This window comes from Pseudomonas sp. LBUM1647, assembly GCF_059716175.1.
On record NZ_CP166809.1, the window covers coordinates 916,193 to 973,264 of the forward strand.

At 54.0% G+C, this 57,072-nt stretch carries 51 protein-coding genes and 2 pseudogenes (2 of these 53 only partly in view); 32 read left to right on the plus strand and 21 right to left on the minus strand.

All coding sequences use genetic code 11. The annotated features are described in order from the left end of the window. Together ACA059_RS04010 and ACA059_RS04015 are read left to right on the plus strand one after the other, a co-directional pair. Positions 1 to 1,168, plus strand: the 3' portion of a protein-coding gene (locus ACA059_RS04010) for a methyl-accepting chemotaxis protein (protein ID WP_497632813.1). It extends 863 nt beyond the left edge of the window; only the last 1,168 of its 2,031 coding nucleotides appear in the window; the start codon falls outside the window, past its left edge; it ends in the stop codon at positions 1,166 to 1,168. Between the two features lie 109 nt (positions 1,169 to 1,277). Further along, positions 1,278 to 1,667 carry a hypothetical protein gene (locus ACA059_RS04015; protein ID WP_497632814.1) on the plus strand — a complete coding sequence of 130 codons (390 nt, stop codon included), beginning with the start codon at positions 1,278 to 1,280 and terminating at the stop codon, positions 1,665 to 1,667. On the opposite strand, the gene ACA059_RS04020 is transcribed toward ACA059_RS04015, so the two are convergent. Continuing rightward, positions 1,668 to 2,444, minus strand: coding sequence for a TatD family hydrolase (locus tag ACA059_RS04020; RefSeq protein ID WP_497632815.1), 777 nt, complete (start codon positions 2,442 to 2,444; stop codon positions 1,668 to 1,670). Positions 2,445 to 2,447: 3 nt separating this feature from the next. Continuing rightward, entirely contained in the window at positions 2,448 to 3,443 is a 996-nt protein-coding gene (gene cra / locus ACA059_RS04025; RefSeq protein ID WP_497632816.1) for a catabolite repressor/activator, read from the minus strand. A gap of 288 nt (positions 3,444 to 3,731) precedes the next feature. On the opposite strand from cra, the gene ptsP reads away from it, so the two are divergent. Genes ptsP through ACA059_RS04040 form a run of 3 tightly spaced genes read left to right on the plus strand, consistent with a single transcriptional unit; the run spans position 3,732 to position 9,285 of the window. Then, positions 3,732 to 6,593: a phosphoenolpyruvate--protein phosphotransferase gene (ptsP, locus tag ACA059_RS04030; RefSeq protein WP_497632817.1), complete on the plus strand. Its 2,862-nt coding sequence runs from the start codon at positions 3,732 to 3,734 to the stop codon at positions 6,591 to 6,593. Beyond that, entirely contained in the window at positions 6,593 to 7,534 is a 942-nt protein-coding gene (gene pfkB / locus ACA059_RS04035) for a 1-phosphofructokinase (RefSeq protein WP_497632818.1), read from the plus strand. Before ptsP ends, pfkB begins: the two co-directional genes overlap by 1 nt. Positions 7,535 to 7,545: 11 nt before the next feature. Beyond that, positions 7,546 to 9,285, plus strand: a complete 1,740-nt coding sequence (locus ACA059_RS04040; RefSeq protein ID WP_497632819.1) for a PTS fructose-like transporter subunit IIB — start codon at positions 7,546 to 7,548, stop codon at positions 9,283 to 9,285. Positions 9,286 to 9,430: 145 nt separating this feature from the next. Here the strand turns inward: ACA059_RS04040 and ACA059_RS04045 are convergent, their stop codons facing one another. From ACA059_RS04045 to ACA059_RS04055, 3 genes are read right to left on the minus strand one after another with little or no spacing between them, the layout of a single operon-like run. After that, a complete protein-coding gene (locus ACA059_RS04045; protein WP_449643240.1) occupies positions 9,431 to 9,661 on the minus strand; it encodes a DUF7683 domain-containing protein in 231 nt (76 codons plus the stop codon). A gap of 42 nt (positions 9,662 to 9,703) precedes the next feature. Further along, complete coding sequence (locus ACA059_RS04050) at positions 9,704 to 9,946, minus strand: pyocin S6 family toxin immunity protein (protein WP_497632820.1); 243 nt, start codon at positions 9,944 to 9,946, stop codon at positions 9,704 to 9,706. Then, complete coding sequence (locus ACA059_RS04055; protein ID WP_497632821.1) at positions 9,943 to 11,148, minus strand: colicin E3/pyocin S6 family cytotoxin; 1,206 nt, start codon at positions 11,146 to 11,148, stop codon at positions 9,943 to 9,945. The genes ACA059_RS04050 and ACA059_RS04055 overlap by 4 nt, the downstream gene beginning before the upstream one ends. A 463-nt stretch (positions 11,149 to 11,611) precedes the next feature. Between ACA059_RS04055 and ACA059_RS04060 the strand changes: the two genes are divergently transcribed. Then, complete coding sequence (locus ACA059_RS04060; RefSeq protein ID WP_497632822.1) at positions 11,612 to 11,941, plus strand: DUF6124 family protein; 330 nt, start codon at positions 11,612 to 11,614, stop codon at positions 11,939 to 11,941. Between the two features lie 184 nt (positions 11,942 to 12,125). Beyond that, entirely contained in the window at positions 12,126 to 13,667 is a 1,542-nt protein-coding gene (locus ACA059_RS04065; protein ID WP_497632823.1) for an alkaline phosphatase D family protein, read from the plus strand. A gap of 170 nt (positions 13,668 to 13,837) precedes the next feature. Here the strand turns inward: ACA059_RS04065 and ACA059_RS04070 are convergent, their stop codons facing one another. Next, on the minus strand, positions 13,838 to 16,366 hold the full coding sequence (locus tag ACA059_RS04070) for a PepSY domain-containing protein (RefSeq protein WP_497632824.1): 2,529 nt from the start codon (positions 16,364 to 16,366) through the stop codon (positions 13,838 to 13,840). A gap of 268 nt (positions 16,367 to 16,634) precedes the next feature. Then, complete coding sequence (locus ACA059_RS04075) at positions 16,635 to 18,896, minus strand: TonB-dependent receptor (RefSeq protein WP_497632825.1); 2,262 nt, start codon at positions 18,894 to 18,896, stop codon at positions 16,635 to 16,637. A 206-nt stretch (positions 18,897 to 19,102) separates the two neighbouring features. Here ACA059_RS04075 and ACA059_RS04080 point away from each other — a divergent pair, with 206 nt between their 5' ends. Both ACA059_RS04080 and ACA059_RS04085 read left to right on the plus strand, forming a co-directional pair. Next, a complete protein-coding gene (locus ACA059_RS04080; RefSeq protein WP_497632826.1) occupies positions 19,103 to 19,783 on the plus strand; it encodes a Fe2+-dependent dioxygenase in 681 nt (226 codons plus the stop codon). Then, a complete protein-coding gene (locus tag ACA059_RS04085; RefSeq protein WP_497632827.1) occupies positions 19,780 to 20,535 on the plus strand; it encodes a tetratricopeptide repeat protein in 756 nt (251 codons plus the stop codon). Before ACA059_RS04080 ends, ACA059_RS04085 begins: the two co-directional genes overlap by 4 nt. A gap of 63 nt (positions 20,536 to 20,598) precedes the next feature. On the opposite strand, the gene ACA059_RS04090 is transcribed toward ACA059_RS04085, so the two are convergent. The 5 genes from ACA059_RS04090 to ACA059_RS04110 all read right to left on the minus strand — a co-directional run bounded on the left by ACA059_RS04090 (position 20,599) and on the right by ACA059_RS04110 (position 25,709). Next, a complete protein-coding gene (locus ACA059_RS04090; protein WP_033058084.1) occupies positions 20,599 to 21,762 on the minus strand; it encodes a type III PLP-dependent enzyme in 1,164 nt (387 codons plus the stop codon). A gap of 496 nt (positions 21,763 to 22,258) precedes the next feature. Then, entirely contained in the window at positions 22,259 to 23,416 is a 1,158-nt protein-coding gene (locus ACA059_RS04095) for an osmoprotectant ABC transporter ATP-binding protein OsmV (protein ID WP_497632828.1), read from the minus strand. Further along, a complete protein-coding gene (locus ACA059_RS04100) occupies positions 23,413 to 24,066 on the minus strand; it encodes an ABC transporter permease (RefSeq protein WP_008148960.1) in 654 nt (217 codons plus the stop codon). The genes ACA059_RS04095 and ACA059_RS04100 overlap by 4 nt, the downstream gene beginning before the upstream one ends. 12 nt (positions 24,067 to 24,078) lie before the next feature. After that, complete coding sequence (locus tag ACA059_RS04105; protein ID WP_497632829.1) at positions 24,079 to 24,972, minus strand: glycine betaine ABC transporter substrate-binding protein; 894 nt, start codon at positions 24,970 to 24,972, stop codon at positions 24,079 to 24,081. A 20-nt stretch (positions 24,973 to 24,992) separates the two neighbouring features. Further along, positions 24,993 to 25,709 (minus strand): ABC transporter permease, encoded by a 717-nt coding sequence (locus tag ACA059_RS04110; protein ID WP_054049992.1) that lies wholly within the window; start codon positions 25,707 to 25,709, stop codon positions 24,993 to 24,995. Between the two features lie 364 nt (positions 25,710 to 26,073). Here ACA059_RS04110 and ACA059_RS04115 point away from each other — a divergent pair. From ACA059_RS04115 to ACA059_RS04130, 4 genes and pseudogenes are all read left to right on the plus strand, one after another. Further along, a pseudogene (locus ACA059_RS04115) lies at positions 26,074 to 26,136 on the plus strand (hypothetical protein); the annotation flags it as partial. Between the two features lie 199 nt (positions 26,137 to 26,335). Continuing rightward, entirely contained in the window at positions 26,336 to 27,541 is a 1,206-nt protein-coding gene (locus tag ACA059_RS04120) for a tyrosine-type recombinase/integrase (protein ID WP_497632830.1), read from the plus strand. A gap of 125 nt (positions 27,542 to 27,666) precedes the next feature. After that, on the plus strand, positions 27,667 to 28,032 hold the full coding sequence (locus ACA059_RS04125; RefSeq protein ID WP_497632831.1) for a type II toxin-antitoxin system RelE/ParE family toxin: 366 nt from the start codon (positions 27,667 to 27,669) through the stop codon (positions 28,030 to 28,032). After that, a complete protein-coding gene (locus tag ACA059_RS04130; protein WP_497632832.1) occupies positions 28,025 to 28,354 on the plus strand; it encodes an XRE family transcriptional regulator in 330 nt (109 codons plus the stop codon). Before ACA059_RS04125 ends, ACA059_RS04130 begins: the two co-directional genes overlap by 8 nt. A 67-nt stretch (positions 28,355 to 28,421) precedes the next feature. On the opposite strand, the gene ACA059_RS04135 is transcribed toward ACA059_RS04130, so the two are convergent. After that, positions 28,422 to 28,988, minus strand: coding sequence for a hypothetical protein (locus ACA059_RS04135; RefSeq protein WP_497632833.1), 567 nt, complete (start codon positions 28,986 to 28,988; stop codon positions 28,422 to 28,424). 612 nt (positions 28,989 to 29,600) lie between these two features. Here ACA059_RS04135 and ACA059_RS04140 point away from each other — a divergent pair. The 3 genes from ACA059_RS04140 to ACA059_RS04150 are packed head-to-tail and all read left to right on the plus strand — an operon-like array spanning position 29,601 to position 31,412. Further along, entirely contained in the window at positions 29,601 to 29,807 is a 207-nt protein-coding gene (locus ACA059_RS04140; protein ID WP_497632834.1) for a hypothetical protein, read from the plus strand. Between the two features lie 52 nt (positions 29,808 to 29,859). Further along, a complete protein-coding gene (locus tag ACA059_RS04145) occupies positions 29,860 to 30,132 on the plus strand; it encodes a hypothetical protein (RefSeq protein ID WP_497632835.1) in 273 nt (90 codons plus the stop codon). 17 nt (positions 30,133 to 30,149) lie between these two features. Further along, positions 30,150 to 31,412, plus strand: a complete 1,263-nt coding sequence (locus ACA059_RS04150) for a tyrosine-type recombinase/integrase (protein WP_497632836.1) — start codon at positions 30,150 to 30,152, stop codon at positions 31,410 to 31,412. A gap of 315 nt (positions 31,413 to 31,727) precedes the next feature. On the opposite strand, the gene ACA059_RS04155 is transcribed toward ACA059_RS04150, so the two are convergent. Continuing rightward, positions 31,728 to 33,983 (minus strand): S8 family serine peptidase, encoded by a 2,256-nt coding sequence (locus ACA059_RS04155; RefSeq protein WP_497632837.1) that lies wholly within the window; start codon positions 33,981 to 33,983, stop codon positions 31,728 to 31,730. A 429-nt stretch (positions 33,984 to 34,412) separates the two neighbouring features. Here ACA059_RS04155 and ACA059_RS04160 point away from each other — a divergent pair, with 429 nt between their 5' ends. From ACA059_RS04160 to ACA059_RS04205, 10 genes and pseudogenes are all read left to right on the plus strand, one after another. Next, positions 34,413 to 35,138, plus strand: a complete 726-nt coding sequence (locus ACA059_RS04160; protein ID WP_497632838.1) for a trypsin-like serine peptidase — start codon at positions 34,413 to 34,415, stop codon at positions 35,136 to 35,138. After that, positions 35,135 to 36,673: a hypothetical protein gene (locus tag ACA059_RS04165; RefSeq protein WP_497632839.1), complete on the plus strand. Its 1,539-nt coding sequence runs from the start codon at positions 35,135 to 35,137 to the stop codon at positions 36,671 to 36,673. Before ACA059_RS04160 ends, ACA059_RS04165 begins: the two co-directional genes overlap by 4 nt. 34 nt (positions 36,674 to 36,707) lie before the next feature. Next, positions 36,708 to 37,119, plus strand: a pseudogene (locus ACA059_RS04170) (IS30 family transposase); the annotation flags it as partial. 188 nt (positions 37,120 to 37,307) lie between these two features. Next, on the plus strand, positions 37,308 to 38,414 hold the full coding sequence (locus ACA059_RS04175) for a Fic family protein (protein WP_497632840.1): 1,107 nt from the start codon (positions 37,308 to 37,310) through the stop codon (positions 38,412 to 38,414). Between the two features lie 576 nt (positions 38,415 to 38,990). Continuing rightward, complete coding sequence (locus ACA059_RS04180) at positions 38,991 to 41,144, plus strand: class I SAM-dependent DNA methyltransferase (RefSeq protein WP_497632841.1); 2,154 nt, start codon at positions 38,991 to 38,993, stop codon at positions 41,142 to 41,144. Further along, a complete protein-coding gene (locus ACA059_RS04185) occupies positions 41,141 to 42,394 on the plus strand; it encodes a restriction endonuclease subunit S (RefSeq protein WP_497632842.1) in 1,254 nt (417 codons plus the stop codon). Before ACA059_RS04180 ends, ACA059_RS04185 begins: the two co-directional genes overlap by 4 nt. Continuing rightward, positions 42,391 to 45,627, plus strand: coding sequence for a type I restriction endonuclease subunit R (locus tag ACA059_RS04190; protein ID WP_497632843.1), 3,237 nt, complete (start codon positions 42,391 to 42,393; stop codon positions 45,625 to 45,627). The genes ACA059_RS04185 and ACA059_RS04190 overlap by 4 nt, the downstream gene beginning before the upstream one ends. Positions 45,628 to 45,657: 30 nt before the next feature. Continuing rightward, positions 45,658 to 46,620, plus strand: a complete 963-nt coding sequence (locus tag ACA059_RS04195; protein WP_497632844.1) for an SMEK domain-containing protein — start codon at positions 45,658 to 45,660, stop codon at positions 46,618 to 46,620. Next, entirely contained in the window at positions 46,613 to 46,849 is a 237-nt protein-coding gene (locus ACA059_RS04200; protein ID WP_058432154.1) for a hypothetical protein, read from the plus strand. The genes ACA059_RS04195 and ACA059_RS04200 overlap by 8 nt, the downstream gene beginning before the upstream one ends. After that, positions 46,843 to 48,564 (plus strand): DUF2326 domain-containing protein, encoded by a 1,722-nt coding sequence (locus ACA059_RS04205; protein ID WP_497632845.1) that lies wholly within the window; start codon positions 46,843 to 46,845, stop codon positions 48,562 to 48,564. The genes ACA059_RS04200 and ACA059_RS04205 overlap by 7 nt, the downstream gene beginning before the upstream one ends. Before the next feature lie 67 nt (positions 48,565 to 48,631). On the opposite strand, the gene ACA059_RS04210 is transcribed toward ACA059_RS04205, so the two are convergent. After that, the gene (locus ACA059_RS04210; RefSeq protein ID WP_497632846.1) at positions 48,632 to 48,811 is read right to left on the minus strand and encodes a hypothetical protein; all 180 of its coding nucleotides are present in this window, start codon (positions 48,809 to 48,811) and stop codon (positions 48,632 to 48,634) included. 575 nt (positions 48,812 to 49,386) lie between these two features. Between ACA059_RS04210 and ACA059_RS04215 the strand changes: the two genes are divergently transcribed. Further along, positions 49,387 to 49,899: an antirestriction protein ArdA gene (locus ACA059_RS04215; RefSeq protein ID WP_497632847.1), complete on the plus strand. Its 513-nt coding sequence runs from the start codon at positions 49,387 to 49,389 to the stop codon at positions 49,897 to 49,899. Positions 49,900 to 49,989: 90 nt separating this feature from the next. Here the strand turns inward: ACA059_RS04215 and ACA059_RS04220 are convergent, their stop codons facing one another. Both ACA059_RS04220 and ACA059_RS04225 read right to left on the minus strand, forming a co-directional pair. Continuing rightward, on the minus strand, positions 49,990 to 50,367 hold the full coding sequence (locus ACA059_RS04220; protein WP_497632848.1) for a hypothetical protein: 378 nt from the start codon (positions 50,365 to 50,367) through the stop codon (positions 49,990 to 49,992). A gap of 277 nt (positions 50,368 to 50,644) precedes the next feature. Then, positions 50,645 to 51,022 (minus strand): hypothetical protein, encoded by a 378-nt coding sequence (locus tag ACA059_RS04225; RefSeq protein ID WP_497632849.1) that lies wholly within the window; start codon positions 51,020 to 51,022, stop codon positions 50,645 to 50,647. 217 nt (positions 51,023 to 51,239) lie between these two features. Between ACA059_RS04225 and ACA059_RS04230 the strand changes: the two genes are divergently transcribed. Beyond that, entirely contained in the window at positions 51,240 to 51,713 is a 474-nt protein-coding gene (locus tag ACA059_RS04230) for a GNAT family N-acetyltransferase (RefSeq protein ID WP_497632850.1), read from the plus strand. 35 nt (positions 51,714 to 51,748) lie between these two features. On the opposite strand, the gene ACA059_RS04235 is transcribed toward ACA059_RS04230, so the two are convergent. Beyond that, complete coding sequence (locus tag ACA059_RS04235; protein WP_497632851.1) at positions 51,749 to 52,204, minus strand: hypothetical protein; 456 nt, start codon at positions 52,202 to 52,204, stop codon at positions 51,749 to 51,751. Positions 52,205 to 52,289: 85 nt separating this feature from the next. Here ACA059_RS04235 and ACA059_RS04240 point away from each other — a divergent pair, with 85 nt between their 5' ends. After that, on the plus strand, positions 52,290 to 52,619 hold the full coding sequence (locus ACA059_RS04240; protein WP_497632852.1) for a hypothetical protein: 330 nt from the start codon (positions 52,290 to 52,292) through the stop codon (positions 52,617 to 52,619). Positions 52,620 to 52,665: 46 nt separating this feature from the next. On the opposite strand, the gene ACA059_RS04245 is transcribed toward ACA059_RS04240, so the two are convergent. Genes ACA059_RS04245 through ACA059_RS04255 form a run of 3 tightly spaced genes read right to left on the minus strand, consistent with a single transcriptional unit; the run spans position 52,666 to position 54,543 of the window. Continuing rightward, positions 52,666 to 53,244, minus strand: coding sequence for a TerY-C metal binding domain-containing protein (locus ACA059_RS04245; RefSeq protein ID WP_497632853.1), 579 nt, complete (start codon positions 53,242 to 53,244; stop codon positions 52,666 to 52,668). Beyond that, positions 53,235 to 53,858: a J domain-containing protein gene (locus ACA059_RS04250; protein ID WP_497632854.1), complete on the minus strand. Its 624-nt coding sequence runs from the start codon at positions 53,856 to 53,858 to the stop codon at positions 53,235 to 53,237. The genes ACA059_RS04245 and ACA059_RS04250 overlap by 10 nt, the downstream gene beginning before the upstream one ends. Further along, complete coding sequence (locus tag ACA059_RS04255; protein ID WP_497632855.1) at positions 53,851 to 54,543, minus strand: hypothetical protein; 693 nt, start codon at positions 54,541 to 54,543, stop codon at positions 53,851 to 53,853. Before ACA059_RS04255 ends, ACA059_RS04250 begins: the two co-directional genes overlap by 8 nt. Before the next feature lie 103 nt (positions 54,544 to 54,646). On the opposite strand from ACA059_RS04255, the gene ACA059_RS04260 reads away from it, so the two are divergent. The 3 genes in view from ACA059_RS04260 to ACA059_RS04270 are tightly spaced (at most 35 nt apart) and all read left to right on the plus strand, a layout consistent with a single transcriptional unit that may run on beyond the window. Further along, positions 54,647 to 55,507 (plus strand): hypothetical protein, encoded by an 861-nt coding sequence (locus ACA059_RS04260; RefSeq protein ID WP_497632856.1) that lies wholly within the window; start codon positions 54,647 to 54,649, stop codon positions 55,505 to 55,507. Positions 55,508 to 55,509: 2 nt separating this feature from the next. After that, a complete protein-coding gene (locus ACA059_RS04265; protein WP_497632857.1) occupies positions 55,510 to 56,046 on the plus strand; it encodes an ankyrin repeat domain-containing protein in 537 nt (178 codons plus the stop codon). Positions 56,047 to 56,081: 35 nt separating this feature from the next. Further along, on the plus strand, positions 56,082 to 57,072 hold the 5' portion of the coding sequence (locus ACA059_RS04270; protein WP_497632858.1) for a GAF domain-containing protein. The gene runs 179 nt beyond the window's last position; only the first 991 of its 1,170 coding nucleotides appear in the window; the start codon lies at positions 56,082 to 56,084; its stop codon lies beyond the right edge, outside the window.

The window sequence follows — 57,072 nt, forward strand, 5'->3', positions numbered from 1 at the left end:
CGACCAGGTCACGGGCCTGATGGACCAGACGTACCAACTCAATGAAGCCACCCTGAAGTTTCTCGGCACCCAGCTGCAACAGCGACTGGAGCAGAACCGCACCCATATGGTCTTGCAGGCCGTGGCGCTGTCGGTGGTGTTTGTGTTGATTTTTTACCTCTACGGCGGCTTCTACGCCTCGACCCGCACCACCCTCAAACGTCTGGGCGCGGTGATGGACAAAGTCGCGGCCGGCGACATGACGGTGACCTTCAGCGCCAACAGCCGTGATGAACTGGGCGAGTTGGGCGAGGTGTTCAACGGCACCGTGAAGAAAATCCATGATCTGATCGAGCGGGTCGGCCAGACCGTCACTGAGGTCGAGCGCCAGGCCGGGCAGGTGGAGAACGTTTCCGCCCAGAGCAACCAGGCGGTGGCGGGGCAGCGCACGCAGATCGAGCAGGTCGCCACGGCCATGAACCAGATGTCGGCCACCTCACTTGAGGTTGCACGCAGTGCCGCCGCAGCGGTCAGCAGCGCCCATAGCGTCAATGACGAGACCATCAGCGGTCGCGGGTTGGTGGAATCCCAGCAGGGCAGCATCGCTGCACTGGCCAGTGAGATCGATCAGTCGGTGCTGGTGATCAATCAACTGGCCAGCGACAGCCAGTCCATCAGCCGTGTGCTGGAGGTGATCAAGAGCATCGCCGAACAGACCAACCTCTTGGCCCTCAACGCGGCCATCGAAGCCGCTCGGGCCGGTGAGCAGGGGCGTGGTTTTGCGGTGGTGGCGGACGAGGTTCGGACCCTGGCCAAGCGCACCCAGCAATCGACCGAGGAAATCGAGCAGATGATCGCCAAGCTGCACAGCGGTGTCGGCGCTGCGGTGAAGGCGATGGGGACCAGTCATCAGATGGCCAACGGCACGGTGGGGCAGTCGGAAAAGGTTCAGCAAGCGCTGGAAAACATCCTCGGTGCCGTCGGCATGATCGTCGATCAGAACCAGCAGATCGCCGCCGCGGTAGAGCAGCAGACCGCCGTGGCCCATGACATCGACCAGAATATTGTCGAGATCAACCGCGCCGGTGAGCGTACTGCCGAAGGTGCACACCAGACCGAGGACGCCAGTCGCGCGTTGTCGGCTCAGGTGGTGGAGTTGAAGCAGTTGATCAGCGCGTTCCGGGTCTGAAGAACACCCGGCTCCTACAGGGCAATGTCCGGTTTTCCTCCGCCGTCTGGTTTTTGGTCTTTAATGAAGGAAGATCAATCACTTGGACCTGCCCTGAGGAGGCTTGGTTATGTCTGCTGCAACGATTGGAATCCAGGGTCACTGCGCTCATTGCGGGAGCACACTCCAGCTCAAACCCTGGCAACTCAACGCCATCGCGATCAATGAAGCGTTCACGTGTTCCCACTGCCAGAAAGCCTTGGAACTGAACGATCCGAAACAGATCAAGCGCTTCAAGTCCGTCGACACCCTGGCATTGCTGCGGGCGAGCTCGTTGATCATGGTCTGCACCGCGTTACTGGTGGCGTTGGTGTTGGAGTGGGTCGGGATGCTCAGTGTCGTCGAGCAGCTGAATTTTTCGCTGTTGGCGATGCTCGTCTATTTCATCGTCATTCGGTTTGCCCGGCACCGGCAGCACATGACGCTGATGCTTGAGGCCGCGAAGGCCCACGCCGACTGATTACCAGTTGAACAGCTCACAGGCATTAGCAGTGCTGGCGGCGGCCAATTGCTCAGGGCTGATCGCCATGATCCCGGCCAGTGCCGAGCAGATCGCCGGCAGATGCGCCGGGCTGTTGCGTTGGCCGGGGAACATGGCGGGCGCCATGTCCGGAGAATCGGTTTCCAGTACCACCGATTCAAGCGGCAATTCGGCAAGCACACGGTGCATGCGTAACGCCTGAGGCCAGGTCGCGGCTCCGCCCAGGCCCAGTTTGAAACCGAGCTTGATGTATTCGCAGGCTTCTTCTTTGCTGCCGGCGAAGGCATGAATGATCCCCGCGCGTTTCAAGCGAAACCGTTTAAGCGTGGCAATCACTGCCGCGTGGCTGCGTCGCACATGAATCAGCGCGGGAAGATTGAAGTCCGCCGCCAGTTGCAGCTGCGCATCGAACAGTGCCTGTTGGCGTTCACGGTCCAGGGTTTCGATAAAGTAATCCAGACCGATCTCGCCCACCGCGCACAACTGCCGATGACCCGCCAATCGGGTCAGCCAATCACCCAGGTCGTGTAAATCTTCAGGACGATGATCATCCAGATACACCGGGTGCAAACCGAACGCCGCATACAGGTCGGGATCGCTTTGCACCAGATCCCAGACGCGCTGCCAGTTGCCCTGATAAACCCCCAGCACCACCATCCGCCGCACTCCAAGGGCGCGGCTCTCGGCCAACAACGCCGTGCGATCCTCGTCGAAGTCCGGAAAGTCCAGATGAGTGTGGCTGTCGATCAGCTCCACGGTTCAGTCCTGGCGAATACGCTGCTTGAAGGTCCGCGCGATGGCCTGCACGCCGGGTCGGTAATCCGATTGCTCGATGGCGGCCAGGGCCAGTTCCAGAGCCTTGTCGGCGATAAGCTGATGCTGCTGGGCCATGGCGTTGACCGGCAGCGGCAGGAAATCCAGCAGCTGCGTGTCGCCGAACGTACCGAGGCGCAGCGGGCGGGTTTTAAGCGGGAAGTCGTGCAAGGCATCGAATACGCCCTGAAGCAGCACGTAGGACGTGGTCACCAGCGCATCCGGCAAATGGCCCAGACGCTGTAGCAGTTCTGCCATCAACTGTTTGCCGCACTCACGGCTGAACGACTCGCCGTGTTCGATCAGCACCTCGCCTTTGAACCCGTCCAACGCATCTTTGAAACCGCCCGCCCGCTCCTGGCTGATGCTCAGTTCGGGGCGTGCGCCGATCAGTGCGATCTGCTTGGGCAGCGGGTCCAGTAGACTGCGGGTCAGTTGCAGGCTGGCCTCGCGGTCATCACTGATCACCGAACAGAAATGCTCAGGCTCCATGACCCGGTCGATCGCGATGATTGGAATGCCCTTGGCCTGCAATTGGCGATAGCTGTCATCGCCGGCCGGCAGGCAACTGGCAACGATCAATGCATCGCAGCGCCGGGCCCGGAACAGTTTCAGCAATTGCCGTTCGCTGTCCGGTGCATCGTCGGAACTGGCGATCAGCAGCTGATAGCCGCGAGCGCGGGCGCCTTGTTCCAGCAGTTTGGCGATGCGCGCGTAACTGGGGTTTTCCAGGTCCGGCAGAATGAAACCCAAGGTGCGGGTGTGCCGACTGCGCAGCCCGGCAGCTTGGGGATTGGGCGTAAAGCCATGTTGTTCGACGACCGCGCGCACGCGCTCGACGGTGGCACTGCTGATACGTTGTTGTTCTGCCTTGCCATTGATGACATAGCTGGCGGTGGTAACGGACACACCGGCCAACTGGGCGATATCACTGAGTTTCAACCCGGGTTTTCCTTGTTTTTTCGAGCTTGCCTCGACATTTTCGCCAATCCTACCCGATTAAGGCAGAAGACCATCGTCGCGACGCATCCGACAATTGGACTTCAAGGATGAGACATTATCGAGTAACGTGCCAATCATTCTAGATTAAACGTTTCAGCAAGCGTATTTTCTACGTTATAGGCTCCTTTGCCGGTTCTGCCGCGAAACCGCCAAAAGTGATGACTAAGGGCCTAAGCTGAATCATTCAAAACAATACCTGGCGTCACAAGACGCCAAAAAGGAGAAAGCATGCTCGAGCTCACCATAGAGCAGATATCCATGGGCCAGTCGGCTGTGGATAAGTCCGCAGCGTTGCACCTGCTGGCGCAGCATCTGGTCACCGATGGCCTAGTGGCCGAGGGTTATCTCGCCGGGTTGCAGGCGCGCGAAGCCCAGGGCTCGACCTTTCTCGGTCAAGGTATTGCCATCCCCCACGGTACGCCGGAAACCCGCGATCAGGTGTTTTCCACCGGCGTGCGGTTGATGCAGTTCCCCGAAGGCGTGGACTGGGGCGACGGTCAGATCGTCTATCTGGCGATCGGTATTGCGGCCAAATCCGACGAACACCTGCGCCTGTTGCAACTGCTGACCCGTGCCCTCGGCGAAACCGACCTGGGCCAGGCGCTGCGCCGCGCCAGTTCCGCCGAAGCCTTGTTGAAACTGTTGCAAGGCGCGCCGCAAGAATTGGCGCTGGATGCACAGATGATCGGCCTCGGTGTGTCCGCCGATGACTTCGAAGAGCTGGTCTGGCGCGGTGCACGTTTGCTGCGTCAGGCCGACTGCGTGAGCAACGGTTTCTCGGCCGTGTTGCAGCAGGTCGACGCGCTGCCGCTGGGCGATGGCCTGTGGTGGTTGCACAGCGAGCAAACGGTCAAGCGGCCGGGCCTGGCCTTCGTCACACCGGACAAACCCATGCGTTACCTCGGCCAGCCGCTCAGCGGTCTGTTCTGCCTGGCCAGCCTCGGTGAAGCCCATCAGGCCTTGCTCGAACGCCTTTGTGCGTTGCTGATCGAAGGTCGCGGCCACGAATTGGGCCGCGCCACCAGCAGCCGTAAAGTCCTCGAAGTCCTGGGCGGTGAGCTGCCGGCCGATTGGCCCAGCGCTCGCATCGCCTTGGCCAACGCCCACGGCTTGCACGCGCGTCCGGCGAAGATCCTCGCGCAACTGGCGAAAAGTTTTGAAGGTGAAATCCGCGTACGCATCGTCGATGGCCAGGACAGCGCCGTGTCGGTGAAGAGCTTGAGCAAACTGCTCAGCCTCGGCGCCCGTCGCGGTCAGGTGCTGGAATTTGTCGCCGAACCGAGCATCGCCGCCGATGCCTTGCCAGCCTTGCTGGCCGCCATCGAAGAAGGCCTCGGTGAAGAAGTCGAGCCGCTGCCCGCCGTCAGCCAGCAGCGCGAAGTGATCGCCGATGTGGCCGAAGTGGTCCTCGCGCCAGCCTCCGGCAGCCTGGTTCAGGCCATTGCCGCCGCACCGGGCATCGCCATCGGCCCGGCGCACATTCAAGTGCTGCAAACCATTGATTACCCGCTGCGCGGCGAGTCTGCCGCGATCGAGCGCGAGCGTCTCCAACAGGCGTTGGCGGACGTGCGTCGCGACATCGAAGGCTTGATCGAACGCAGCAAGTCCAAGGCCATTCGCGAGATTTTCATCACCCACCAGGAAATGCTCGACGACCCGGAATTGACCGATGAAGTCGACACCCGTCTCAAGCAAGGCGAAAGCGCCGAAGCGGCGTGGATGGCTGTGATTGAAGCGGCGGCCAAACAACAGGAATCGCTGCAGGACGCCTTGCTCGCCGAGCGTGCCGCCGACTTGCGTGATATCGGTCGTCGGGTATTGGCGCAGTTGAGTGGCTTCCAAACCCCGAGCGAGCCTGAGCAACCGTACATTCTGGTGATGGACGAAGTCGGTCCGTCCGATGTCGCCCGCCTTGATCCGACCCGCGTCGCCGGCATCCTCACTGCCCGTGGCGGCGCCACCGCCCACAGCGCAATTGTCGCGCGAGCCCTCGGGATTCCGGCGCTGGTCGGCGCTGGCCCGGCCGTGTTGTTGCTGGCGCCGGGCACGCCATTGCTGATTGATGGTCAGCGCGGCCGCCTGCACGTGGACGCCGACGCGGCGACCTTGCAGCGCGCCACCGAAGAGCGCGACACCCGCGAGCAACGTCTGAAAGCGGCCGCCGAACAACGCCATCAACCGGCGCTGACCACCGACGGTCATGCGGTCGAAGTGTTCGCCAATATCGGTGAAAGCGCGGGTGTCACCAGTGCGGTGGAGCAGGGCGCCGAAGGCATTGGCCTGCTGCGCACCGAACTGATTTTTATGGCTCACTCGCAAGCGCCGGACGAGGCGACCCAGGAAGTCGAATACCGTCGCGTGCTAGATGGACTGGCGGGGCGACCGCTGGTGGTTCGTACTCTCGATGTGGGTGGCGATAAACCGCTGCCGTATTGGCCGATCGCCAAAGAAGAAAACCCGTTCCTCGGCGTGCGCGGTATTCGCCTGACCCTGCAACGTCCGCACATCATGGAAGCGCAATTGCGCGCGTTGCTCCGTGCAGCGGACAACCGTCCACTGCGGATCATGTTCCCCATGGTCGGCAGCGTCGATGAATGGCGTCAGGCGCGGGACATGACCGAACGTCTGCGTCTGGAAATTCCGGTTGCCGACCTGCAACTGGGGATCATGATTGAAGTGCCGTCGGCTGCATTGCTGGCGCCGGTGCTGGCCAAAGAGGTCGACTTCTTCAGCGTCGGCACCAATGACCTGACCCAATACACCCTGGCCATCGACCGTGGTCATCCAACCTTGTCGGCCCAGGCTGACGGCTTGCATCCGGCAGTGCTGCAACTGATCGACATCACCGTGCGCGCGGCACATGCCAACGGCAAGTGGGTCGGCGTGTGCGGCGAGCTGGCGGCCGATCCGCTGGCGGTGCCGGTGTTGGTCGGTCTGGGTGTGGATGAGTTGAGTGTGTCGGGTCGCAGCATTGCCGAGGTCAAGGCGCGGATTCGCGAACTCAACCTGGCCCAGACCCAAATCCTTGCCCAACAGGCCCTGGCCGTGGGCAGCGCCGATGAAGTGCGCGCACTAGTGGAGGCCCTGTAATGGCCAAGATCCTGACCCTGACCCTTAACCCGGCGCTGGACCTCACCGTCCAATTGCCGCTACTTGCCCCCGGCCAAGTCAACCGTAGCGACGAGATGCACACGCATGCCGCCGGTAAAGGCGTGAACGTGGCACAGGTGCTGGCGGACCTCGGGCATCAGCTCACGGTCAGCGGTTTCCTCGGGGAGGACAACCTCCAGGCGTTCGAAACCCTGTTCGCCAAACGCGGTTTTATCGACGCGTTCATCCGTGTTCCGGGTGAGACGCGCAGCAACATCAAACTGGCGGAAAGCGATGGGCGCATCACCGACATCAACGGTCCCGGACCTTTGGTCAGTGAAGCCGCGCAACAGGCGTTGCTTGATCGACTTGATCAAATTGCCCCCGGTCATGATGCGGTCGTCGTTGCCGGCAGCCTGCCCCAAGGCATCAGCCCTCAATGGTTGCAGGCGTTGATTGTGCGTTTGAAAAATCTCGGTTTGAACGTGGCGCTGGACTCCAGTGGCGAAGCCTTGCGGGCCGCGCTCAATGCCGGTCCGTGGTTGATAAAACCGAACACCGAAGAACTGGCCGACGTGCTGGGCTGCGAGGTGGTTTCGGTGGCAGCGCAAGCGCAAGCCGCGAGCCGCTTGCATGCTCAAGGCATCGAGCACGTGGTGATCTCCGACGGTGCCGATGGCGTGAACTGGTTCAGTGTCGGCTCGGCGATGCATGCCACGCCGCCCAAGGTCAGTGTCGTCAGCACCGTTGGCGCAGGCGATTCGTTACTGGCCGGCATGCTCCACGGTCTGCTCAGCGCCGACACGCCTGAACAGACCTTGCGCACCGCCACGGCGATTGCCGCAATGGCGGTCACCCAGATCGGTTTCGGTATTGGCGACGCCACGCAGTTGGCGCGGCTCGAACAGGGCGTGCGCATGCGCACCCTGACAGAACAATAAGAGGGTTTGTCATGAAGTTAGCCATTGTTACGGCCTGCCCGAACGGCATGGTCACCAGTGTGCTGTGCGCCCGTTTGCTCGACGCGGCAGCCCAGCGTCAGGGCTGGAGCACCAGTGTCGAAGTCAACGATGCCGCGCACCCTGAACGCCAATTGTCGGCGGCCACGATCGAGGCGGCCGAGTGGGTGTTGCTGGTGACCAGCGCGCCGGTGGATATGTCGCGATTCGTCGGCAAGCGGGTGTTCCAGAGTACCCCGGCGCAAGCCCTGCAAGATGTGGAAGCGGTGCTGCGTCGCGGTGCTGAAGAGGCTCAGGTTTACGTCGCCCCCGAAGCCGTGGCCGAGCCTGCCGCCCTTGTAAAAAACGCTCCGCGTTTGGTCGCGATTACCGCGTGTCCGACCGGCGTCGCTCACACCTTCATGGCCGCCGAAGCCTTACAGCAAGCGGCCAAGCGTCTGGGCTACGACCTGCAAGTGGAAACCCAGGGCTCGGTTGGCGCGCGCAATCCGTTGAGTGCAGCGGCAATTGCTGATGCGGACGTGGTGCTGCTGGCCTGCGATATCGAAGTCGCCACCGAGCGTTTTGCCGGCAAGAAGATTTACCGTTGCGGCACCGGCATCGCCCTCAAACAGGCCGAGGCGACGCTGAACAAAGCGTTGGCCGAAGGCACGCAGGAAACCGCTTCGAGCGGTGCCAAAGGCCCGGCCAAGCAAGAGAAAAGTGGCGTCTACAAACACCTGCTGACCGGCGTGTCGTTCATGCTGCCGATGGTGGTGGCGGGCGGTCTGATGATCGCCTTGTCGTTCGTGTTCGGCATCACTGCCTTCAAGGAACCGGGCACGTTGGCGGCGGCGCTGATGCAGATTGGCGGCGAGACCGCGTTCAAGCTGATGGTGCCGCTGTTGGCGGGTTACATCGCCTACTCGATCGCCGACCGCCCGGGCCTGGCGCCGGGGATGATTGGCGGCCTGCTGGCAAGTACTCTGGGCGCCGGTTTTATCGGCGGGATCATTGCCGGTTTCATCGCCGGTTACGCGGCGCAGGCGATCAATCGTTATGCGCGCTTGCCGCAAAGTCTTGAGGCGCTGAAACCGATCCTGATCATCCCGTTGCTGGCGAGTCTGTTCACCGGTCTGGTGATGATCTACGTGGTCGGCAAGCCGGTGGCCGGGATGCTCGAAGGCCTCACGCACTTCCTCGACAGCATGGGCACCACCAACGCGATTCTGCTCGGTGTGTTACTGGGCGGGATGATGTGCGTCGACCTTGGCGGGCCAATCAACAAAGCCGCGTATGCGTTCTCGGTGGGGCTGCTGGCGTCGCAAAGTTATGCACCGATGGCCGCGACCATGGCGGCCGGCATGGTGCCGCCGATTGGACTGGGCATCGCTACGTTTATTGCGCGGCGCAAGTTTGCTCAGACCGAACGCGAGGCCGGTAAAGCGGCGTTGGTGTTGGGGCTGTGCTTCATCTCCGAAGGCGCGATTCCGTTTGCCGCGAAAGACCCGCTGCGGGTGATCCCGGCGAGCATTGCCGGTGGTGCGCTGACCGGTGCGTTGTCGATGTACTTCGGCTGCAAACTGATGGCGCCGCATGGCGGGTTGTTCGTGCTGGCGATCCCGAATGCGATCAATCATGCGCTGCTTTATTTGCTGGCGATTGTGGCTGGGAGTTTGCTGACGGCGGTGGCGTATGCGGTGCTCAAGCGGCCGGAGACGGTTGAGCTGGCGCTAGAGCCAGCCAAGGCCTGACATCCACCCCTGTGGGAGCGAGCCTGCTCGCGAAGACGGACTTACATTTGCCATAAACGTCGACTGTCAGGCCGCTTTCGCGAGCAGGCTCGCTCCCACAAGGGGATCTGCTGTGTTGGCAGTTAACTGATGACGTTGGAGTGGGTTACTCGATACACACCAACTGCACGATGTGGTTCTCGTCTCTGAGGGTTCTGCCGGTCCAGCCTTCAAGTGTTCGCACTTGTTCTAGCGAAAGATCGTAGCCGTCAAACTCATCCTCTGGTGTATGCCAATCCATTAGTTTTGCTAGTTCCTTGTGACGGCTATTGGGTATTTCCACACTCAGGAGAAGCTCCTCACTGTGTCTGTCGAAGACCTCTATGACATGTTTCATTTCTCTTTAAATCCAGACCCTGAGTTGCGCGCCATTCAAGGCTCACTCGTAGCTGCTGAGATACAGCATTAGGTCCTTGGGAAGTTCAATCATCGCGAGATTCTCAATGGCTGTAACCTGCTCGGCGGATAGAAGATGGCTTGCCATGGCATCCTCTTCTTCATACCAAGCCATTATTGGCATCAGGGCATCCGTTGTAATGGACCGGGACAAATCCACCTCGAATACAGCCAAGTCACCGTTTTCAGGTATTCCGTAAATCTGAAACTTCAGTTCGTATTTCATGGTTCAACCGCTCTGGTTTTATTTGCTGGCTTTGTCTGGGCCCCCGTCTCCGGATTGAACTCACCGAGGTGCTTTCCACGCTTGTTGTACTTTTCCAGCGCCCCATGTTGAGAGTCCCATTCGTAGATCGTACCGTCTTCATCTTTCCATCTATCGCGTAACCCACCGCCTTTTTTTGGAGTTTTAGGTGTTGCGCGTTTGAGCCCTGGGAACGCAGGGAAGCTGTTGGGTCTGGGGTGATAGCTGTGATCCCCCGGCAATACGCTCAGCATAATGTAGATCGGCTCTACACCTGTGTCGGCAGGGAACCAGATGATCGCATCCTGATACTCGGGCGGATGTTCCGGGTTCACTAATGCTTTGTTGGCTTGCTCGGTGGGCGGGTACACCCATACAGACGGTAGTTGCGGGGCGCCTTCCAATGCAGGAATTCCCAGTACAACGTCAGGATTCGCTGCTGGCGTCCAGGTCAGGCCAATTCCGTTACCGATGTCAGCAACAAACTTCTCGCCTTCTTGAGTGGCCTTGATGACCGGGACAAATTCCCAGTCTTTTTTCCCGCCGGTGTAAAAGCCGTAAGCGTTGACTGAGCCATCCGGCAATGTCTTTACGTTGATACGGACACGGGTTCGCCCCGTATCCAGCATTGCGTATTGCTCGTTTTGGTAAAAGGCACTGTCTGGCGAAATGCTGGTGTTCGGCATCAATAGCGCAACTGTCCCGACCGCTGCACCAGTCGCTACAACCGCTGAGCCTGTTAGTAGACGCAGAGCAAGAGAACCGCCGAGACGTTGGGAAATGACGCCGCCCGTTGCCGAGGCACCCACTAGTTTCAGTGGAATCCCTTCGGCGGTGATCGCGACCCCGGTGCCAAGCGCGGCCCACGACCCGTAGTCAGTCAGTTTCTCGACGGGGACAAACCCGGCGGGGTTGTTGTGATCGATTACGCCATCTGGAAGATTGCAGCTTTTGGCGAATACGCAGCCTTTGGTATTGGAGCCTTGTTGCTTTTCGGATTGACGAACGAGGCGGTCTTCATACCGCTGTTGTCTAGCTAGCATATCGTCGTAAGACTTTTGTCTGGCATTGCGCTCGGCTAACTCAGTCGGGGTCATGTCTCGCAGGTAACGGTATCCAATGCCCGAGCCGCCGCCACCACTGCTGTGTTCCCAGACTTGGGGGATGTCCTTGTTGCGAGCCATAGGCGTCCTGTTCTGAGTGTGGCTGGGGAGCCTCGAACCTACTTGGCTCGCTCAGGGCTGGCGTTAGGACGTTTCCCAAATATGGCGCTGAAATTTCCTATTCCTTGATAGGGCCGGGAGCCGCGATGTTTTGCATCAAAATGCCGTCGTCCTGTGGTTACACGACGTTGCGTCGTTGCCTACAACTGCGCCAGAATCCGCCGGCTTGTGCGCCGTGGCGGCCATCGGTAATTTGGTTCGCGTCACTGATCCTCAGTGATCGGGTTTAGTAGCCCGTGGTTGTCAGTAATGTGCATGAGCTCCATTCAGTCAGGTATTCATATCCCTGCACTTGATGGTGGTTGTGCGTAGGGCGCCTTTGGGCGCGCCGGTATTGCTGACTCCCCGGTCTACTAACCTGCGTACAGCCGCCACCCTTCTTTTAGTAGAGAAGCGAAACGGCTCCAGTCTGGAGCAGCAAATTATGTTCAAGGTAACGCCTAATCCGCCGGACACTGACCCGGCATCCCCAAACGAAAACCTCGATTCTGAAAAGCTCTACGATACCGTTGACCGAGCCCTCGATTCCCCGCGCCAACCCAGCAACATCTTCCTCATCGCCCCCGAGATCGACAACCAGACCTTGCTGGAATACGCCTGTGAATCACTGGCATCAGCGAACGTCATGGCAAGTGACTTCGCGAGGTATCTGCAAGGATCGCAATGCAACACGATGTTGGGGATTCAGCAGTCGATCATGCTGGGAGAACTGGCGGTGAACCGTGTGCTGGATAATCTCGATCCGCCCGGATAGCCACCGGATACTGTGGGAGCGGGCTTGCTCGCGAAGATGGACTGACATTCAACAAATATGTTGGCTGTCAGGCTGCTTTCGCGAGCAAGCCCGCTCCCACAAGGGATTTGCGGTGTTGGCTGATTTCTGTGTCATATCTGAGTCATCCAGCCGTGCTTAAGTTTTCCTTTTCAGGGAGAACACCATGAGCGAATTCGACCTCGGTCGCCGTCGTGTCATTCAAGCCGTCGGTGCCGGGCTGTTGTTGCCAGGCCTGGCACCGGCGGTGATTGCCTCGGTCAAGGATCGTCCGCAACTCACCGATGGCGTGCAGTCCGGCGACGTGCTGGGCGATCGGGCGATGATCTGGAGCCGCTGCGATCGCCCGGCGCGCATGGTGGTGGAATGGGACACCCGTAGCCTGTTCAGCAACCCCCGTCGTTTTGTCTCGCCATTGGCCGTCTCCAATACCGATTTCACTGCCCGGGTCGAACTCACTGGCCTGCCCGCCGATCAGGCGATTTTCTACCGCGTGCACTTCGAAGACGCCCAGAGCGGCGTCGCCAGCGAGCCCTGGTTCGGCCATCTGCGCAGCGTGCCGCAAACCCGTCGTGACATCCGTTTCGTCTGGAGCGGCGACACCGTCGGCCAGGGCTTCGGCATCAACCCGGACATTGGCGGCATGCGCATCTACGAAGCCATGCGTTTGCGCCTGCCAGACTTCTTTATCCACAGCGGCGACACCATCTACGCCGACGGCCCCGTACCTGCGCAGCTCACGACAGAGAGCGGCCGCGTGTGGCGCAACATCACCACGGAAGCCAAGAGCAAAGTAGCCGAAACCCTCGACGACTATCGCGGCAATTACCGCTACAACCTGATGGACGAAAACATCCGCCGCTTCAACGCCGAGGTCCCGCAGATCTGGCAATGGGACGACCATGAAGTGGTGAACAACTGGTCGCCGGGCAAGCAGTTGGATGTGCGCTACAAGAGCAAAGATATCCACAGCCTTGTCGGTCGCGCACGCCAAGCCTGGCTTGAATACGCGCCGATGCGTTTGCAGAGCGCCGATAGCGGCGGGCGGATTTATCGCAAGCTCGGTTACGGTCCGTTGTTCGATGTATTCGTGCTCGACATGCGCAGCTATCGCGGGGCCAATGACGACAACCTGGGTGCCGCTAAACCGTTCCTTGGCCGTGAACAACTGGACTGGCTCAAACGTGAATTGAAGGCCTCCAATGCCCAGTGGAAAGTCATCGCTGCTGATATGCCGATTGGCCTCGGCGTACCGGACGGTGAAGTCAGCCCCGGTGTGATGCGATGGGAAGCCGTGGCCAATGGCGATCCGGGACCGGCCCAGGGACGTGAACTTGAAATTGCCGAATTATTGGGTTTTCTGCGGGCGCAGCAGGTGCGCAATTTTGTCTGGCTGACTGCGGATGTGCATTACTGCGCAGCGCACCATTACCACCCGGACCGTGCGGCGTTTCAGGATTTCGAACCGTTCTGGGAGTTTGTCGCCGGGCCTTTGAATGCGGGGAGTTTCGGGCCTAATCCGCTGGACAAGACCTTTGGCCCGGAGGTGGTGTTCGAGAAAGCACCACCGGCACAGAACACTTCGCCGTTTGCCGGGTTTCAGTTTTTTGGTGAGGTGAATATTGATGGGCAGACGGGGGAGATGAGTGTGGTGTTGCGGGATTTGGATGGGGTCAGTGTGTTTCAACAAAAGTTGCAGCCGGTTTGAAATCGACCCCTCACCCCAGCCCTCTCCCCAGAGGGGAGAGGGGAAAGGGAGCCGATCTTCACTGTTTTCAAGGCCTGAGTTCGACTCGATGTTTCAGGTCGCAGAATTTCTAAAGAAACTCACGGTCAGTCCCCTCTACCTCTGGGAGAGGGCTAGGGTGAGGGGGGCTTTTAGTAGACGTCGCGTCGGTAGCGGCCCTGCTCGATCAGGCGGTCGACCTCTGCAATTCCGAGTATTTCGTTGAGCGCGTGGTCTACGCCTGAAGCCATCCCTTGCAAGCTGCCGCAGATGTAAATGACGGCGCCGTCGGCCAGCCATTGCTTCAGCAAATCAGCCGACTCACGCAAGCGATCCTGCACATAAATCTTCTCGGCCTGATCCCGCGAGAACGCCAGGTCCAGCCGCTCCAGATCCCCCGAAATCAACCATTCTTCCAGCTCATCGCGACACAGGTAGTCATGCTCGCGATTGCGTTCGCCGAACAATAGCCAATGACGCTGCTGCCCATCGGCGATCCGCGCCTTGAGCAAACTGCGCAGACCGGCCAGGCCGGTGCCATTGCCCAGCAGGATCATCGGTACCGGTTCGACCGGCAGGTGGAAACCGCTGTTGCGCCGCACGCGCAGGCTGATGGTGCCGCCCACCGGGGCGTGTTCGGTCAGCCAGCCGGAGCCGACGCCCAGGCTGCCGTCGGGATGCAGTTCCTGACGCACGATCAGTTCGAGGATGCCATCGGCGGCGATCGAGGCGATGGAGTATTCGCGCATGGCCAAGGGCACCAGCGCATCAGCCAGCGCCTGGGCATGCAGGCCGACCAGGTGAGCTCTGTTTTCCGGCAGTTGTCGACTGGCGAGGGCTTGCTCCAGCGGTTGCGACAGGCCAGCGAGCGCAACTGTGGCCCGACCGTCAATGCCCAGGCCATCGAGGAAATGTTCGATCGCCCACGGACAATTGCGCGGCAACACTTCCACCAGGTCACCGGCCAGCCAGCTGCTGGTGGTGGGGGCGGTGAGGCCGAGCAAGTAAACGCCTGAACCGCTGCTGTCAGGGTTGAGCAGCTCACGGCGGGTCAGGGTCCAGTTGTCATAGCTTGGCGCTTGCCAGGTGTCCACGGGCGCCTGTCCGGTCAGCAGGCCCAGTTGCTGCTGCCAGTGACGCAAGGCGTAAGGGTCGCCGCTGTCGACCTCCACAGGCGCGAACAGGGTCTGGCCGCCGTGTTCGCCCAGCCATGTGTGCAAGCGTCGAGCGAAGCCGCAGAAATGCTGATATTGGCGATCGCCCAGCCCCAGCACGGCGTAGTTCAGGCTTTCCAGGCTCAACGTCCGGGCCAGCACTTTGCGCTCAAACCCCCGGGCGCTGTCCGGCGCTTCACCGTCGCCGAAGGTGCTGACGACGAACAACGCATGGCTGGAATCACGCAAGTCTTGCTCGCTGACGTCCGCCAGCGGCTGAACCTTCACCGGCAGGCCTGCAGCCTGCAATTGCCCGGCGGTCTGCCACGCCAGTTGCTCGGCAAAGCCGCTCTGGCTGGCGAAGCCGATCAACCATGCAGGCGTGTCGGTACCCGATTGTGCGAGGCCTTTGCGAGCATCCTTGATCTGCTTTTTCTTGCGTCGACGATCGAGGTACAACAACCAGCCTGTGACGAAAAACAGCGGCATCGTCAGCGCGCTAATCGTCAGGATGATCCGCCCGATGATTCCGAAATAGCTGCCGACGTGCAGCGCGTAAATGCTGGTCAGCAGTTGCGCCTTGAGGCTCTTGTCGCTGTAGCGATCATGCCGTTTGACGGTGCCGGTTGCCGGATCGAGGGTGATCTGGTTCAGCGCGCGGTCGTGGGGCGAGGTGTTCAGCAGGTAGAACACGGTGGCCGGCTGCCCGGCCACGGGCGGCATGCGGATGTTGTAGGCACTCAGTGCCGGGCCGGCAGCGCTGTAGATGCTGCTCCACATCGCGGCGTAATCGGCGGTGGGGGCCGGGCCGCTTGGCGCAGGACCGCGACCGCTCCGGACGCGCTCGTTCTGCGGTGAGTCGGAAAGCAATCGGGTCAGGCCCTTGTTGTACCACTCATAGGACCAGGACAACCCGGTGAGCGCTGCCAGGAGGTAAAACACCAGGCACCAGGTACCGGCCACCGAGTGCAAATCCCAGTTGAAGCTGCGGCCTTTTTTCTTCCAGTCGAGGGTCAGCCAGGCACGCCAGCTTTTCCACTGGCGCGGCCAGCGCAGGTAAAGACCGGACAGGCAGAAGAACAGCAGAATCAGCGTGCACGCGCCGGTGATTTGCCGACCGGTATCGCCCATGGCGAGGAAGCGGTGCAGTTGCAGCATCAGGCCGAAGAAATCCTGGCCAGTGGCGTCGCCCATGAATTCGGCGGTGTACGGGTCGAAGTAGCGCATTTGCCCACGGCGCTCGCCCGGTGGCGGAGTAAAGATCACGCGCGCGGCGTTGCCGCTGTCAGTCTCGACCCAGAGCATCGAGACTTTCTTGCCGGATGCACCTTCGATTTTCTCCACCAGTTCGGCGGGCGGCAGGACGCCGGCGACCTGCTTCTCGACCTGCAACACAGAAGGGTTCAGTGCGCGCAGGATTTCATCCTGAAAAGATACCGTCGCCCCGGTGATGCCCATCAGGGCCAGGACCAGTCCGGCGCTGATGCCGAAAAACCAGTGCAACTGGAACAGGGTTTTCTTCAACACGTTCGCTCGCCTTGTTCGTTCGAAAATAATGATCACGGCGCGCATTATGCCGTGGGTTGTCGAGAAACATTCTTTTTTACGCACAAAAGCCCCGTTCAATTGAATGAACGGGGCCTGTCGCTGATTTCATCCTTCATCCGCACTTCATGTGGGAGCGAGCTTGCTCCGGGCGGCGTTCCGACGATGGCGGTGTGTCAGCCAACATCAATGTTGAATGTGCCGCCGTCATCGTCGGAACGCCGCCCGGAGCAAGCTCGCTCCCACAGGATCAGAAGTGGAAGTTGGCGCTCAGCAGGGCGGTACGGCCCGCCGCCACGTGGGCGTAGTGCGTCTGGAACACCTGGTCGAAGTAACGCTTGTCGGTCAGGTTCTGCACGTTGAGTTGCAGGTCGACGTTCTTGGTCAGGGCGTAGCTGGCCATTGCGTCGTAGCGCCAGTAGGACGGGATTTCCACCGAGTTGGCGACGTTGCCGAACTGCGAATCGACGAAGGTGGCACCGGCGCCGACGGTCAACTTGTCCGGTACCAGGTCGTAGGTCGACCAGAACGTGAAGTTGTTCCGTGGGGTGCTCGGCATGTGGTTGCCTTCATCGGCGGCGAGGGTGGTTTTGACCACTTCGCTTTCCATGTAGGTGTAGCCGCCGAAGACTCTCCAGTTACGGGTCAGCTTGCCGGCGTAGCTCAGTTCCACACCATTGACCTGCTGCTCGCCGTCCAGCACTTGAGTGGTGCCGCCGTCCGGATCGTTGATACGTGCGTTGGTTTTCTCGGTGCGGAACAGTGCGGCGGTCAGCGATAGGTCGTCACCGAAGAAGTCCCACTTGGTGCCGATCTCGTAGTTGCGGTTCTTTTCCGGGTCCAGATCAGTGTTGTTCGCCGCCAGGTCCAGGCCACCGTTGCCGCTGGTTTCACCGGACGGGTTGCTGGAGGTGGAGTAGGCCGCGTAGATGCTGCCGTTCGGCAACGGGTTGTAGACCACGCCGATCTGGTAGTTGACCAGGTCGCTGGTGTTCTCACGGGAGAAGTCGTTCGCTGGTGCTGTGCTGCTCGCGTTGGCGTGGCCGCTGGATTTGACCTGGTAGTTGTCGTAACGCAGGCCCAGGTTCAGGGACCATTGCTCGTTGAACTTCAGTGTGTCGAACACGTAGGCCGCAGCGGTTTTGGTGTCGGTGTCGGTGAACGCGGCGCTGTCGGTGATCGAGCCGTTCCAGTTATCCCCAGGCGTCGGGTTTTGCAGGCTGGTGCAATCGCCGGAGTTGAACAGGGCGCGGTTGCACCGGGTGCCGCTGGCGGTGGAGGTCAGGATGTACGGGCGGTTGTGGGTGTCTTGATAGGAAAACTCAAGGCCGGTGACCAGGCTGTGCTCGATGGCGCCGGTGTTGAACTTGGCACTCAGGTCGGTCTGGTTGATCCAGCCGCTGGACGTCGAGTTACGGCTTTTCGCGCCGCGATACACGCTGCCAAGCGCCGCGTTGCCCTTGCTGTCGTCCGGGTTGGTGACGATGTAATCGAGCGTGGAACGCGACATGCGGAAGCTGTTCGAAACGGTCAGGTCATCATTCAGATCGTGTTCAATCTTGATGGTGCCGCTGTCGTTGCTGGTCTGGCGATAGTCGCGACCGGTGAGACCGTAGAAGTTGTCGCGATCGACATGCACAGGTTTATCGACGTTGTACTTGCTGCGGTTGGGGCTCAAGGTCAATGGGAGGCCGTAGTCGGGCATGTCGTCGGTTTCGACGTGGTAGTAGCCGACGGTCAGGCGAGTGTCGGTACCCAGGCCGAACGCGAAGGAAGGTGCCACGCCCCAACGGCTTACGTCCACGGCATCACGGGCGGCGACGTTGGCTTCGTGCTTCATCAGGTTCAGACGGAAGGCCGAGGTATCGGTCATCTGCTGGTTCAGGTCGAGGGTGGTGCGCTTGGTCTGGTCCGAGCCCCAAGTGAAACCGCCGTTGTAGGCATTGCCCAGTTTGGCGGTCTTGCTCACCAGGTTCAGGCTGCCACCGGTGGAACCGGCGCCGGTGAAGGCTGATCCCGGGCCCTTGCTGACTTCGATCGATTCTACGTTGAAGATCTCGCGGCTCTGGGAGGCCGGGTCGCGCATGCCGTCGATGAACACGTCGCTTTCTGCGTTGAAGCCGCGAATGATCGGACGATCGCCGGCCGGGTTGCCGCCTTCACCGGCACCGAACGTGATACCCGGTGTGGTACGCAGCGCGTCGACCAGGCTGGTGGCACCTGTGTCGCGAATCACTTGTTGCGGAATCACGGTGACGCTTTTCGGCGTTTCGCGCAGCGGCGCGGTGTATTTCTTGTTGGCCGAGGTATCGGTCTTGTAGGAGGTCTCGTCCTGAGCTTCGCCGTTGATAGCGGTAGCGCCCAGGGAAATCACGTTGCTCGGTGCTTTTTCGTCGGTCTGTTCAGCCGCGAAAGCCATGTGGCCCGCCGAGCTGGCAGTGATCGCCACGCCAATTGCAGACGCTAGCAAACGCGGTGAACTGACCGGTAATTGTGGTTGTTGGCGTGACATGAGAATTCCCCTCCCCAAGGATTTGAGGCCGCGGAATATAGGGTAAACAGGTATTTGTATCAATTGCGAAACGTTACTATTCGCGAGGAATTTACATTCTTTACAATTTACCCTTACGGTTTTTGCTGTCTCGTACGTCGCGGGGGTTTTACAGAGTCAATAAGAATCAATACCATTGCCGCCTCTTTGTCTTCAGGTGTCATCCCATGCTGCTGCACATTCCCGGCGTGTTCACGAAAGAAGAAGTGCAGCGCATCCGCGAGGCTTTGGAGCAGGCGGATTGGGCTGACGGCAAGATCACCGCCGGCTACCAGTCGGCCAAGGCCAAGCACAATCTGCAACTGCCTGAAGGTCATCCGCTGGCCAAGGAAGTCGGCGCGGCGATGCTGGAACGGCTGTGGAAAAATCCACTATTCATGTCGGCGGCGTTACCGCACAAGGTCTTCCCTCCGTTGTTGAACTGTTACACGGCCGGCGGCAGTTTCGATTTTCACATCGACAACGCCGTGCGCCAGCCCAAGGGCAGCATCGAGCGGGTGCGCACCGATTTGTCGGCCACTCTGTTCTTCAGCGAACCGGACGACTACGACGGCGGCGAGCTGGAAATTCAGGACACCTTCGGCACCCAACGGGTGAAGTTGCCGGCCGGCGACATGGTTCTGTACCCCGGCACCAGCCTGCACAAAGTCAACGCCGTGACGCGCGGCACTCGCTACGCCTCGTTCTTCTGGACCCAAAGCCTGGTCCGCGAAGACAGCCAGCGCGCCTTGCTGTTCGAGATGGACGGGGCGATCCAGCAGCTGACCCAGGACATGCCCGACCATCCTTCGCTGATCCGCCTCACCGGCACTTATCACAACCTGTTGCGCCGCTGGGTCGAGGTATGAGTTATCAACTGCGCCGCGAGGAAGTCCTCGATGGTGATCGGCTCAAGTCCATGCTCGACGAAAGCCCGGCACGTGCCGCTCAGGCGATTCTGATCGCTGCCCGTGAAGGTGTGCTGGATGCTCAGGCCTTGCTCGGGCAGATTCTGTTGGATGGCCAGGGTATCGAGAAGGATCAGCCGCTGGCTGTGCGTTGGTTCGAGATCGCCGCCCAGCGTGGGCATTTGATGGCGCGCAACATGCTCGGTCGTTGTCATGAACATGGCTGGGGTTGCGTTGCCGATGCTTCGGTCGCTGCGGGGCATTATCGACTGGCGGCTGAGAAGGGGCTGGATTGGGCGATGTACAACTGCGCGAATCTGCTGGCCACCGGGCGCGGGGTGATCGAGGATCAGTTGCAAGCACTGAATTTGTATCGCTGCGCGGCTGAGCAGGGACATGCAAAGTCGATGAACCTGCTGGGGCGTTATCTGGAAGACGGGCGGGTTTGCCCGGTAGATCCGCAAGCTGCGCGTGACTGGTATCGACGCTCGGCGGACGGCGGGGATTTTCGCGGGCAGTTCAGCTATGCCGCCGTGCTGGCGGATGAAGGCGAGATCGACGAGGCGTTGGTCTGGTTACGCAAGGCCCTGGACGGTGGGAATCTGAATTTCTTGCGGGTGGCGAGTCAGACGTTATCGACGTCGACTGATCCAAGAATTCATGGGCTGGCCACTGAGTATCAACAGCGTGCTCGGGAGCTGACTCCAGGATAGATTTACGCAGACACAAAAAAGCCCATGACACGTCATGGGCTTTTTAATTTCTACGAGTAGCGCTTACACGTAGAACGACTTCAGCGGCGGGAAGCCATTGAATTCAACAGCGCTGTAGCTGGTGGTGTAGGCACCGGTCGACAACCAGTACAAACGATCACCAATCGCCAGGTTCAGCGGTAAACCGTACTTGTAGTTTTCGTACATGATGTCGGCGCTGTCGCAGGTCGGGCCGGCGATGACCACTTCTTCCATCTCGCCTTTCTTCTCGGTCCAGATCGGGAACTTGATGGCTTCGTCCATGGTTTCGATCAGGCCGGAGAACTTGCCCACATCCGTGTACACCCATCGCTCTACAGCGGTACGGGATTTACGGGCGACCAGCACGACTTCACTGACCAGGATGCCGGCGTTGGCGATTAGCGAACGGCCCGGTTCCAGGATGATTTCCGGCAGTTCGTCACCGAAGTCTTCCTTGAGGAAACGGATGATTTCTTCAGCGTAGGTTTCCAGGCTGTTGGTGCGGGTTATGTAGTTGGCCGGAAAGCCGCCGCCCATGTTGATCAGCTTCAGGTGAATGCCGTCTTCTTCTTTCAGACGTTCGAAGATCACTTTGACCTTGGCGATCGCCGCGTCCCAGACGCTGATGTCGCGCTGTTGGGAGCCGACGTGGAACGAGATGCCGTACGGCACCAGACCCAGGTCACGAGCGAGAATCAGCAGGTCCATGGCCATGTCGGTCTGGCAGCCGAATTTGCGCGACAGAGGCCAGTCAGCGGTGGTCGAGCCTTCGGTAAGGATGCGCACGTAGACTTTCGAACCCGGCGCAGCCTTGGCGATGTTGCGCAGGTCGGCTTCGGAGTCGGTGGCATACAGACGCACGCCCTTCTCGTAGAAGTAGCGAATGTCTTTGGATTTCTTGATGGTGTTGCCGTAGCTGATGCGATCCGGGCCGACGCCCTGGTTCATCACTTTGTCGAGCTCGTAGATCGAGGCGATGTCGAAGTTCGAGCCTTTCTCTTTGAGCAGGTCGATGATTTCGACGGCCGGGTTGGCCTTGACCGCGTAGTAGACCTTGGCGAATTCGAAACCGGCGCGCAGGTCGTCATAGGCCTGGCTGATCATCGCGGTGTCGATCACCACGAACGGGGTTTCTTGTTTGTCGGCGAAGGCCTTCATTTTGTTGAAGGTATCGCGCGCGAAATAGTCTTCGACGTTGATCGACATGCTGGGAACTCCTACTGGCAAACTAGATTAATCAATGGGTGCAAATGAACGTCCTCCGTATCCCCACTTTGGTTCGCCTACTTCCCAAGGCATGTCGCCGAAAGCAAAAAGGCCATGGGAAGCGGTGCTTTCCCTTGGCCTTGCTGTCTCGTCGTCAGTACTTGAGCCGGATGGATCGTTTCCAGCATGGACGTTCGGCGCGAACTTTAGGGCGTGAGGGGCTTGAGATCAACAAAAAATGTCGCGTTTTTACACGCATCCGTCGTGCGGTCCCGGACAACTACTGATGTAACCGACCTGCATGACAGTGTGATGTTCCCCGAATGGGGAATTTTGAAGGGAAACATGAAGCCATTGTGGCGAGGGGATTTATCCCCGTTGGGCTGCGAAGCAGCCCTGGAACCGGAACCGACGGTGTACCTGGTACACCGCATGCACTGGTTTTACGACTGCTTCGCAGCCGGACGGGGATAAATCCCCTCACCACAGAGGCAAATCAGGCCAGCGCTGTCTCGGCAGGCGAAACAATACTGGTCTTGCCCCCACGGGACTTACCTGAGCTCAAATACTCGGCAATCGATTCCTGAGTCACTTCCCCAAGGAACACCCGCTCCGCATCCATCACCGGCAACCACGAGCGGTTGAACTCGTACATGCGCGACAGCAGGATGCGCAAATGCTCGTCGTACACCGCAGTGGCGTTGAACTCGCGCAGGTATTGCGCGCATGTACCGGTCTGACGGTGCAGGTCGCGACGTCGTACATAACCCAGCGCCTTGTTCTCGCCATCAGTGACCACGACATAACGACGGTCCAGTTCGTCCATCAGCTCCAGGGCCTCGGCCACCGGCGTTTCCGGGCTCACCGACGGTGCGTTGTCCGCCGCATCTTCGGCTTTCACCAGCAACAGACGCTTGAGGGTGCTGTCCTGGCCGACGAAGTTACTGACAAAGTCATCCGCCGGGTGCGCCAGCAGCGTATCCGGGTGATCGATCTGCAGCAGCTTGCCCGCACGGAAAATCGCGATCTTGTCGCCCAGCTTGATGGCTTCATCGATGTCGTGGCTGACCATGATCACGGTCTTGTTCAGCGCGCGTTGCATTTCGAAGAACTCGTTCTGGATCATCTCGCGGTTGATCGGGTCGACCGCGCCGAACGGCTCATCCATCAGCAACAACGGCGCATCCGCCGCCAATGCACGAATCACCCCGATTCGTTGCTGCTGGCCACCGGACAATTCACGCGGGTAGCGATTCAGGTACTGCTTGGGCTCAAGCTTGATCATGCTCATCAACTCGCGGGCGCGGTCGTGGCATTTCTGTTTGTCCCAGCCCAGCAGGCGCGGAACGATGGTGATGTTTTCCTCGATGGTCATGTTCGGGAACAGACCGATCTGCTGGATCACATAACCGATGTTGCGGCGCAGGGTCACGGCGTCGAGGTCGGTGGTGTCTTCGCCGTTGATCAGGATCTTGCCGGAGGTCGGCTTGATCAGGCGGTTGATCATCTTCAGCGTGGTGCTTTTGCCGCAGCCCGATGGCCCGAGGAACACACAGATCTCGCCTTCATTGACGGTCAAGCTTACCGAGTCCACGGCTTTCACATCTTTGCCGTTGCTTTGGAAGGTCTTGCTGAGGTTTTGAAGTTCGATCATTTCAGGAGTCCTTTTGGAGTCAGCGTGCGTTGCAGCCATTGCAGAAGCAGGTCGGCGAAGATGGCCAGGAGACTGACCAGCACGGCGCCGACGATCAGCATCGACATGTCGCTGCGGCTGATTGAAGCGAGAATAAGTACACCGAGGCCACCGGCGCCGATGGTGGCGGCGATGGTCATGACACCAATGTTCATGACCACGGCGGTGCGCACACCGGCGAGGATCACTGGCACCGCGATCGGCAGCTCGACCATGCGCAGACGCTGGCCGAAGGTCATGCCGATGCCACGGGCGGCTTCGCGAATGCCGGGGTCGACGCCGGTCAGGGCGAGGTAGGTGTTACGCATGATCGGCAGCAGCGAGTACAAAAACACCGCAGTGATCGCCGGCATCGGACCCAGGCCCTGGCCGAATTTGGAGTAGAACGGCAGCAGCAGGCCGAACAGGGCAATCGATGGCACCGTCAGCAGCACCGTGGCGCTGGCTTGCAACGGGCCGGCGAGGGTCGGGAAGCGTGTCATCAGAATGCCCAGCGGCACGCCGACCAGAATTGCCAGGGTCACGGCAATGCCGACCAGGGTGATGTGTTGCCCGGTCAGTTGCAGGACCAACGGCCAGTCGAGATGGGAAAAGGCGTTCAGAAATTCCATGTCTTTTCCTCCTTAGTTCAATGGATGCTGGCGCAGGAAATCGGCGGCAACGGATGAAGGGCTTTCGTGGTCGACATCGACCCGCGCGTTGAGCTGGCGCATGGTGACGTCGTCGAACAGTTCGGCCAGCGGCTTGAGTTCTTCCGCGAGTTTCGGGTGAGCGTCGAGGTAGGCCTGACGCACCACTGGCGCGGCGGTGTAGTCCGGGAAGTAATGCTTGTCGTCTTCCAGCAGTTTCAGCTTGAAGGCGTTCAAGCGACCGTCGGTGGTGTAGACCAGACCGGCAAACACCTGACCATTGCGCAGAGCGGTGTAGACCAGCCCGGCGTCCATCTGGCGGATGTTTTTGCGGTTCAGGTTCATGCCGTAGAGGTTCACCATGCCGTCCAGACCGTCGGAGCGGTTGGCGAATTCGGTGTCCAGCGCCACCAGGTGATTGGTCTTCGCCTCAGCCTGCAGCACCGTGTTCAGCTCGCTGATGGTGTTGATCTGCGGGTAAGCCTTCGCGGTGTTTTCCGGCAGGGCCAGGGCGTAGGTGTTGCTGAACTTCGACGGGGTGAGCCAGATCAGGCCTTTTTTCGCGTCGAGTTCTTTCACCTTGGCGTAGGACTGAGCGCTGTCGAGCTTGTCAGTGATGTGGTTGTAAGCCACCAGCGACACGCCGGTGTATTCCCACATCAAATCCAGCTGACCACTTTCGTGGGCGCTACGGGCCAGGGTGCTGCCCAGACCGCCGGTCACCTGGGTGTCGTAACCCTTGGTGTTCAGGTATTGGGACGTGATTTCCGCCAGCAGGGTTTGTTCGGTGAACACCCGGGCGCCGATGCGGATCACCGGTTTTTCAGCGGCTTGGGCGATTCCTGCGAACAGCAGGGCGCAGCCTAGAAATAAGCATATTTTTTTCATGAGATTTCCTTTGCCGAGGCTTAAGACGGGCGCAAGCCGCGTTCGAGCCAGAGGCGGCTGGCGAGTGTCACCAGACCGTCGAGCAGCAAGGCCAGCAGGGCGGTACAGGCCGCGCCGAGCAGCAGTTGCGGCTGATTGTTCAGGGCGATGCCAGGGAAAATCAGGCTGCCCAGACTGTTGGCGCCAATCAGGAACGCCAGCGGCGCGGTGCCAACGTTGATCGCCAGCGCCACGCGCACGCCACCGATGATGATCGGCACGGCGTTTGGCAGTTCGACCCGCCACAGCACCTGAGTCGGTGTCATGCCGATACCGACGGCCGCTTCCTTGAGCGAACCCTGAACGTTTTTCAGGCCTTCATAGGTGTTGCGCACGATCGGCAACAGCGAGGCGAGGAACAGGGCGAAAATCGCGGGGCCGCTGCCGATGCCGAGGATACCCAGGGCGATGGCCAGTACGGCAAGAGGCGGCACGGTGTTGCCGATATTGAAGATCTGCATGAAGCGTTCAGCGCGGCCCACCATGGTCGGGCGGCTGAGGAAGATGCCGGCGGGAATGCCCACAACAAGGGCGGCCAGCATGGAAACAAGGACAAGAATCAAATGGGCTTGCAGGTAAAACAACAAATCGTCGCGGTAATGTTCGATCGTGTTGATGCCAATCCAGTGGACCAGCAGGGCCAGGAGGGCGACGACAACCGCACCTCCAATAAGCCCCTTGCCATAGCGAATAGCCACAGGCGGACTCCTTTTTTCTTTGTCGGCGAACGCAGTCCCGTGGGGCATGCCATTCCTGGCTGCCGGGATTATCGACGTTCGCGAGAAGCAGCTCTTCATGCTGATGAAACCGCATGAGATCGAGCCATAAGCGCAGCCTCGTCAGGCTAACTTGCAGGTTTTTCAAACCCTGCTACGAGAGCTGTAACAGGGGAGTGGACGCCTCCACCTTTTAAAAGGTTCCATAATTAACAGCATTTAGCCACCCTTGATCGCCCTTCGGGCCCGTCAATTGCCGTTGGCGACAGGGCGAGCGGTGGTCCGTAAGGCTCGGTTTGCGCTATACTCGCCGCCCTTTTTTGAATCACCTGCCAGGCGATTTCCCATGACCAAACAGGCCGCCGAAGTCGCGAAACGCCGCACTTTCGCCATTATTTCCCACCCTGACATTACCCTCTGAGTCAGGCGAAGACAGGCCCCGTCATATTCCGATTTAATCTACTGATTCCATTGATGAAAATCGCCGCGACCGCGACAATCTGAGACACCCGAAGACGAGCTGAGCCACAGGATTTGTGTACATGGCAGCGTACACAAAACAGCCTTTCGGAAGCCCCAGAAAATTATGTACGCAGTCCGGAGAGCTTATGGCGATCTCAGACGCATGGCTGAAGGCCAACAACGGCAAACCCCGCAGCACACGTGAAGAGAAATCAGACCGCGACGGGTTTGGTGTGCGCATCACCCCGAAGGGGAAGATCACCTTTCAGCTGCGCTTTCGCTATGACGGTCGCCCCTGCCGCCTTGATCTCGGCACGTACCCGTTGATGTCACTCAAGGATGCGCGCGCAGAAACGCAGCGCCTGCGTGCTCAGCTGGAGCAGGGACACGATCCGAGGGTGGTGAAGCAGCTGGAGAAACAGGCGATCCTCCAGGCTGATTCCGTGGGGTCGCTGTTTCGCCAGTGGTACGAGGCGTACTGCAAAGGGAACAAGAAGGGGCATCACGAAATCCTGCGTTCATTCGAGATCCATGTGTTCCCCAGAGTCGGCAAGCTCCCTGCCGGGAAAGTCACCCTGCACGAGTGGCTGGCGCTTCTTGAGGGGCAGGCTAAAGCAAGGCCCGGTATCGCCGAACGTATCCTGGTCAATGCCAAGCAGATGCTGAAATGGGGCGTGAAGCGCCGGTTGATCCCCTCGCACCCGCTAGCGGAGATCAACGCCAAGGAAGACTTGCAGATCAAAAAAATCGCCGGGTCGCGCTCCCTTTCCAACGAGGAAATAAAGCTCGTGTGGAAAGCCATGGAGCAATCGCGCATGGCGACCAAGAACAAGATTTTCCTGAAGCTTTGTCTGATCTACGGATGCCGCAACAGCGAGTTGCGTCTTAGCGAAAAAAGCCATTTCGACTTTGCCAAGAAGATTTGGACGGTGCCCACCGAAAACCACAAGCTGGGCAAAGCCTCAGGAAAGCCGCTTCTGCGCCCGATCACCCCGGATGTTGAGGCGCTGATCAAACAGGCCATGGCGCTCAGCGCCGAGGGCAAGTTCCTGTTCACGAACAGTGGAACAACCAAGCCGATGGGGGCAGGCGCTCCCTTGCAGTTGCCTTACAACATCATGCAGTGGCTGCGGCGGCATGAAAAATATGAAATGCAGCACTGGTCGGTTCACGACCTGCGCAAGACCGCGCGTACCAATTTCTCGACACTGACCGAGCCCCACATTGCTGAAATCATGCTTGGCCACAAGCTTCCGGGGAGCTGGCAGGTTTACGACCAGTATGACTATCTGGCGGAGCAGAAAGACGCCTATAGCGCGTGGTGGCAACGCCTCACAGCCCTAACGGCATAGCCGCCGTAAGGGGCGGAACGACTGGCATCTATCCTATACAAAACCTCCTGGAATCGGGCTAGCATCCAGCAGGAGTGCTCAGATTATTCCCTTGACGGAATAGTCATTTAAAGGTATATTTAAGAATGTGGCTTATCGAATTTTGCGACGAGTTTGACCCTGAATTCGAGGCCATGGCGGAAGCGGTTCAGGATGAGCTATTGGCGCAGCTCAAGGTACTTGAGCGGTTTGGTCCGGAGTTGGGGCGACCCCATGTGGACACGCTCAATGGCTCGAAGCATGCCAATATGAAAGAGCTACGCTTCAAGACTGATGACGGGGTTTGGCGTGTGGCTTTCGCATTTGACCCGGAAAGAAAAGCAGTTGTTCTGGTTGGTGGCGACAAGTCGGGCAACAGCGAGAAAAGGTTTTATAAAGTTTTGATCAAGAGTGCAGATAGGCGGTTTGACCGGCATCTGGCCTCTTTGAAGAAGGAGAACGGCAATGGCTAAGTCACTTGATCAGGTAATGAAAACGCTCCCGGCTGCACGCAAACAAAAGATCGAGCAGCGCGGCCATGAGCTCATTCAGGAGCAATTGACCTTGCAGGCGCTGCGCAAGGAGCTGAACCTCACACAAGAGGCAATGGCTGAGCTTCTGGATATGAAACAAGCCAACGTTTCTAAAGTGGAAAAGCGAGCGGACATGCTGATTTCCACGTTGCGCGGTTATGTTGAGGCTATGGGTGGAACACTGGAGTTGGTCGCCCGGTTGCCCGGTCGCGGGCCTGTGAAGCTGGAAGGTTTTCGCGACCTGCATGCGGATTGCAAATAGAACTTCCAAAATTGAAATCTAAGTTTTCTTTCAAGTTTTGTGATATGGCAGCCCTGGGAATGTTTGTTTACTTCATTTGAGTTTCTTTGGGCATAGGCAAGCGCAATTTGTCACAAAGAGCTTTATCAGCCAAGATAAAACTATCTTTTTTGAGGTCGGCTCCGTAGAGCGTAGGATTGCACTGAAAAGCGATAGAGAGCCATTCGGTCCGATTTACTACGATAACCGAGGAACTTAAAGCCATGCCTATCAAAAAAAAAGCTAAAAACTGCAAGGACTCAATGTTTAGACTGGTTTTGTCTGGTGATTTAAAGATAACCAGACTCCAAACTCCATCTAATTTACTTATCACATAGCCAGAAAAGAAGGCACCTAGCGCTGTGCCAATCCCGCTATATAGTTGTCGATCTACTGGGTTGAAAGGAATTGCCAAGGTTGCAATGATCCATCCAACTAATAGTCCTAAAAATGTTAGCAAAAAATTCGATTGTCTCGTATTTATTTTTTCGGAGTTGTAATTCCAACAGAGAATAGAGGTTACTACTAATCCAATACCAAAGAATATGTCGCTCATTATAACGGATGGCGTAAAAATAGCAGCAGTAGTTAAGCTGTCTAACCATTCGGTATTCATATGCTAATTATCTCATCTGTTATAGTGCACTAGTCATAATGTCCGGTTGACGGTCTCTAAAATTATAAATATAGCAGCGGTTTTATTTTTTTCCACCTGTGACGCTTTTGAGTGTGTCAAGCGTTGCATGAGGCAACTCCACGCTCGAAGCACTTAATCGTGCGTATCCGCTCGCGCTGCTCCCACTCGAAAATATCGCCCGCATCCCAGAGATTGCAGCTTCCGGCGTGCTTCATGCAGGGAGCCGGAAATGGATTCACTAACCGCCTCATGCGGCGAAACAGCGTGCGACTTGAGCAGCGAAAACGGTCACATAAATCTTTCGTCGAATAATAGGCGTTCATCTCATTTCCCCATTCGGGATCATGGCTATCACGCTACATGAGGGCGCTGCGCCAGCCGCCTCTCGCATTCCTCTTGGGGGCTATCCGGATCGCGGCGGACTATTACAGATCAATACAGGGTGATCGAGAAAGAATCACAACCAAAAAGTGTAAAAATTAATAACTTATAAACTGTATTGGTAACATTATTAAAATATTGATCATAAACTTTTGTATATGGCAGAAAGAGATATTCAGAATGCAAATTATAATCAGAGGGGAGTTGACTATGACTCAGTTGCGTCAGGCGTTCTATGAAAAGCTCCTAGAGTTGGAGGAGCTTGGTGTTGAGCGCTTTAAAGGCGCAACTTTGTACGTCAATCCGATTAATGAGTTTGGAGATGATGTTATCTTGCGGAATAAGTACGGGCAAGTAGTCCATAAATTATTCAGTCATGGGCCATATCGGAGTTGCGCCGAAGATATTTTAATATAATTAAAGGCAAAATATAGCGTCTAGATAATTGCAAAAGGAGATTAATATTGTCATGGAATTCCCTCGCTATGTGAATATAGAACAAGCAAGAAATGTACTCGCTGAAAGTGGAGTTGAGCTTACCCAGCGGCAAATAAAGCGCGCGGCAGATCCGGATGCACACGGAAAACGAAAGCTGCCATTTTTTGTTGACCCCATTGACGGGCGATTAAAAATTGATAAGAACCTTTTGGTGGAGATTTATACCAGTTGTCAGGTGAATGCTCAAAATAATGCACACATTAATGCGTCCAGTCTTCGGAGTGTATTTGACCGGAAAAGTTAATTGCGATATGCAGAGTCATGTCAGATATCAGGAAAAGAACAGGGAAAAAGGGGGCCACATATCAGGTCCGCTACGCAGATGATTCATCAAAAGTCGGATACTCCTACGCAAGCTTCAGAACGCTAAAGGAAGCAAAAGCGTATTCGCAGGATTCTCAAAACTGGAGAAGTAAATCCGCGGCAGACGATAAAGCTGTGCCAGAAGCGGTTGATATGTGGCTGAAAATCTGTGCGACCGAAGGGCGAGAAGGAAGAGATCCTGTTTCTCCTGCTACATATAAATATTACAGCTATATTGCTGAGAAGATGAAGTCCTACCATTGGACAAAGAATATATCAGCACTCACAAAGCCAGATGTTGTCAGTTTCAGGTCGTGGCTTATCAGTGAGCATGGGCGTTATTTGGCCGCTAAGACACTTACTTATTTTCATGCTGTTCTCGCTGAAATGTCTACACGTGGCTATGTGGATAGCAACGTAGCGTCGGGGGTTAGTATTCGGAAGGATACTCGTTATTCTGAGCCAATCATTATTCCGACGCTGAAAGAAATCCAAGCGCTGCTTAAGGCTGCGGATGATCTTGCAAACTCTAAAAATTTACAAATTGCAAAAGCTTGGGAGCGTTACCGTCCCATCTTATACCTGGCAGTGGATTCTGGAATGCGCCCTCAAGAGTATTTGGCACTCGCCGGGCGTAGTGTTAAGAAGGGTGGAGTACAGGTCGAGAGGGCCATTGATCGAAGCGGCGAACTATCCGTACCTAAAACACCCGCTTCGCGCCGATTTATCGAGATTAGCTATGAGACTTTAACGATGATTACCTATTATCGTGACCACAAGGCCGTAGAAAATATCCATGACCTTGTATTTCCAACGTCAACCGGGGGATGGCAATCGCTCGACAATTGGCGAAAGCGCGGATTTTACGCGGCCTCAGAAAAAGCAGGGTTAATCGTTGCTAAAAAAGTAGATGGGAAAGACATTATTTTACCGAAATACACACCGTATTCCTTGCGCCATTTTTTTGCCTCCATGCTGATCGCAGAAAAAACAGATATTGCGAAGATCAAGGCGCTTATGGGGCACACCGACATTAGCACCACCTACGATGTGTACGGTCATCTGATTGAGCGTGGAGCTGATGAGAAAGATAAGGCCAGCGGAATGATTTCGCGGATAAAAAGTCTGGGGGCCCCTGATGTAGAGCAATCTATCCCCCGTGACGTTTTGACCCGAGCTGGCGATTTTTGTCACGCTAAAAAAACTTCGGAAACCTTATGATTTGATCGTTTTTGGTAGGTTGAGGTGGGGAGTCAGCAGCTACCTCTCTACGAGCAGCTTTTGGCCGTTTCCTACCCGTTGTGCGGCTAGACTGTCTGGATTAATTCATCCTGTCGTGACCGGCAGCAAACCGAAGAAGACATGCACTGGCGGGAGGTATCGGTTAGGAGGAAGATCCCAAAAGTTGCCTATGAAACCAAGGGCGAATTGGGGTTGCTTTCCACTGTATTAAGTTATGGAACACCTGGGAAGGGTAAAGTAGCCAGCCCTCATGTCTGGCAACTTTCTCCAGCATTGAAATGGTCAAGGTGCCAATTACACGTGCACGGCCACCAGAGCAAAGTCCTGTGGACCCGCCGAGACATTCGAGGCGACGACTTCGAATGTCCACTCGCCAGCCATCGGCTTGTCGATCTGGACCATTTCGACATTATTGGTGCTGTCGAGTTTGAGGATTCCGGCCTTCGCACCGGCAGCCTGGTTGCCAATCAATCTCTTCCCGGAAGGAGTGCGAACGATGAGATTCAGGTTGTTCACCAGTTGTTTTCCTGGATAGTCAGTGTAAGTGAGCACTATCCGCATAGGCCGTGCCGTCTCTGCAATCGTTTGTGTGACACTCCACTTTTTCCCCGTTACGAGGGCCGGCCCATCAATCGTAAGGATTGGGTCGGAGAGTGACCGGTCAAGATTTACACGCCCAAAACCTTGATGGGGATCGAGCAAGACGCCTTTGGGAGCCGTTCCAGGCAGGCGCTCCGCCCCGGCGATCAGTAATGCTTTGATGAGGGCTGCACTCGGATTGGATAATTGCCGTTGGCTGCGTAGATACTCTCGCAGCAATGCCACCGCCCCAGCTGTAAGCGGTGTAGCCATGCTTGTTCCCCCCATATAGAAGTATTTGTGGTTGATCGGATATGGGGACCACGCAAAGTTATTCGGGGCGATTTGGGTCGAACGCGTAGAGAGAATGAAGGTGCCAGGGGCAACGACATCGGGCTTGGTGCGGTTGTCGCTGGTGGGACCGCGGCTGCTAAATGCCGCCACCTGGTCGGGCTTGTCAGCAATCGAGGCGCTGTGAAGTGGGGCCACAGGGTAGTCGTCTGGCCACCATTCACCATAGGTACTGGCCTTGAATTCCGGACGCCTGTTTTCACTTGCTCCCACGGTAATGCAATTTTTGGCAGTTCCAGGAGACGTCACACTCATTAAATTGACCTTACCGTCACCATCCTTGTCTGTTCCATCGTTTCCTGCCGCGATGATGAAGCAGAAATCCCGGTGTTTCCAAACATACTCGTCAAATTGCCTGCATTGCTCGTCGTATTCACCAGCATCCCCACCGCCCCAAGAATTGGAGTGGATACGGGCGCCATTATCGTAAGCAAATTGGAATAAGGTGCCGAGATTGTCGGGCAGGCCAGCAAGTATGTATCGGCGTCGTGCCAGACTCGGAGCGGTTGATGGCTTCCATTTCATTTCCTGCTCTATGGCTTGAAAAACAAGCTTGGCATTATAGGCGAGGCCATGGATTCGTTCCGGTCCGCCGTTCGATGCGGTACCGTTGCCGAGCACCGAACCACTGACATGCGTGCCATGCCCTGAGTCGACATCAGCGGCTCCGTCATCCGCGCCGCCATTGGTGACGTAATTAAGCCAGGACGAGGCAATTGGATAGCTCTTGATAGCGACGATCCTCCCGGCGAAATCAGGATGGATGGTCGCGGGATCCCCCGTATCGAGACCGGTATCGCATACGGCAATGATTTCCCCATCGCCAGTCAGACCGAGCTTTGTAGACATGCTTTTCGGATTGCCATTACCCATGATGATGGTGGCCACGTTATTGGAAGTACGCGGAATGACCCTTTGCCGGACGTATCGCACACCGTGCACTGCAGACACCTGACGCAGTTGCTCCGGGATGGTTTTCGAAGCCTGGGTGGAAGCCACGATCAAGACACGAGCACGGGCGTTCTTGGAAAGGATCTTAAATCCGAGTCGACTTACCTCCTTCGAAATCCTCTGCACGTCGGCACCATCAAAAAGTTCTATCGAGAAATTGTCAGGGACCTCGTGCCGCCTCGGGAGAGTTTCACCGCTATCTTTTTTCTCCACGAGTTCAGGAGCAAGCCGCGCATCGTGTTGTAAATGTCCCACCCACTGTATGAAGGGGAGCTCGGCAATTTTCGTGAGTTGTTTGCCCGCCGTCCGGATGACATATCCAAAAGCGCCATAGGGTTCACAAATTTTAACTCCGACTTTTCGCAGTTGGTTCAACCAGGTGCGTTTGATTGGAGCGATGAACTGCACCACGTAGTGGTGTGGCTTCTCATCCACTTCGGATACATTCGGGTCAACTCCCCCGTGGATCAGCGTGTGGATCGTGTGCTTGCCCATTTGCAAGTCATATTCCTGAGTGATGTCTTCTACAGGAAACTCACGCGCTAATACTGTGGCGTCCTGGTTATTCGCGTGAACCACCACGAACGCGTCATAGCGATCAATGATCTGCGCTCGTGCCTCAATTGAAGGGATATCGGATTTGTCAGCAAAAACTTTGAGGACAGACATCGCAATGCTCCTTGTTAGGCAATAGAGGCCGGCGCAAGCTTTCGTTTTTCAGTAACACTATTTTTCCAGGGGGCACCAGCACGTCCGTGACGTACACTTCGGTCCTTTCCGGTAAAGCCAACACATACTTCATAGTAGTACGGCGAATACAAATCCACCTCCGCTACTGCGACAGGAGCGCTTGGAGTGAAAAGGCAAATGCCCGCATCTGGCCGTTACCTACCCGATGCAGAAGCCAGTTATCCCTGCCAACGCAGTCGGCCCGATGCGCTCGACTAATAATTGCTCGTTTCAAGCAGGCATTCCAGATCACTCTTTAATTATGATTGGCAATTGGCTTGATTCAAAAAAAATCTATTCTGCCTCGAAGCACCGTTCAAATGGTCTGATTTAATAGGATTATGCGTTGGGTTCTGTCAGGAGCTAAGAATGAAGAAGGTAAGCCGGGGAGAAGATGTCGGACATCCTGTTGTTAGGGGGAGTGGAGAGTCTTTTAAAACTTTTTCTATAGTTGTTCCCGGAGAGGGCTTTTCTCGGTTCAATTTTGATTCAATGCAGTCGATGCCGGGTAACATGGTTGCTATTATTCAGTTGGTGCAGAATGGTTTGGTGGTGGGTATTGGTACGGGTTTTCTGATCGATGCTGATATATTACTGACGGCTAAGCATGTTTTTGAAAATTCATTTGATTTTTACAATGTCGCTATCGGCTATGATCCTCGATCGAATTTGCGTGTACCTGTGAAAAAAGTTAGATCGCGAATATTGCATAATTCGTTAGATTTGTCCGTTCTTTTAGTTGAAGGCCTTGAGTCGCAATGGTTTAGGTTTGCCCGGCGTCGGCCAAAAACTAACGATGAAGTCGAAGTCGCAGGTTATGGGTTTAATTATGTTGATGGAGGCTTAAGGTGTAGTCGCGGGATTGGAAGTGTCACAGAGCTAGAGAATCAAGCAATTGGCTACTTGATAAACACATCGGCAGGGGATAGTGGAGGACCTGTATTTAGAAAAAATAATAATGTTTATGAAGTGTTGGGTGTTCATGTGGAAGGTGCTGGTGACCCCTTTGTAGGAAATAAAGGGGTTTTACTTAATCCAGAAGTTATTTCTGATGTTAGGGATATGATACGACTGGCTAGAGAGCAGGCTGTATGAAAATTTTATTGTGGAGTTTGGTCTTTTTGTTTTGGTTGACAGGGTGCGGTTCTGGATTTCCTGGGTTTAGACCACTGTCTTATTCAAATAAAAGTGAGGCTAGAGTTTATATAAGCCCTGATTTGTGTATGCATTCGCCAGTAGTGCAAGGTAAGAAAGAAATTGCTGTAATACCTGCGGCTCTTGCAGTTCAAGCAGTGAATGTAATTTTTGATAAATTTAATACAGCTTTAAAGAATGGCACTCAAGCAGGCAATTTGCCCGCTAGCATTTCTTCGTTGAATTTTGAACCTGAAAAAGGACGTATTCCAACTTGTATATTAATTGTTCGTGGTGAATTTGTTAACGGTCCGGAAACTAAAGATTCAAAGCAGCTGCTTGACTTTATACTTGAGCCGCTGACTCCTGCAGAGATGTCAATTCGGGCTTCGCCAAAATATGTGGCTGCAAAGAAATCAAGGAAGTTGCAGCGTCCGGAAAAATTTAAGGATGAGGCTGAGGAGTTTGAATGGAAATCAATGAGTGAACTGTGGCAAAAAGAAGCTGATCTCCTAGAAAAATCAAGGCGGTATAGCGAATTTAGGATCGCGAAAAATTCTACATGGATTAATTCGATTGATCATATTTTTGAGCTTCAAATGGTGATTGCTTCCAATAAAAAATTTCTGGCTATCGCGCCTGTGTTTGCTCGAGTTGATCGGTCCCTTGATGACGACAAGAGCGGTGTTCGTTCCTTTGCTATATCAACAAAATTCGAACCCGCGAAAGAATCTGTGACTGGTACTGATTCTGGAGCTAAAGCTGGATCTCTAGTTCAACTTCGTAATTTAAGAATTGGTAAGGCAGTTGTCTATTCACCTGTTATTGATCAACGGCTTCGATTCTCAAATGAGTCGGACTGGTTTGGTGTTTTCAATGGGGTGAGTGGTGATGGTGGTGGAGCTAGTACCTCATCGGATGCAGTCAATTCCGCAGGAAAATCTCAAGGGAAATATACGGTTGCTAACGATTCATTTAAGGGGGATAACCAAAAGGAGGTTGAGAATTTAGATTTTTATTTGCAGTCTATTAGTACGAGTTCAGTGCCGATGACGGTCACCACTACAGTTGTAGAAGCAAGGCCGGATAAAGTCGGTCGAGCTTTTTTTGCAGAGGTGTTTGATGGAACCAAAGACGCATTAAAAAACTCACTTACATCCAAGCTGCAGAACAATGATCAAAAGAAAGTGGCTGATGCGACTGAATTTGGTGCAAGCATGCTTGCTCTTGATTCGAGGCTTGAGGCGGAGAATCAAGCAGTACAGAAGATTAGAGAGTATTGTAATGTTATGACCAGTTCAGGGGACTCTGTTTCTGAGCGAACTGATAGAGTTGCGAAGGTTAGTGCGGCAAACAAGTCGTCGATTGCTTTAATGCGTTTGACCTCTCCGCCTGGGCAGATGATATTTGGGAGTCTTTTGGAAAATACTGATTCTAGTAGTAATCCAAGTAATGTGGCGGTTTGTAAGCGGCTTGATTCCGATCAGAAGTGGTAGGGCGGCCGCGAAAACTGAGTGCAACACCTCACCCTCCGGTTATCTGATCCTGGTGAAAATGCGCGATGCCACCGCCACTTCTGCGGTCGAGGGATTTAGTGCTGCGCTGAACAGCATGCCGTTGGCGGTGCGCAAAAGCATGACGTATGACCAAGGCCGGGAGATGGCCAAGCATGCTGAAATTACGCAAAAAACGGGGGTGCCGATTTATTTCTGCGATCCGCATAGCCCCTGGCAGCGGGGGAGTAACGAGAACATCAATGGCTTGATTCGCCAGTACCTGCCCAAGGGCTCGGACTTGTCGGTGCACAGCCAGGAGGCGCTGGATGCCATTTCGTACCAGATGAACATTCGTCCTCGCAAGTGCTTCGGTTTTTAAATGTCCAATTGAAATGATGACAGAGGTAATGGGGATGTATCATGCTGCCCCTACGTCAATTCAATAACCGTGTTGCACTCGGCTCCTGCAACCGCCCATATTTATACAGCTTCCCAAGTCGTCATGGCAACAAATCAGGTACCCAGTGCCTTTCATTCATCGAGATGTAATTAACCATATTAATGAGGCGAGTAATTAGGCTAATCGTCTCATTATTTAGCTGGAAATGAGACGATTAAGGGATATATTCGTCTCATGACGTATAACTGGCAACAATCTGATTGGCCCAACTTTCGTTACGATCTTTCGGTCGTGGAAGATCTTCTGTTTGCCTTTGCAGAGAAAACTGGTCATATCGCCGGACTCCTGCAAGGGTTACCCGACAGTGCCCAGCAGGAAACAATTCTCTCTCTCATGGTTTCGGAGGCCGTTAAAACGTCCGAGATTGAGGGAGAGTTCATACAGCGCTCCGATGTTATGTCCTCGATCCGGAATAATCTCGGCCTCAATCCTGCTCATGAAGAGGTAAGGGACAAAAAGGCGCAGGGTGTCGGTGAGCTGATGGTCGCAGTTCGGCAAAGCTTTGCAGCCCCGCTTACTGAGACGATGCTGTTCGACTGGCATAGCAGGCTTATGGCCCCCTTCGTCAGACGTCTCATCGTCGGTCAATGGCGAAATCATGAGGACCCCATGCAAATTGTTTCCGGGCCTCTTGGTAAACAGCGCATCCATTTTGAGGCGCCATCCTCTTCTGACGTTCCGAAAGAAATGGCAGGCTTTATCCACTGGTTCAACGACACAGCCCCTGGCGGTAAAAATAGTCTCAAAAGCCCGGCAGTCCGCTCAGCCATTGCGCATCTCTATTTTGAGAGCATCCACCCATTTGAGGACGGCAATGGCCGCATCGGGCGTGCCTTGTCTGAAAAGGCCCTTTCCCAGGGGTTAGGCCGTCCTGTCGTCATGAGTCTCTCAAAGGCCATCGAGTCCAATCGAAAAGCCTATTATGGTGCCTTGAGCGACGCTCAAACCTCCAACAACCTTACAGAATGGATCGCTTATTTCACGCGCACAATTCTCGATGCTCAAAACGATACTGAGCAAACGATAAATGCTGCATTGTTCAAAACCAAAATCTTCGACCGTTATCGCGGGAAACTGAATGACAGGCAGATGAATATCATCAGCTTTATGCTGGAAAACAGCCAAGACGAAAGTACTCATATGCGCACGAAGACATACATGAAAATGACGGGGGCTTCAAAAGCGACAACGGCGCGAGACCTCCATAATCTCGTTGAGCTCGGTATTTTTAGGCAAGCTGGCGAAGGTCGTAACACGCATTACGAAATTGAAGTCATTTGACCAGTTTTATTGATCGTCACTGCTGGCTTTGGATGTTTCTTCAGAATCGTGTGGCAAGTGTGTGGCGAGCGCCACTTAAGTATCTGTAATCATAGGTATTTTTATAGCTTCCCAAGCTGTAGGTCGCGAGTTCGAGACTCGTCGCCCGCTCCATAATTAGATCAATGGGTTAGGTTCGTTTCTTGATATCAAATTGGATTGTTTTGATGGTTTTTGCCACAAAATCCTACCCGCCAGAACCCGCAGAAATCCGCCATTGTCCGCCGTGAGAGTTTTGGGCTTGTGGCGAATCTGTGGCAAATACTGACCGCCAGACGAGCTGGAATTTAGATAGCTGCATCTCTGTTGCACCTAGGAGCTGCCCTTAGAGTCTTTCCAAGCCATTCTCGTAGCCCATGCGCCCCTGAAAGGGGAAGTGGCCCTAACTCTTTGATTGCTGTCAATATTGCTGGCTATCAAAACATGGGCTAAAAAACTAGAATTGTTGCCTACTTGAGGATTGGCGCTCCAGGCGGTTTCGAAGGCCGGGAGCGCTGTGAGCTGTCCTCACACCCTGTTATTTAAAAGGATAGAGTTTTGGCTCAGTTAGAGAACATCGAGGCAATTGAAAGACGGCTTTGGAAGGCGGCAGACACCCTCCGTAGCAACTCTGAACTGGCCAGCAACGAATACTTCCTGCCCGTGATGGGTCTGATTTTCCTGCGTCACGCCTACAGCCGCTTCCTGTCCGTGAAGGACCAGATCATTGAGAACCTCCCGAGCCGGGGTGGCAAGACCCGTGAGCTCACCAAGGAAGACTTCTCGCAGAAAGGTGCAATCTACCTCAATCCCAAGGCTGAATTTGACGCTCTGGTAGCGCTGACAGACGCTGATGACCGTGCCGAAGCGATCATCAAGGCGATGGAGTCCATTGAGAAGGATTATGCCAACCTGGCGGGCCAGCTGCCTAAGAACGAGTATCGCAGCATCCCGAACGACGTCCTCGGCCAGCTCTTGCGAACCTTGAACCCAGACGAGTTGAAGAAGGCTACCGGGGACATCTTTGGTCGTATCTACGAATACTTCCTGACAGAGTTTGCCGACCAAGGGGCGCATGACGGCGGTGAATTCTTCACCCCTGTGTCTTTGGTGCAGCTCATCACCAACGTGCTGGAGCCGGACCACGGCATCATATTTGACCCAGCGTGCGGCTCCGGCGGCATGTTTGTGCAAAGCGCTCATTTCTTGGAGGTCCATAGAGACGATCCGAACAAACTCACCTTCTTCGGCCATGAGAAGAACCGTGTCACGACTCGTCTGTGCAAAATGAACCTCGCGGTTCATGGTCTTGAAGGCAATGTCGTCGGCGGCGAGCAGGCCATCACCTACTATAGCGATCCCCATGAAAAGCTTTGGGGTAATGTCGATTATGTTATGGCGAACCCGCCCTTCAACGTGGACGAGGTGGATGCTGAGAAAATCAAGAATGATCCGCGCCTGCCATTTGGCATCCCTGGTATTAACAAAACCAAGAAAGTTCCCAACGCAAACTATCTTTGGATTCAATATTTCTACAGCTACCTGAATGAAAAAGGGCGTGCTGGTTTTGTTATGTCCTCACAGGCTTCGAGTGCGAGCCGTGAGGACGCAAAAGTGCGCGAGCAACTTGTAAAGTCAGGCCATGTCGATGCGATGATCGACATCCGTGGCAATTTCTTCTACACGCGCACCGTCCCCTGTCAACTATGGTTCCTTAACAAGGATAAACCCAAAGAGCATCAGGACAAGGTGCTGATGATTGATGCGCGTAACGTATATCGTAAAGTTACGCGGAAGATTTACGATTTTAGCCCTGAGCAACTTAAAAACCTGACCTCAATTGTCTGGCTCTATCGCGGGCAAACTGATCGCTTCATTGAGCTCGTGCAGAGTTATATTGATAACGCGCTATTTGAAGCGCATGCCTGTGAAAGGTCGGAAGCTCTGATGGCAGAGCCTATGCCAGCTTTTATCGCTGCACTTAAAAAACTTTATGCAGCTATGAGTCCATTCCTGGAACTGTTAGAGAAAAAAGCTGAGTCTGACCAACCTCACGTTACTCTGCATAGTGAGTTATTGACGGCTATTGAACAAGTTAATGCTGACTGGTCTAGTTTTAAAGTTTTAAAAAATGATTTGCAGGAGTGGTGGGGGCGTCATCCGTATGACACGGCAAACGACTTACTCGATTTCACTGAGAGCGATATCTGCCTCAAGGATCTTGCGGAGAATAGCCGTGATTTGGTTAAACTCCTAGACCATGCTTATAAGCTCAGCATGCGGCTTATTGAGCTTTGTGAAAGTGAATATGGGGCAAGAGATAGTCATCTTTGGGATCAGTCAAGCATACACGGCACTCGTCGCGAAAGCCTGAAGAAATCCGCAGATGGATCTAGGAAAATCGCTGTAGAGCAACTTAAGAAAGTTCGTTATTTGTACAAACAGGCGCACTGGCTTCTTTCACGCTTCCCCGAAGGAAGGCTGTGTGATGTCAAAGGATTGGTAAGGCTGGTCCCAAGAGCTGATATTGAGAAAGCAGAATGGTCTTTAAGTCCTGGACGATATGTAGGGGTAGCGCCGGAAGAAATTGATGAAGATTTCGATTTTGAGGAAGCACTTCGAGATATTCATATTGAGCTTAAAGGGCTAAATGAAGAGGCCTGTAGGCTTTCGGATATAATTTCAAAGAACTTCGAGGAGCTAGGTGTATGAGCTGGGTCGAACGTTCGCTAGATCAATTAGGTTATGTTTCCCGAGGCAAATCACGTCATAGGCCAAGGGACGCAGCGCATTTGTATGGCGGCGCGTATCCTTTTATACAAACTGGAGATGTAAAGCACGCAGGACTATATCTGACTGAATATAGTCAGACATACAGCGATGCGGGTTTAGCGCAAAGTAAATTATGGCCTACAGGAACATTGTGTATAACGATTGCCGCAAATATTGCTGAAACAGCAATTCTTGGTATCGAAGCGTGCTTTCCAGATAGCGTAATTGGATTTATCCCAGATGCAGGCAAAGCCGACGTTAGGTACATAAAATACTTGTTTGAGGCAAGATTAAAGCTTGAATATAAACAATTTACTCAAGGGGCAGCCCAAGACAACCTAAGTCAGGGGAAGTTGCTGTCTATAAAATTTCGCGTCCCACAAGAGGTCAAAGAGCAAGCGAAAATAGCTGACTTTATTTCTGCGTATGATGAGTTGATCGAAAATAGCCGGAGAAGAATTAAGCTTCTGGAGGAGTCTGCTCGTCAGTTGTATCGTGAGTGGTTTGTGCTTTATAAGTTTCCGGGTAGTGAGCACGTTAAAAAAAACAACGGCATTCCTGATGGCTGGAGCCATCGCGCATTAGGTGATTTTTTTGATGTGATGCACGGCCACGCATTTAAGGGTGAGTATTTTAGTGATGATGAAACTGATAGGATTTTGTTAACACCAGGCAATTTCAAAATCGGCGGCGGTATTAAATTTGGAAAATTGAAATACTATCTAGAAGATGCGCCGCTAGAGGAAAGCTACACCTTGGAGTCGGGTGATATTCTGTTATCTATGACAGATCTTAGTAAAGAGTCTGATACGCTGGGGTTGCCATTGATTGTCCCACAAAATAATCGTCTAAAGTTTTTACACAATCAGCGGCTTGGAAAGATTGTGAAAAGAGGTGATGGTTACTTCCCAAGGTATTTCTTCTATAATTTGTTTCAGGATTACCGATATCGTTCGTTCGTTGTGGGGGCGGCAACTGGAACGTCAGTAAAACATTCATCGCCAATCAGGATAAAGTCTTATATGGCGTTAGTTCCGGACTCTTTGGACTGTGAGATAATAAACCAGTTCGATGAGTTTTCTGGTGCATGCCAACGTGAGGTAGATGTTTTACTGAATCAATGCATCGCTCTAGAGCAAGCAAGAAATTTACTTCTGCCACGTCTGATGAATGGAGACATCACTGTATGAATTCGATGACCGAGGATTACCTGGCGCAGCAGACGACTGCTAACTACCTGCTGCATGACTTGCAGTGGGATGAGTCGATCTACGCTATGCAGGAAGTTTTAGGCAAGGAAGGTACCCTCGGTCGCACAAGTGAAACCGAAATCGTTCTGAACCGTTACCTCGGCCAGAAGATCATCGATCTCAATCCTGGTCTTCCAATGGAGGCCTATGAAGACGCCTTGCGCATTGTGAATGAATACAGCAGCAGCTCTGTGCTATTGGCGACCAATCGCGAGAAAGACAATCTACATAAGAACGGCGTTGAGGTAGCCTTCCGGAACGAAAAAGGCGAGCGCGTCAAAAAGCGCCTTCGGCTTTTCGACTTCGATAACCCGTCAGCAAACCACTTTCTTGTCGTGCGGGAGCTTTGGGTTAAGGGCGACTTGTACCGCCGACGCGCCGATATTGTCTGCTTCGTGAACGGTGTCCCCCTCGTGTTCATGGAGCTCAAGAATGTCCATAAGGACATCAAGTCGGCTTACGAGAAGAACTTTGCTGACTACAAGGACACCATCCCGCATCTCTTCCACCACAACGCCTTCATCATCTTGGGCAATGGCGTGGACGCCAAGATCGGCTCAGTCTCCAGCAAGTATGAGCACTTCAACGACTGGAAGCGCCTGCATGAAGACAGCCCCGGTGTGGTGGATATGGAGACGCTGCTGAAAGGCACATGCTCCAAAGCTAACTTGATGGACATGTTCGAGAACTACATTCTCTTCGATGAGAGCACTGGAAAACTCGTGAAGATCGTCGCCCGGAATCACCAGTTCCTGGGTGTTAATCGCGCCATTGATGCCGTGAAGGATCGTAAAGCCCGTGCTGGCAAACTCGGAGTTTTCTGGCACACCCAAGGCTCCGGCAAGTCCTATTCAATTGTGTTCTTTGCCCGGAAGGTCCACCGCAAGCTCGGCGGTAACTATACCTTTGTCGTCCTGACCGACCGCGAAGACCTGGATACTCAGATCTACAAGACATTCGGCGGGTGCGGAGTTGTGGATAACGACCGTGATCCTTGCCGTGCCACCAGCGGTGAGCATTTGCAGGAGTTGCTGGGGCTGCACAAAGCTTTCGTATTCTCGCTGATCCAGAAATTCAACAAAAAAGTCGATCCCGAAAAACCTTACTCGGAACGTGATGACATCATTGTCATCACTGACGAGGCGCACCGTACCCAGTACGGCACGCTCTCGCTGAACATGCGTAACGCCATGCCCGGTGCCAGCTTCATCGGCTTCACTGGGACGCCACTGTTCAAGGATGACGAAATCACCAAGAAGGTCTTCGGTGAATACATCTCTACCTATGACTTCCAACGCGCCGTAGAAGACAACGCCACCGTGCCGCTCTATTACGACGCGCGCGGCGAACAATTGCGCTTCATTGATGAGGATGGCGACGAGCATAGTGTGGCCGATCCGAAGGGCCTGAATGAGAAGATCGCTGCGAAGCTTGAAGAGCTGGAGATTGAGGATATCGACGTTCAGCAGCGCCTTGAGCGCGAGCTGAAACGCGACTACCACATCATTACCAGCACCAGTCGCCTGGAACAGGTTGCACAGGATTTTGTCCGGCATTACGCCAATGGCTGGGAAACCGGCAAGTCGATGCTTGTTTGTATCGACAAGATCACCTGTGTGCGCATGCACAAGCTGATCGATGCCTATTGGCAGGAGCACATCGCCCAGCTGGAAAAAGACCTGCCGAGCGCTCTGGACGAGCAAGATGATATCTGGCGTCGTCGCCAGATCGACTGGATGCGGGAAACGCAGATCGCCGTTGTGGTGAGCGAAGAACAAGGCGAAGTGGACAAGTTCCGTAAATGGGATTTGGACATCACTCCGCATCGTCGCCTGATGAAAGAAGGCTTTCTGCTTGGCGATGGAAAGCGTATCGACCTTGAGAGTGCATTCAAAAAGCCTGAGCACCCGTTTCGCGTGGCTATCGTCTGCGCCATGTGGCTAACCGGTTTTGACGTACCAACCCTGTCCACCCTTTATCTCGACAAGCCTTTGCAGGCTCACACGCTTATGCAGGCAATTGCCCGTGCAAACCGTGTTGCAGAAGGCAAAAATAACGGTCTGATCGTCGATTACTGCGGCATCCTCAAAAACTTGCGCGAAGCTCTTTCTACATTTGCCGGTCGCGGGGATGAGGGGCATGGGGATGATGAGGGTGAACTCGATCCTACCTTGCCTAAGGAAGACCTTCTCGCAGAGCTCATCGAAGCTATTGGCTTTGTACGCGACTTCTTACATGTCCAGGGCTTCCGCCTTGAAGACATCAACGAGAAGACAGGCTTTGCGAGAAACGCCGCTATCGTTGAGGCCAAAGAAGCGGTCAACGAAAACGACCAGACTCGCAAACGCTTCGAGATTATGGCCCGCGAGGTCTTCAAGAAATTCAAAGCCTGCATCAATGTGCCCGGCGTGAATGGGCAGCGCGATGCCAGGGATGCGATCAATATCATCTACAAGAGTTTGCAGGCCGACCGGGAAGCCGCTGACATCAGCGACATCATTCGTCAACTTCACGGGATCGTCGATGAGGCGATCCACACCCGTACCGCTACAAGTGAGGGCGCAGGGGTCTATGACATTAGCAAGATCGACTTCGAACGGCTGCGCCTGGAGTTTGCAAAATCTCCGGCCAAGCACACCGCCGTGCAGGGATTGAAGGATGTCATCGAAAAACGTCTGAACATCCTGCTGATGAAGAACCCCCTGCGTACTGACTTCCAGGCCCACTACGACAAACTTGTCGATGAATACAATCTTGAGAAAGATCGGCTCACTATTCAAAAGACCTTCGAGGCGCTTCTGAAGCTGGTCGATGATCTGAGTGCGGAAGAACGTCGCGCCATGGAGGAGGGGCTTGATGAAGAAACTCTCGCCTTGTTCGACCTCCTCTCAAAGCCACAGCTCTCCAAGGGCGATACAGCAAAGATCAAGAAGGTCTCTGCCGAGCTGCTGGAAACCCTGAAAGCCGAGCGGCTCAGGGTCGAGAACTGGCGCGAGAAGGAAAGCACGCGCGACGCTGTGAAGCAGAAAATCTATGACTTCCTCTGGGACGACAGCACCGGGCTTCCGGATAAAGACTACAGTGAGGGTGAAATCAAAGTCCTGGCTGAGAATGTTTTCCGGCACGTCTATAGGGCTTACCCGACCGTGCCGTCGCCGATATACGGGCACTGATGATTTTCAAAGAATGGATGCTACAAGATTATGAATCGCCCTGATTATCAGAAGAAAGTAATTTCGGCACTCGCCTGGCTGAAGAGCCAGGTTGAGCTCCACAACAGCCTAAGCCTGACAGATATCAATCACGGTGCAGAGGACTTCTACTGTGGCTTGTTGAATCTAGTCTACGGTTATAACCTGAAAAATATTAATATCACCGATCAGAATGCCGCCGCGATTGACCTCGGTGACGAACAGAAAAAGATTGCCATTCAGGTTACATCCACGCCTGCGCTGGCTAAAACAAAATACACTGTCGAAAAGTTTATAGAGAAAGAGCTGTACAAGAAATTTGATAGGCTGCTCATTCTTAATATTGTCAAGAAATCCAACCATGAGGCCCCGACCATTGGTGGCCCTGAGTACAATCTTGACACAAAGAAAGACATTCTTGATGTGGACGACCTTGTCAAGAGGATCACTAATGATCCTGATCTTGAAAAATTAAAAACCATTGTGGGCTTTTTGGATGCGGAACTTTCTCTACCAGTCCAGCAAAGTTTGCCGAATGAAGTTCTCACCGTGCTCGGCATCATAGAGTACATTAGTGATGAAAATCATGAAGATGCGGGCAATGGTTATCTGGAAGAGCCCGATCCAGAGAAGAAAATATATAAGCGCTTTCAGGAGCACTCAGAACTTCTTGTTGGCATGTACAACGACGGCTATGTTGAGTATGGCGCGGTACTGGAGGCTGTTAAGGAAGAGGCTGACTTTGGGCAAGTTAAATTGCGGCGAGCCGCGAGCTACCTGAAGGAATACAGTGACTCTGTTTTAACAGCGTGTGGTGGTGATCCCCAAAAAGCCCTTCATCAGATCATTGATAATTTCAAGGTTCTTTTGGGGGGTAATGGCTATACTTTTGATGCTGGGGCGGCAAAATTCTACGTCATAGAGCAGCTGGTAAAGTGTAATATTTTCCCGTTTAAGGAGGGTTCACTTGCCTAATTTATTTTCTAAAGACGACGACTTGCGCAAATCAGCGCCCGTGCTCGGATTTGAAATTCTGAAGCTGCTTCAGGAGTCTGAAGAATCCCAAGTGAGCATTTTTGACATTGCGAAGACGATGGCTAAGTCTGGCGGTATTAACGCCAGGAGTATCTATTATGCGATGCTCTTTTTATATTCCCTGGATATCATTGATTTCCAAGAGCCATATCTGGTCGCGAAATGTTAAGAATTAGAAAGCTATATAGTGAGCCCAAGGTTTTTGATCCCATCATTTTTGAAGATGGGATCAACCTTATTCTTGGTGAGACGACAGAGGGCAACGTCAAGACTAACGGCGTTGGCAAGTCGATGGCTGTCGAATTCATTAACTATGGTTTGTTAAAGCGCCACGAGGATAGCAGAGTTTCCCTGATCCCGAATGAAGCCTTTCCCCATAGCACCATGATATGCCTGGATTTCGAGATCAATGGGAAATCCATCACGATCAAGAGAAGTATCGAAAATTATAAGTGCCCGATCTTGATTGCAGATGGCAAGACCAGGGCCTGCACTGATGTTGAAGATGCCACAAGCTATCTGACCACATTGCTTTTTGGATCCTCCAACGATGAAAGCATTCCCTCTTTCCGGGCCATGCTGGGTCCACTGATACGAGACGAACGGTCAGAGTTCAAGTCCATCATTAAGTGCTTTGATACGGATAAAACTATTCCGCCGGACTATACACCTCATCTATTTTTGCTGAATATTGACCCCAAGCCATACAAGCAGGCGAAGGCTCTTTTGGGGGAGATAGATAAGATTGGTAAGGCCATCTCAAAAGCAAAGGAAAACATAGTCGCCATTACGGGAAAAAATGTTTCCGAGGCCAAGGCTGACTTAAATGAACTGACCAGTCAGGTCACTAGAATACACCAGGAAATGGAGCGCCTTGAGAACATTGAAGGCTACGACATTGTAAAGGACGAAATAATTGAGATTGAAACACAGCTAGAAGGGTTTCGATCCAGGCAGGCCGTTATCAAGACCGAGCTTTCGAAAATCAAGCTGTTCCGAGGCGACAATTACATAGATGAACATGAGGTTGCTGAGCTCTACAATCAGTTCAAAGCGGGACTTGGCGACCTTATCAAGAAGCAAATTGAAGAGGTCACAGCATTCAAGAAGAGGATTGATAACTTCCAGAAAACCTTGATTGATGGACGACGCAAAGAGCTAGAAGATAGTCTCAAGGAAATAGATACAAATATTCTCCGTCTTGACCGGCTTTACAGAGAAAAGCTTTCGCTCATTGATCAGAAAGGTGCTCTGAAAAATCTCCGGCAGACTATTGCAACGTACCAGAGAAAGGTTGAAGACCACGCTTCTCTTTCTGCATTTATTAAGAAGCACGCGGATTATGAGCGAGAGAAGAAGGAAAAAACTAACGAACGGGATGGACTCATTTTCCTGCTCGATAGTTTTGTAGCCAACTCATCCGACGTGATCGACTCTCTGGAACAAACCATTCTGGATATACATGAAGTTGTCGCAGGGAATCGCTTGAGTTCCTTTGAAGTCGAAGTTACGAAGAAAAAGGAGATCGTAAAATTCGAGCTCCGCATCTATGACGATGGTAGTCATAGCAACGAGCGTGAGAAGGTGTTCCTTTACGATATTGGCCTGCTTACGAACGTTGAAACAGGCAAGCGGCATCCTGGTCTACTGGTGCACGATAATATTTTTGATGTTGACTATGACACCCTGATCAAAAGCTTGAATTATTTAAATGACAACAAAGCCACCTTGGCGAAAAAACAATATATTCTGACGCTTAACAGCGACAAGATACATGATGCGGATATTAATTCGCGTCTGCGACTGGATCTTGAAGGGTTAAAGCGTGCTGCCTTTACGAAGGCTGCAAGATTCCTGAAAGTCAGCTATCAAGAGCTTTCTTAATCGCGCTCATTGCAGCTTTCAGAAAAAGAATCCGGAATTGGTTGTGTGGTCGCTTCCGAATGAGGCCTCAAGGGCGCAACGCCCTTGAGATTATCACGCGGTGGATATTCTCCAGCGAGGCCAGGGCATTCTGATGCTCAAGGCTTTCCCGGTCACCGCTTGCTGCGACGTTGAAGACCTCCCGGTACAGCACGCGCAGTTCGCTTTCGGATTTTGTGGCCAGTTCAAAGATCGTTATCAGTTTCATTTCATATCTCCACCGTCTTTCGGCCACCCATCGCGGCCTTGTGACGCTGTGCCAGCACAGGCGTCGGCAACGCAGCACCCAAAGGGCCGTAACGTGAGAGAAGGAGTCATTCATGACTTGCTGCTGGAGGAGACGACGGCGGTGCTACAGCTCAAACCAAAGGGCGCGAGGTGTGCCGTGAGGTAGAAAGAGAAATGAACGCTCTGGTAACGAGATCAGAACCAGGAAAAATATGGGCGAATCTGACGGCTGCTCCGGCAGACCGGGCTCTATGCGCTTAATGCGCACCGGGCCAATGGAAAGCCTTGTCCCGGCCATCCGGTGACGATCCCTTTCGCAAGAACGAAAAGAGGCTCAAGGGGCGCTGCCCCTGGCGCAACGCAAGGGTGAAGCTTTGCCCCGATGAAGGGTATCCCCAGCCTTCCGCACCCATAAAAAACATGGGTTTGTGCAGGCAGGGTGATCCCCCTCCCTTCATCGAGCCCTTGCGTTTTACCTCCCCTGTCTCGCCGACGGGCAGGGGTGCATGTGCGACCTCACGCACAGCACCCGAAGCCCTCAAAGGAGACAAGACCATGACCACCGAGCCCAGAATTTACGTTGCAGACCTGGCCGCCTATAACAGCGGATACCTTCACGGCGTCTGGATCGACGCGACATTGGAAGCGTCAGACATTCAGGATCAAATCAACGCCATGCTGGAGCAATCGCCGGTCGGGGACGCGGAGGAATACGCGATTCACGACTACGAAGGCTTTGACGGTTACAGCCTTGGCGAATATGCGGGGATTGAAGCTGCGCATGAGGTCGCCTGTTTTATTGAAGAATTCCCCGCGTTCGGCGGGGCTCTGCTGGATCAGTTTTCCAGCGTTGAGGAGGCCCGGAAAGCAGCCGAGGAGGATTATTGCGGCTGCTATGAATCGCTGGCGGATTACGCGCAGGAGATCACTGAGGAAACCACCGAAATACCTGAGGCCCTGAACTATTACATTAATTACGAAACCATGGCTCGTGACATGGAGTTGAACGGCGACGTGTTCACTCTCGAAACAGGCTACCGGGAGGTGCATGTGTTTCGGAATCGGTAATGGCTAAAGAAAGCATGCGGCCCTTGAGGGTCGCATGCTTATGCTCGAAAATTTTATGCAAGCCAACTACTGCGAATATGGATGAATTATTCATCGCCCCTCTTTGACATGTATTCTTTTATGACCATTATTATAATCGCATTTTAGTACGCATTCTGTTGTTGCTTGAATACCATTGCTAAATCGCCACATTGTTTCGATGGTCCTGCCACTTTGTTTTGATATTTTTTGAGCGCGGGTTGTTGAGATTCGCTTTTCAATATCTGTCTCCTCTATAAGTTCTTCATCTTCATGAAGATCAAAATGCTTGTGAAGAAGGCAAACTCCAAATCGTTGTGCAAATTTATGCTTGCGCAAAACCTCTCCGATTTCCTTCAGAACTTCAAAATCGGTATCACTGAGAGGTTGAACATCATCGATATCTAGTAGCGCACCTTTTTGTACGGTTTCGAGATGAATTCTGTTCATGCTTTCGTTCCTTTATTCTGAAATGATCTATAGCTTCCAAAATACTTACGAATTCAAGTGTAGACGTCGATAACGCTGGTGCCGTCAAAAACTCGTTAATTTTACAGACGGTCATAAGCGCGAGCCTTCGCTGTTCAATACGTTTTAGAAGAAGCGGCTCTGGCCCCGTTCACGCGGATCATCTTCGCCTTGTGCAGCTTCTTTAAACTTAAATTGCGCGGCCCTGACGGGCCGCAATTTAAAGCTCTGAAGTTCTTAATTGATACGTGAATAAATTTCAAAATTCCAACATGCGATGTATCTTTGAATGACCGTTAAGATACACGCAAGTCTGCACACATTTTGTGCCTGCCTGCATACCTTCCGGGAACCGCCACATTGTTTCTATCGTACGTTCGTCGCGAACCGATATTTTTTGCGCCCGCGTTATTGAAACACGTTTCGCAATATCTGTTTCTTCAATTAGCTCCTCTCCTTCATTCAGATCAAAATGCTTATGCAGCAGGCAAACACCGAACCGATCGGTAAATTTATGCAGGCGCAGAACGTCACCGATTTCCTTTAAAGCCGCATAATCAGCGTCCTCTAAAGGCTGAATGTCATCAATATCCAACAACACGCCACGCTGCACCGCTTCCAGATAAATTTTTTCCATCGCCTTGCCCTCTGTCTTTAAAACATGATTATGCAATGCGTTTAAAGTGGAACGGGATCAGTGTAGACCACTAAAGCTAACCTCTCAAAAGCCGATCTAGCCCTTACAAGTCAGTCCCTCTGGAACGCAGCAAGACCTTCTCTTCAAATAAATTAACTTTTAATTAGGTCGTTTCATATATTAATTAAATAGGGGCTATAACTAGAGTTTCATGGCAATGAATGATTCCGATTACGAGCTTGTCACGGTCGTACCTGGTACAGAGGACTGGGTAAGTTTTCATGAGATACAGCGGACAGCCCTGTTTGAGCAGGAGATCCATGAATATAAGCCACATTATCATGATGCCTGTTTCCACAGGCCCGCCCAAAGAAGCTTAATTCTGCTTAAATGGAACGGCGCAGCTCTAGGGGTGACGACGTTGGATCAGTTTGCAGATAACAGTGCTGCCACCCGTTCTGTTGCCATTGCGAAAGAGTTTCAGGGGAAGGGCCACGGTCTTGCCCTCGGACAACTGACGCAGCAGTTTGCCAAGACACAGGGCGTATCGACTCTATGCGTCAACGCTGGGGATCATGCAGTTGATTTCTATCGACGGCTGGGATTTGAAAAAGAAACCTGGGATTTGAACGAATATGAAGGCGGTTCCAACCCGGAAAAAATGATCCAGATGGTTTGCCGTAAGCTGTAGAGCTTTGATATCGGCTGTCAGCAACCAATTGAGTATCAACGTTCTCGTTCCTGTTCATTGCCGTCCCGCTTTTTGGAAGTGTCATTAAATGTATTTGTGATTTCAGGCGGGCTTTCGTCCACGAGATCCGACTTTTGTTCGACGGTTCGATTTAAGTTTTTAAGTGCATCAATTTCACTCTGATATTGAGCTCTAAGCTGGTTAGACTCCTTAAGGTTCTGCGTTTTAACGATGCGCTCGGCCTGTTCACCCAGGAGTTTAGATGTCAGCGTCTTTCGCTCTGCATAGGAGGGCTTGCAATCCAGCCGGTTATGTTCGCGCAGGATCTGCTGTTTTGCCTTTTCCATATCGTCTGGCCGACGAAGGGCCTGCTGCTCGTCAAGTTCTATAACGCGCTGTTGAAGTTTCTCCTTTATCTCGGCAACGGCCTGCGCCTTATCCTTGTCTTCACTCTGTGCAGCCTCCTTAAACTTATCTTTGTTTAAGCTCATAATAATTCACGCGGCTGAATTATCTGGACGCAAGAGCGCGCCGTATGAAAGGATCAATAAAGCAAAGTTTTCCAAGGAGGGTGTTATGAGAGAGAACCTGCCAATATCGTTAAGCCAACTTCTGAATGAACCAGACACGGCATGGATTGAGCAGCAACTGCTGGCGCATATTCGCGGGCTTGAGCGCCAGGGACTGCCGCCCCGTACCATTGCTCGCGCTCTGGCACGGGTGCTGTTCGCTTTTTGCATCGACCTGTACGACCGATCCATTGGCAGCCGCCTCTGGATCAAGCAGTTCTTGCAGCAGACAGGCCGCGACTTTATTAACGAAGAAGAGCTGACAACCCAATGCGAAACGCTGGTTGAACTGCGGACAAAGCTCCTCAAAGACTCTGAGCCATTCGGTTCCGCCTGAGCCCTGCCACGCACCGTCATCGCGGTGATCTCCACCTAAGATGGCCCTATCCAGGCCTGTGGGGCAGGGCCGGTCGCCCTGCCGGTTTTACCAGCAGTTGTTGATCCGTTTGTGAGCTTGCCTGTTGCCCGGATTTTCCGCATGAAACCTCCAGGCTGATCCCGCTGCTGACCACACGTGCGCTGTGCTCACAGACCGGGCAGGTCATCCTCGCCTGACTGCCAATGCAAGACAGGTTGCCGCAACGGGGACACAGCACCAGGTCCGAGTTATCACAGTGCGGGCAGCCCTGATATTTGCCCAGCACCAACGCGCGGATATTCAGATCGTTGTGCACGGTCTGCGCTTCACCTTGCGCAGACGGTGGCGCATTGCGGCGCGCGATCACGTCGGTGATTTCCGCGCCTTTCTCGTGCAGTTTCAGGATCAGAACAGCCGAGGCTTGTGGCACCTTGGAGCAATAGAGAATCCGTTCGCCGTGCGATGGTTCCCGCGAACTTATCCTGGTATTGGGAATGGACGCGGCCTCAGGTACAGAAAGCTGCTTGCGGTTGAACGCTGCCATTTCCTCTTTAGCCTTCTCCAACAAGCTGAGGGGCTTGTCTTGCTGTTTGGTCATGTCCATTTTCTTGCCCTCTTGATGTAGTCAGCGGCATCGTTGACCTGCTGCATGAACACCTGATTGGGAAACGCTTTATCCGGGTGAAGAATCGCCGCCAGCTCGCGATGTCGGCTTTTAAGCATCGTCTTGTCGAGCGGCGTAGTTTCCGAGAACCCCAGCACTTCGAGCGCCTGTGCATAACCGCTTTTTTCCGGCGCAGGCTTTTCTGGTTTCGGGGGTGGCTCTTCTTCACCCAGCATGTGGCGTTTGAATTGCCCGAAAGTGGCGAACTCCTGGCGTCCGTACTTCCAGAACAGCTGGCGCAGCTTTACGTACTGGCCAACAGCGCGGGACACATTCCTGCCCGCGAGGAAGCACGGCTGATAAAGGAACATCCATGTGCCCCGGATGACGTTGAAAACCAGCGACAGGAATCCGATGACGAAAGCTTTCAAGTAACTGCCCGTCCAGCTGGAGCCCTTTATGAGAAGACGCGCCGTGAAGTCGATGAAGATCAAAGACTGCCGGAGGACCGCCCCAACCAGCCACATCAAGAAGTTGAAAGCGATACAGGCGACGATGATCCCGCCACCTGCGGCGGCCACGATTTTTAAGTAGGGGTAGATTTGGCTAAACATCGTTAAGCCCTCCAGGGGTGTGATGCCATTCCCCATCAATGTGGGGATTTGCTCCCGCGCCGACACGTTTCGCCTCGGCATCAAGAAGTTGGTCGCAATGCTGCAAACGGGCAACGATGGCTGCTGCCTGCTGTCTGCCATATACGGTCAGGAGATCAATGCGGTGACCCGCATACACCAGAACGACATGGAAGGAATCACCGTAATAAATGGGCGGTTGCACGACCTGGCCGTTCGCTGCCGCTTTACGAGTGGCTAGGTCATGATTCCGCTGCTCATGTTCAGCTTCGTCATGCGGCAGCAGCACAAAACGATGCTCGATGCGGCGGTCGTAGCTCTTCCAACCCGACAAACGTCTGACCTTGACCTGGTCCATTCTCAGTTCGATCCGGGTGGTTACCCGGCACGCTTCCAACGTGACCCAGCGCAACAGGTAATATCCGAGCACTGTCACCCCAATTGCTGCCACCAGGTCCTGCAGATACAGATGACGCTCCTGAAGCAGGGGGATGAAATTGACCGCCGCCAGCCCCAGCCCGATGACGGAACTGATCCCATTCGCCAGCTTGGCCCGAAAGGGGGTCAGCTCGCGCGGCATAACCTTGAACGACAGCAGACCGGCTTCGTCGGTCGTTTGCCGGGTGGGGGGGAGCCCTATAAGTGGGCTTTTCATCGGAGAGTTCATGGCAGCGTCCTCAACTGATCGCGTTAGGAGCTACGCTGACACAAAGTTAATGATGCGTTCCTCGCCGGTTCCTCGCGCGCATGGCGTTTGAAGGGGAAGGGATATGGATGTTGAAGAGATCGAGTTCAGTGACTGGCAGATTGAAAAGCTGCGTTCGGCCTTGCGCCGTTTCCGCGCGATCAGTAAGCACAACGGACGGATGCCGTCTTGGTGTCAGGTCTGTGGCCTCATCACCAGTTCAATCTCCAACCAAGAGAAGTACGACGAAGACGATTCCGAACTGGCTTTCAAGCCAGAAGCACTGCGCCGCTTTGCTGAAAACATCAGCAAAGTTCTCAGCAAAGAACGTATGCAGGACGTTGTCCGTTTTCTGTTTGATGAAAAACTTCTAACCCCTGAAGTTTTTCAGGAGGAGCGGCAGGATCTGGGCGCCTTTCTTGCCATGCACGAATACTTCGCCAACGATTATGAAGGCGTGCCAGATTTAGTTTCTGCATTTTCAGGAGTATTTACCTACCGTGCAGACCGTTTGCCTGACGAAAAGGGAGGCAAAACCATCTCCCTGCATTTAACACCGGATGTCACCGGCAAATATGTCCGCGTCGAAGAGATCGTACAATTGGAGCTGAGTTCTACAGGGGGGAGTCCCCTAAAGCTGTCCTCTTGCGGTCACCACTCCAAGGCCAACGAATTTATCAGGAAGACCTGCCGCAAAGGCTTTGGCTTCCCCGTTACACGCCTGAACATCCTTCACATCTTTTTGGATGGCGTAACTCCCGGCGACCGGATGACCTATACCCAGGCTGGCGAACTGCATGGTGAGTATGCCACTAACGGTTTTTTTCTTATGCGAAACGGCGAGTTGACAGGTCGTGGTCAATGGGCACGGGATATTTATTACGAAGAGCCCGTTACCCTTCCGAATATCTACCGTTTCGTTCCCGACTGCGCATGGGGAAAATAGAAATGGCCGGTGATGAAGAAAAGAAAGCAATGCTGTTACGGCTATCTCTCCTTAACGCCCACTCATTCAGGAGAATGTATGGGTATGATGATCCTGACGATGAAAATTCTAAAAGTAGTCTCTTAGAAATTTTGAAGAAACGTAAGGCAAATAATCTCTCACTACAGCAGGATGCTGAAACCAATGCCGCACGAATTGCATCACGTGAAAAATATCAGAATCAGGTGTTTATCCGCGCGGTGAAAAGCGGAGATATTCTGAGTTCCGAACTTGGCATGCAGTTAGGCGTTGACGTAAATGCTCAGGATACATTCGGAATGACGGCATTGCATTATGCAGCTGCCACAGGCTTTCGTCCCTGTATCCGGCTGCTAGTAAACAGCGGGCTATGCAATTACCTGATCAAGGACAACAAGGGCCGTCTTGCCTCCGAATTGGCCTATGAGTGGGGCAAGGATTATGCAGTAGGCCTACTTCTTCAGAAGAAAGAAGTACGACAGGCCTATGAAGAAAGTTTGACGTCTTCACAGCCATCGTAAAAACGATAATAGCATGACTGGAGTGAGTGCAGCCTATGAGAGCGCAATTAGCCCATCCGGTAACAGCTGCTATACTTGCGGCCATTGCACCAATAGCAGGTGCGTGGCTTGCGTTGCGCAAAACTCAAATACTACAAGCACTGAAGCAGATATTTCCCACAGAAATAGGGCGCGCGTTTTGGGATGGTTATGGGGATTTGGCAATTTTCGTCATCTTATTTCTGATTTTACTAATAGGGTTTACCTTTCATAAAAAAGCTGAGTCTTCAATAACAAAGGAGCGTCACGCCCAATTAGATACGGCAGTTACTACATTAAATAGTGAAATTCTTAATATAAGAAGTATAAATCAAGCGCAAATCATGGAGGCAAAGACGAGTCATGCCGAACTAGGCTCGGCGATCAGCGCATTAAATAACGAGATCGAGCTGATAAGAACTATAGGGCTAAAGAAAATTGGAAAAGTATTCGAGGCATCGATAGTTAAGGTGCAGCCTCTTCATAGTCTGATGTACTCCTCTGGCGTTACACAGGAGCAAATTGCGGAAGCTGCAAAAACCATTACAACTCAAATAATTTACTTGGCGAAAGCACTGGACCTCAATCCACCGGAGACTACGTATTCTGCATCCGTATTTCTCTATTGGCCAATGGATGCTCTAAATGAGCTGAGCCACAGTGGATGGGAGGAACTTAGAAAACAAATAGAGTTTAGAAAATACATATCGGTCGAACGTGACGACCTTAGCGGAATTCTAAGACATTACCATGATTTCTCCACCTCATACGAAAAGAAAGGTCAAAATGGTAGTGGCCGCCTAACACTGCCAGTCCACACTTCTGATAATCCGCACGACCGAACTCGACTCCTTCCCGGTGCGCCCTTATGCGCAGCCACGAACAAAAGCGTAATAATGAGAGATCTCAAAGAATTAGAAGATTGGTGCAATGACAATGCAGACTACACCGTGGCGGGTATAAATGAGATTATGAGGTTTTTTAAAGATAGACCTATAAATAGCTTTA

Excerpts from the sequence above, each read along its gene's own strand:
- ACA059_RS04230 (WP_497632850.1), top strand. The coding sequence starts at position 51,240 with ATGAATGATTCCGATTACGAGCTTGTCACGGTCGTACCTGGTACAGAG.
- ACA059_RS04160 (WP_497632838.1), top strand. The coding sequence starts at position 34,413 with ATGAAGAAGGTAAGCCGGGGAGAAGATGTCGGACATCCTGTTGTTAGG.
- ptsP (WP_497632817.1), top strand. The coding sequence starts at position 3,732 with ATGCTCGAGCTCACCATAGAGCAGATATCCATGGGCCAGTCGGCTGTG.
- ACA059_RS04205 (WP_497632845.1), top strand. The coding sequence starts at position 46,843 with ATGTTAAGAATTAGAAAGCTATATAGTGAGCCCAAGGTTTTTGATCCC.
- ACA059_RS04245 (WP_497632853.1), bottom strand. The coding sequence starts at position 53,244 with ATGGACATGACCAAACAGCAAGACAAGCCCCTCAGCTTGTTGGAGAAG.
- ACA059_RS04120 (WP_497632830.1), top strand. The coding sequence starts at position 26,336 with ATGGCGATCTCAGACGCATGGCTGAAGGCCAACAACGGCAAACCCCGC.
- ACA059_RS04165 (WP_497632839.1), top strand. The coding sequence starts at position 35,135 with ATGAAAATTTTATTGTGGAGTTTGGTCTTTTTGTTTTGGTTGACAGGG.
- ACA059_RS04060 (WP_497632822.1), top strand. The coding sequence starts at position 11,612 with ATGTTCAAGGTAACGCCTAATCCGCCGGACACTGACCCGGCATCCCCA.
- ACA059_RS04080 (WP_497632826.1), top strand. The coding sequence starts at position 19,103 with ATGCTGCTGCACATTCCCGGCGTGTTCACGAAAGAAGAAGTGCAGCGC.
- ACA059_RS04175 (WP_497632840.1), top strand. The coding sequence starts at position 37,308 with ATGACGTATAACTGGCAACAATCTGATTGGCCCAACTTTCGTTACGAT.
- ACA059_RS04050 (WP_497632820.1), bottom strand. The coding sequence starts at position 9,946 with ATGAAATACGAACTGAAGTTTCAGATTTACGGAATACCTGAAAACGGT.
- ACA059_RS04040 (WP_497632819.1), top strand. The coding sequence starts at position 7,546 with ATGAAGTTAGCCATTGTTACGGCCTGCCCGAACGGCATGGTCACCAGT.
- ACA059_RS04095 (WP_497632828.1), bottom strand. The coding sequence starts at position 23,416 with ATGATCGAACTTCAAAACCTCAGCAAGACCTTCCAAAGCAACGGCAAA.
- ACA059_RS04135 (WP_497632833.1), bottom strand. The coding sequence starts at position 28,988 with ATGAATACCGAATGGTTAGACAGCTTAACTACTGCTGCTATTTTTACG.
- ACA059_RS04220 (WP_497632848.1), bottom strand. The coding sequence starts at position 50,367 with ATGAACAGAATTCATCTCGAAACCGTACAAAAAGGTGCGCTACTAGAT.
- ACA059_RS04225 (WP_497632849.1), bottom strand. The coding sequence starts at position 51,022 with ATGGAAAAAATTTATCTGGAAGCGGTGCAGCGTGGCGTGTTGTTGGAT.
- ACA059_RS04155 (WP_497632837.1), bottom strand. The coding sequence starts at position 33,983 with ATGTCTGTCCTCAAAGTTTTTGCTGACAAATCCGATATCCCTTCAATT.
- ACA059_RS04045 (WP_449643240.1), bottom strand. The coding sequence starts at position 9,661 with ATGAAACATGTCATAGAGGTCTTCGACAGACACAGTGAGGAGCTTCTC.
- ACA059_RS04215 (WP_497632847.1), top strand. The coding sequence starts at position 49,387 with ATGACCACCGAGCCCAGAATTTACGTTGCAGACCTGGCCGCCTATAAC.
- ACA059_RS04235 (WP_497632851.1), bottom strand. The coding sequence starts at position 52,204 with ATGAGCTTAAACAAAGATAAGTTTAAGGAGGCTGCACAGAGTGAAGAC.
- ACA059_RS04125 (WP_497632831.1), top strand. The coding sequence starts at position 27,667 with ATGTGGCTTATCGAATTTTGCGACGAGTTTGACCCTGAATTCGAGGCC.
- ACA059_RS04145 (WP_497632835.1), top strand. The coding sequence starts at position 29,860 with ATGGAATTCCCTCGCTATGTGAATATAGAACAAGCAAGAAATGTACTC.
- ACA059_RS04150 (WP_497632836.1), top strand. The coding sequence starts at position 30,150 with ATGTCAGATATCAGGAAAAGAACAGGGAAAAAGGGGGCCACATATCAG.
- ACA059_RS04240 (WP_497632852.1), top strand. The coding sequence starts at position 52,290 with ATGAGAGAGAACCTGCCAATATCGTTAAGCCAACTTCTGAATGAACCA.
- ACA059_RS04210 (WP_497632846.1), bottom strand. The coding sequence starts at position 48,811 with ATGAAACTGATAACGATCTTTGAACTGGCCACAAAATCCGAAAGCGAA.
- pfkB (WP_497632818.1), top strand. The coding sequence starts at position 6,593 with ATGGCCAAGATCCTGACCCTGACCCTTAACCCGGCGCTGGACCTCACC.
- ACA059_RS04075 (WP_497632825.1), bottom strand. The coding sequence starts at position 18,896 with ATGTCACGCCAACAACCACAATTACCGGTCAGTTCACCGCGTTTGCTA.
- ACA059_RS04260 (WP_497632856.1), top strand. The coding sequence starts at position 54,647 with ATGGATGTTGAAGAGATCGAGTTCAGTGACTGGCAGATTGAAAAGCTG.
- ACA059_RS04090 (WP_033058084.1), bottom strand. The coding sequence starts at position 21,762 with ATGTCGATCAACGTCGAAGACTATTTCGCGCGCGATACCTTCAACAAA.
- ACA059_RS04265 (WP_497632857.1), top strand. The coding sequence starts at position 55,510 with ATGGCCGGTGATGAAGAAAAGAAAGCAATGCTGTTACGGCTATCTCTC.
- ACA059_RS04190 (WP_497632843.1), top strand. The coding sequence starts at position 42,391 with ATGAATTCGATGACCGAGGATTACCTGGCGCAGCAGACGACTGCTAAC.
- ACA059_RS04140 (WP_497632834.1), top strand. The coding sequence starts at position 29,601 with ATGACTCAGTTGCGTCAGGCGTTCTATGAAAAGCTCCTAGAGTTGGAG.
- ACA059_RS04195 (WP_497632844.1), top strand. The coding sequence starts at position 45,658 with ATGAATCGCCCTGATTATCAGAAGAAAGTAATTTCGGCACTCGCCTGG.
- ACA059_RS04100 (WP_008148960.1), bottom strand. The coding sequence starts at position 24,066 with ATGGAATTTCTGAACGCCTTTTCCCATCTCGACTGGCCGTTGGTCCTG.
- ACA059_RS04105 (WP_497632829.1), bottom strand. The coding sequence starts at position 24,972 with ATGAAAAAAATATGCTTATTTCTAGGCTGCGCCCTGCTGTTCGCAGGA.
- ACA059_RS04185 (WP_497632842.1), top strand. The coding sequence starts at position 41,141 with ATGAGCTGGGTCGAACGTTCGCTAGATCAATTAGGTTATGTTTCCCGA.
- ACA059_RS04255 (WP_497632855.1), bottom strand. The coding sequence starts at position 54,543 with ATGAACTCTCCGATGAAAAGCCCACTTATAGGGCTCCCCCCCACCCGG.
- ACA059_RS04250 (WP_497632854.1), bottom strand. The coding sequence starts at position 53,858 with ATGTTTAGCCAAATCTACCCCTACTTAAAAATCGTGGCCGCCGCAGGT.
- ACA059_RS04055 (WP_497632821.1), bottom strand. The coding sequence starts at position 11,148 with ATGGCTCGCAACAAGGACATCCCCCAAGTCTGGGAACACAGCAGTGGT.
- ACA059_RS04085 (WP_497632827.1), top strand. The coding sequence starts at position 19,780 with ATGAGTTATCAACTGCGCCGCGAGGAAGTCCTCGATGGTGATCGGCTC.
- ACA059_RS04015 (WP_497632814.1), top strand. The coding sequence starts at position 1,278 with ATGTCTGCTGCAACGATTGGAATCCAGGGTCACTGCGCTCATTGCGGG.
- ACA059_RS04065 (WP_497632823.1), top strand. The coding sequence starts at position 12,126 with ATGAGCGAATTCGACCTCGGTCGCCGTCGTGTCATTCAAGCCGTCGGT.
- ACA059_RS04130 (WP_497632832.1), top strand. The coding sequence starts at position 28,025 with ATGGCTAAGTCACTTGATCAGGTAATGAAAACGCTCCCGGCTGCACGC.